This window comes from Oceanobacillus sojae (genome assembly GCF_900162665.1).
Lineage (GTDB): Bacteria > Bacillota > Bacilli > Bacillales > Amphibacillaceae > Oceanobacillus > Oceanobacillus sojae_A.
In genome coordinates this window covers 497,250-554,920 of record NZ_LT727810.1, presented here as the reverse complement: position 1 = coordinate 554,920, position 57,671 = coordinate 497,250, and the positions used below count along the sequence as shown (strand labels likewise).

The 57,671-nt window shown below is 38.6% G+C and carries 60 protein-coding genes, 1 tRNA gene and 1 other annotated feature (1 of these 62 only partly in view); of the genes, 6 read left to right on the top strand and 55 right to left on the bottom strand.

The window, feature by feature from the left end; translation table 11 throughout:
• The 6 genes from BN1068_RS06290 to clpP all read right to left on the bottom strand — a co-directional run.
• Positions 1 to 364: the 5' end (the start) of an HAD-IIA family hydrolase gene (locus tag BN1068_RS06290; protein WP_077601974.1), read on the bottom strand. Its footprint begins 431 nt before the window's first position; the window shows 364 of its 795 coding nt (coding positions 1–364); its start codon is at positions 362 to 364; its stop codon lies off the left edge, out of view.
• 299 nt (positions 365 to 663) lie between these two features.
• Positions 664 to 2,373: an ABC transporter permease gene (locus BN1068_RS06285; protein WP_077601973.1), complete on the bottom strand. Its 1,710-nt coding sequence runs from the start codon at positions 2,371 to 2,373 to the stop codon at positions 664 to 666.
• Positions 2,370 to 3,491, bottom strand: coding sequence for an ABC transporter ATP-binding protein (locus BN1068_RS06280; protein WP_077601972.1), 1,122 nt, complete (start codon positions 3,489 to 3,491; stop codon positions 2,370 to 2,372). Before BN1068_RS06280 ends, BN1068_RS06285 begins: the two co-directional genes overlap by 4 nt.
• Before the next feature lie 12 nt (positions 3,492 to 3,503).
• Complete coding sequence (locus BN1068_RS06275) at positions 3,504 to 4,547, bottom strand: ABC transporter substrate-binding protein (protein WP_077601971.1); 1,044 nt, start codon at positions 4,545 to 4,547, stop codon at positions 3,504 to 3,506.
• Between the two features lie 303 nt (positions 4,548 to 4,850).
• Positions 4,851 to 5,417, bottom strand: a complete 567-nt coding sequence (locus BN1068_RS06270; RefSeq protein WP_077601970.1) for a glycerol-3-phosphate responsive antiterminator — start codon at positions 5,415 to 5,417, stop codon at positions 4,851 to 4,853.
• Between the two features lie 592 nt (positions 5,418 to 6,009).
• On the bottom strand, positions 6,010 to 6,594 hold the full coding sequence (gene clpP, locus BN1068_RS06265; protein ID WP_077601969.1) for an ATP-dependent Clp endopeptidase proteolytic subunit ClpP: 585 nt from the start codon (positions 6,592 to 6,594) through the stop codon (positions 6,010 to 6,012).
• 237 nt (positions 6,595 to 6,831) lie between these two features.
• On the opposite strand from clpP, the gene BN1068_RS06260 reads away from it, so the two are divergent.
• A tRNA-Arg gene (locus BN1068_RS06260) sits at positions 6,832 to 6,907 on the top strand.
• A gap of 130 nt (positions 6,908 to 7,037) precedes the next feature.
• On the opposite strand, the gene BN1068_RS06255 is transcribed toward BN1068_RS06260, so the two are convergent.
• The 13 genes from BN1068_RS06255 to hprK all read right to left on the bottom strand — a co-directional run bounded on the left by BN1068_RS06255 (position 7,038) and on the right by hprK (position 19,704).
• Positions 7,038 to 7,295, bottom strand: coding sequence for an HPr family phosphocarrier protein (locus tag BN1068_RS06255; RefSeq protein WP_077601968.1), 258 nt, complete (start codon positions 7,293 to 7,295; stop codon positions 7,038 to 7,040).
• A 127-nt stretch (positions 7,296 to 7,422) separates the two neighbouring features.
• Positions 7,423 to 8,373: a DNA-binding protein WhiA gene (whiA, locus tag BN1068_RS06250; RefSeq protein WP_077601967.1), complete on the bottom strand. Its 951-nt coding sequence runs from the start codon at positions 8,371 to 8,373 to the stop codon at positions 7,423 to 7,425.
• A gap of 61 nt (positions 8,374 to 8,434) precedes the next feature.
• A complete protein-coding gene (locus BN1068_RS06245; RefSeq protein ID WP_077601966.1) occupies positions 8,435 to 9,385 on the bottom strand; it encodes a gluconeogenesis factor YvcK family protein in 951 nt (316 codons plus the stop codon).
• On the bottom strand, positions 9,382 to 10,269 hold the full coding sequence (rapZ, locus tag BN1068_RS06240; protein ID WP_077601965.1) for an RNase adapter RapZ: 888 nt from the start codon (positions 10,267 to 10,269) through the stop codon (positions 9,382 to 9,384). The genes BN1068_RS06245 and rapZ overlap by 4 nt, the downstream gene beginning before the upstream one ends.
• A 470-nt stretch (positions 10,270 to 10,739) precedes the next feature.
• Positions 10,740 to 11,672 (bottom strand): thioredoxin-disulfide reductase, encoded by a 933-nt coding sequence (trxB, locus tag BN1068_RS06235; protein ID WP_077601964.1) that lies wholly within the window; start codon positions 11,670 to 11,672, stop codon positions 10,740 to 10,742.
• 129 nt (positions 11,673 to 11,801) lie between these two features.
• A complete protein-coding gene (locus BN1068_RS06230) occupies positions 11,802 to 12,815 on the bottom strand; it encodes a tetratricopeptide repeat protein (RefSeq protein ID WP_077601963.1) in 1,014 nt (337 codons plus the stop codon).
• 146 nt (positions 12,816 to 12,961) lie between these two features.
• Entirely contained in the window at positions 12,962 to 14,623 is a 1,662-nt protein-coding gene (locus tag BN1068_RS06225) for a glycerol-3-phosphate dehydrogenase/oxidase (protein WP_077601962.1), read from the bottom strand.
• 573 nt (positions 14,624 to 15,196) lie between these two features.
• Positions 15,197 to 15,745: a glycerol-3-phosphate responsive antiterminator gene (locus tag BN1068_RS06220; protein ID WP_077601961.1), complete on the bottom strand. Its 549-nt coding sequence runs from the start codon at positions 15,743 to 15,745 to the stop codon at positions 15,197 to 15,199.
• A 15-nt stretch (positions 15,746 to 15,760) separates the two neighbouring features.
• Positions 15,761 to 16,282, bottom strand: coding sequence for an acyltransferase (locus BN1068_RS06215; RefSeq protein WP_077601960.1), 522 nt, complete (start codon positions 16,280 to 16,282; stop codon positions 15,761 to 15,763).
• Positions 16,283 to 16,284: 2 nt separating this feature from the next.
• The gene (ppaX, locus tag BN1068_RS06210) at positions 16,285 to 16,920 is read right to left on the bottom strand and encodes a pyrophosphatase PpaX (protein WP_077601959.1); all 636 of its coding nucleotides are present in this window, start codon (positions 16,918 to 16,920) and stop codon (positions 16,285 to 16,287) included.
• Complete coding sequence (locus BN1068_RS06205) at positions 16,895 to 17,842, bottom strand: nucleoside recognition domain-containing protein (protein WP_077601958.1); 948 nt, start codon at positions 17,840 to 17,842, stop codon at positions 16,895 to 16,897. Before BN1068_RS06205 ends, ppaX begins: the two co-directional genes overlap by 26 nt.
• Positions 17,843 to 17,875: 33 nt before the next feature.
• Positions 17,876 to 18,751 carry a prolipoprotein diacylglyceryl transferase gene (lgt, locus tag BN1068_RS06200; protein ID WP_077601957.1) on the bottom strand — a complete coding sequence of 292 codons (876 nt, stop codon included), beginning with the start codon at positions 18,749 to 18,751 and terminating at the stop codon, positions 17,876 to 17,878.
• A gap of 14 nt (positions 18,752 to 18,765) precedes the next feature.
• Positions 18,766 to 19,704 carry an HPr(Ser) kinase/phosphatase gene (gene hprK / locus BN1068_RS06195; protein ID WP_077601956.1) on the bottom strand — a complete coding sequence of 313 codons (939 nt, stop codon included), beginning with the start codon at positions 19,702 to 19,704 and terminating at the stop codon, positions 18,766 to 18,768.
• A gap of 131 nt (positions 19,705 to 19,835) precedes the next feature.
• Positions 19,836 to 20,087 (top strand) — a binding site (T-box leader).
• A 68-nt stretch (positions 20,088 to 20,155) separates the two neighbouring features.
• Between hprK and argS the strand changes: the two genes are divergently transcribed.
• Positions 20,156 to 21,844 (top strand): arginine--tRNA ligase, encoded by a 1,689-nt coding sequence (argS, locus tag BN1068_RS06190; RefSeq protein WP_077601955.1) that lies wholly within the window; start codon positions 20,156 to 20,158, stop codon positions 21,842 to 21,844.
• Positions 21,845 to 22,032: 188 nt separating this feature from the next.
• Here argS and BN1068_RS06185 read toward each other — a convergent pair whose 3' ends face one another.
• Together BN1068_RS06185 and BN1068_RS23585 are read right to left on the bottom strand one after the other, a co-directional pair.
• The gene (locus tag BN1068_RS06185; protein ID WP_077601954.1) at positions 22,033 to 22,221 is read right to left on the bottom strand and encodes a hypothetical protein; all 189 of its coding nucleotides are present in this window, start codon (positions 22,219 to 22,221) and stop codon (positions 22,033 to 22,035) included.
• A gap of 16 nt (positions 22,222 to 22,237) precedes the next feature.
• Positions 22,238 to 22,414, bottom strand: a complete 177-nt coding sequence (locus BN1068_RS23585; protein WP_175637094.1) for a hypothetical protein — start codon at positions 22,412 to 22,414, stop codon at positions 22,238 to 22,240.
• A 215-nt stretch (positions 22,415 to 22,629) separates the two neighbouring features.
• Between BN1068_RS23585 and BN1068_RS23320 the strand changes: the two genes are divergently transcribed.
• The 4 genes from BN1068_RS23320 to BN1068_RS24165 all read left to right on the top strand — a co-directional run bounded on the left by BN1068_RS23320 (position 22,630) and on the right by BN1068_RS24165 (position 23,533).
• A complete protein-coding gene (locus BN1068_RS23320; RefSeq protein WP_139344752.1) occupies positions 22,630 to 22,806 on the top strand; it encodes a protein BatD in 177 nt (58 codons plus the stop codon).
• 75 nt (positions 22,807 to 22,881) lie between these two features.
• Entirely contained in the window at positions 22,882 to 23,115 is a 234-nt protein-coding gene (locus BN1068_RS06175) for a hypothetical protein (RefSeq protein WP_077601952.1), read from the top strand.
• A gap of 52 nt (positions 23,116 to 23,167) precedes the next feature.
• Positions 23,168 to 23,326, top strand: a complete 159-nt coding sequence (locus tag BN1068_RS23580; protein WP_175637093.1) for a hypothetical protein — start codon at positions 23,168 to 23,170, stop codon at positions 23,324 to 23,326.
• Between the two features lie 84 nt (positions 23,327 to 23,410).
• Positions 23,411 to 23,533, top strand: coding sequence for a hypothetical protein (locus BN1068_RS24165; protein WP_260051734.1), 123 nt, complete (start codon positions 23,411 to 23,413; stop codon positions 23,531 to 23,533).
• A gap of 83 nt (positions 23,534 to 23,616) precedes the next feature.
• On the opposite strand, the gene BN1068_RS06170 is transcribed toward BN1068_RS24165, so the two are convergent.
• The 34 genes from BN1068_RS06170 to BN1068_RS06005 all read right to left on the bottom strand — a co-directional run bounded on the left by BN1068_RS06170 (position 23,617) and on the right by BN1068_RS06005 (position 57,528).
• On the bottom strand, positions 23,617 to 24,102 hold the full coding sequence (locus BN1068_RS06170) for a MepB family protein (RefSeq protein WP_077601951.1): 486 nt from the start codon (positions 24,100 to 24,102) through the stop codon (positions 23,617 to 23,619).
• A 29-nt stretch (positions 24,103 to 24,131) separates the two neighbouring features.
• Positions 24,132 to 24,647: a GyrI-like domain-containing protein gene (locus BN1068_RS06165; RefSeq protein ID WP_077601950.1), complete on the bottom strand. Its 516-nt coding sequence runs from the start codon at positions 24,645 to 24,647 to the stop codon at positions 24,132 to 24,134.
• A gap of 81 nt (positions 24,648 to 24,728) precedes the next feature.
• On the bottom strand, positions 24,729 to 25,664 hold the full coding sequence (locus BN1068_RS06160) for a helix-turn-helix transcriptional regulator (protein ID WP_077601949.1): 936 nt from the start codon (positions 25,662 to 25,664) through the stop codon (positions 24,729 to 24,731).
• Positions 25,665 to 25,747: 83 nt separating this feature from the next.
• Positions 25,748 to 26,101: a phage holin family protein gene (locus BN1068_RS06155; protein WP_077601948.1), complete on the bottom strand. Its 354-nt coding sequence runs from the start codon at positions 26,099 to 26,101 to the stop codon at positions 25,748 to 25,750.
• A complete protein-coding gene (locus BN1068_RS06150; RefSeq protein ID WP_077601947.1) occupies positions 26,101 to 26,292 on the bottom strand; it encodes a PspC domain-containing protein in 192 nt (63 codons plus the stop codon). The genes BN1068_RS06155 and BN1068_RS06150 overlap by 1 nt, the downstream gene beginning before the upstream one ends.
• A gap of 136 nt (positions 26,293 to 26,428) precedes the next feature.
• Positions 26,429 to 27,112, bottom strand: a complete 684-nt coding sequence (gene bshB2 / locus BN1068_RS06145; protein WP_077601946.1) for a bacillithiol biosynthesis deacetylase BshB2 — start codon at positions 27,110 to 27,112, stop codon at positions 26,429 to 26,431.
• Positions 27,113 to 27,161: 49 nt separating this feature from the next.
• Complete coding sequence (locus BN1068_RS06140; RefSeq protein WP_077601945.1) at positions 27,162 to 27,515, bottom strand: YojF family protein; 354 nt, start codon at positions 27,513 to 27,515, stop codon at positions 27,162 to 27,164.
• Between the two features lie 269 nt (positions 27,516 to 27,784).
• Positions 27,785 to 30,658, bottom strand: a complete 2,874-nt coding sequence (uvrA, locus tag BN1068_RS06135) for an excinuclease ABC subunit UvrA (protein WP_077601944.1) — start codon at positions 30,656 to 30,658, stop codon at positions 27,785 to 27,787.
• A gap of 7 nt (positions 30,659 to 30,665) precedes the next feature.
• Complete coding sequence (uvrB, locus tag BN1068_RS06130; protein ID WP_077601943.1) at positions 30,666 to 32,648, bottom strand: excinuclease ABC subunit UvrB; 1,983 nt, start codon at positions 32,646 to 32,648, stop codon at positions 30,666 to 30,668.
• Between the two features lie 348 nt (positions 32,649 to 32,996).
• The gene (locus BN1068_RS06125) at positions 32,997 to 34,196 is read right to left on the bottom strand and encodes a PDZ domain-containing protein (protein WP_254846714.1); all 1,200 of its coding nucleotides are present in this window, start codon (positions 34,194 to 34,196) and stop codon (positions 32,997 to 32,999) included.
• A gap of 155 nt (positions 34,197 to 34,351) precedes the next feature.
• A complete protein-coding gene (locus BN1068_RS06120) occupies positions 34,352 to 35,818 on the bottom strand; it encodes a S41 family peptidase (RefSeq protein ID WP_077601941.1) in 1,467 nt (488 codons plus the stop codon).
• Between the two features lie 554 nt (positions 35,819 to 36,372).
• A complete protein-coding gene (locus BN1068_RS06115) occupies positions 36,373 to 37,941 on the bottom strand; it encodes a murein hydrolase activator EnvC family protein (RefSeq protein WP_139344751.1) in 1,569 nt (522 codons plus the stop codon).
• Positions 37,942 to 38,192: 251 nt separating this feature from the next.
• Positions 38,193 to 39,086, bottom strand: coding sequence for a permease-like cell division protein FtsX (gene ftsX, locus BN1068_RS06110; protein ID WP_077601940.1), 894 nt, complete (start codon positions 39,084 to 39,086; stop codon positions 38,193 to 38,195).
• Positions 39,076 to 39,762, bottom strand: coding sequence for a cell division ATP-binding protein FtsE (gene ftsE, locus BN1068_RS06105; RefSeq protein WP_077601939.1), 687 nt, complete (start codon positions 39,760 to 39,762; stop codon positions 39,076 to 39,078). Before ftsE ends, ftsX begins: the two co-directional genes overlap by 11 nt.
• A 709-nt stretch (positions 39,763 to 40,471) precedes the next feature.
• The gene (locus BN1068_RS06100) at positions 40,472 to 40,783 is read right to left on the bottom strand and encodes a c-type cytochrome (RefSeq protein WP_077601938.1); all 312 of its coding nucleotides are present in this window, start codon (positions 40,781 to 40,783) and stop codon (positions 40,472 to 40,474) included.
• 98 nt (positions 40,784 to 40,881) lie between these two features.
• Positions 40,882 to 41,980, bottom strand: a protein-coding gene (prfB, locus tag BN1068_RS06095) for a peptide chain release factor 2 (protein ID WP_139344749.1) whose coding sequence is annotated in 2 segments (ribosomal slippage) — positions 40,882 to 41,916 and positions 41,918 to 41,980 — 1,098 coding nt in all. Because the reading frame shifts where the segments join, the coding sequence is not laid out codon by codon here.
• Between the two features lie 134 nt (positions 41,981 to 42,114).
• Positions 42,115 to 44,634, bottom strand: a complete 2,520-nt coding sequence (secA, locus tag BN1068_RS06090; protein ID WP_077601937.1) for a preprotein translocase subunit SecA — start codon at positions 44,632 to 44,634, stop codon at positions 42,115 to 42,117.
• Between the two features lie 357 nt (positions 44,635 to 44,991).
• Positions 44,992 to 45,144, bottom strand: coding sequence for a hypothetical protein (locus BN1068_RS23575; RefSeq protein WP_175637092.1), 153 nt, complete (start codon positions 45,142 to 45,144; stop codon positions 44,992 to 44,994).
• Positions 45,145 to 45,505: 361 nt separating this feature from the next.
• On the bottom strand, positions 45,506 to 46,063 hold the full coding sequence (gene hpf / locus BN1068_RS06080; RefSeq protein ID WP_077601935.1) for a ribosome hibernation-promoting factor, HPF/YfiA family: 558 nt from the start codon (positions 46,061 to 46,063) through the stop codon (positions 45,506 to 45,508).
• Positions 46,064 to 46,344: 281 nt separating this feature from the next.
• The gene (locus tag BN1068_RS06075) at positions 46,345 to 46,698 is read right to left on the bottom strand and encodes a flagellar protein FliT (protein WP_077601934.1); all 354 of its coding nucleotides are present in this window, start codon (positions 46,696 to 46,698) and stop codon (positions 46,345 to 46,347) included.
• Entirely contained in the window at positions 46,698 to 47,099 is a 402-nt protein-coding gene (fliS, locus tag BN1068_RS06070) for a flagellar export chaperone FliS (protein ID WP_077601933.1), read from the bottom strand. Before fliS ends, BN1068_RS06075 begins: the two co-directional genes overlap by 1 nt.
• A 23-nt stretch (positions 47,100 to 47,122) precedes the next feature.
• Positions 47,123 to 48,643 carry a flagellar filament capping protein FliD gene (fliD, locus tag BN1068_RS06065; protein ID WP_077601932.1) on the bottom strand — a complete coding sequence of 507 codons (1,521 nt, stop codon included), beginning with the start codon at positions 48,641 to 48,643 and terminating at the stop codon, positions 47,123 to 47,125.
• A 12-nt stretch (positions 48,644 to 48,655) separates the two neighbouring features.
• Complete coding sequence (gene flaG / locus BN1068_RS06060) at positions 48,656 to 49,015, bottom strand: flagellar protein FlaG (RefSeq protein ID WP_077601931.1); 360 nt, start codon at positions 49,013 to 49,015, stop codon at positions 48,656 to 48,658.
• Between the two features lie 152 nt (positions 49,016 to 49,167).
• Positions 49,168 to 49,392: a carbon storage regulator CsrA gene (gene csrA, locus BN1068_RS06055; RefSeq protein ID WP_040978816.1), complete on the bottom strand. Its 225-nt coding sequence runs from the start codon at positions 49,390 to 49,392 to the stop codon at positions 49,168 to 49,170.
• Complete coding sequence (gene fliW / locus BN1068_RS06050) at positions 49,393 to 49,839, bottom strand: flagellar assembly protein FliW (protein WP_077601930.1); 447 nt, start codon at positions 49,837 to 49,839, stop codon at positions 49,393 to 49,395.
• 12 nt (positions 49,840 to 49,851) lie between these two features.
• Positions 49,852 to 50,415 carry a DUF6470 family protein gene (locus BN1068_RS06045; protein ID WP_077601929.1) on the bottom strand — a complete coding sequence of 188 codons (564 nt, stop codon included), beginning with the start codon at positions 50,413 to 50,415 and terminating at the stop codon, positions 49,852 to 49,854.
• A gap of 163 nt (positions 50,416 to 50,578) precedes the next feature.
• Positions 50,579 to 51,472: a flagellar hook-associated protein FlgL gene (gene flgL, locus BN1068_RS06040; protein ID WP_077601928.1), complete on the bottom strand. Its 894-nt coding sequence runs from the start codon at positions 51,470 to 51,472 to the stop codon at positions 50,579 to 50,581.
• Positions 51,473 to 51,481: 9 nt separating this feature from the next.
• Positions 51,482 to 52,975 carry a flagellar hook-associated protein FlgK gene (gene flgK, locus BN1068_RS06035; RefSeq protein ID WP_077601927.1) on the bottom strand — a complete coding sequence of 498 codons (1,494 nt, stop codon included), beginning with the start codon at positions 52,973 to 52,975 and terminating at the stop codon, positions 51,482 to 51,484.
• 16 nt (positions 52,976 to 52,991) lie between these two features.
• Entirely contained in the window at positions 52,992 to 53,474 is a 483-nt protein-coding gene (locus tag BN1068_RS06030) for a flagellar protein FlgN (RefSeq protein WP_077601926.1), read from the bottom strand.
• Between the two features lie 27 nt (positions 53,475 to 53,501).
• Positions 53,502 to 53,765: a flagellar biosynthesis anti-sigma factor FlgM gene (flgM, locus tag BN1068_RS06025; RefSeq protein WP_077601925.1), complete on the bottom strand. Its 264-nt coding sequence runs from the start codon at positions 53,763 to 53,765 to the stop codon at positions 53,502 to 53,504.
• Positions 53,766 to 53,842: 77 nt separating this feature from the next.
• Entirely contained in the window at positions 53,843 to 54,265 is a 423-nt protein-coding gene (locus BN1068_RS06020; protein WP_077601924.1) for a TIGR03826 family flagellar region protein, read from the bottom strand.
• A 228-nt stretch (positions 54,266 to 54,493) separates the two neighbouring features.
• On the bottom strand, positions 54,494 to 55,171 hold the full coding sequence (locus tag BN1068_RS06015; RefSeq protein WP_077601923.1) for a ComF family protein: 678 nt from the start codon (positions 55,169 to 55,171) through the stop codon (positions 54,494 to 54,496).
• Positions 55,168 to 56,577 (bottom strand): ATP-dependent helicase ComFA, encoded by a 1,410-nt coding sequence (locus BN1068_RS06010; protein ID WP_077602204.1) that lies wholly within the window; start codon positions 56,575 to 56,577, stop codon positions 55,168 to 55,170. The genes BN1068_RS06015 and BN1068_RS06010 overlap by 4 nt, the downstream gene beginning before the upstream one ends.
• Positions 56,578 to 56,685: 108 nt before the next feature.
• The gene (locus BN1068_RS06005) at positions 56,686 to 57,528 is read right to left on the bottom strand and encodes a DegV family protein (RefSeq protein WP_077601922.1); all 843 of its coding nucleotides are present in this window, start codon (positions 57,526 to 57,528) and stop codon (positions 56,686 to 56,688) included.
• Positions 57,529 to 57,671: the final 143 nt, after the last annotated feature.

Here is a 57,671-nt window from a genome sequence, read left to right as displayed (position 1 = left end):
CCCAGCCTAACACCACATATTTTACTTCTTCCGGATTATCAGATACCTCAATGCCCTGTTTTTTTATTTCATTAATTAATGGCTCCTCTCCGATAACCATGACCTTTTCCGTTTGATATAATTGAGATTTTAAATATCGGGCTGTCAGTATATTGGAATTAATAACATTTTCATTTGTTACCTCAACCCCCAGTTTATTTAATTTATTTACATAGGTCTCTGTTGTTTCAATCGATTTATTTGTCAGAAAAACAACCTCGTCTCCTCTGTCCCGCAAAGCCTTGATGGTCTCCCTTGCCCCTTCAATAATTTTCTCCTCTAAATAAATCGTACCATCTAAATCAAAAATATATCCCCGTTTCACCCTGATGTCCTCCTTGTTGTTTTATAATTGCTTTATGCATTTATTAACCTCGGCAATTCTGTAAGAAAAGCCAAGAAAAAAATTCTTTTGTAATCGGTATATGACTATTACTCTCCTTTGACTTATAAATGTTTAAAAGATTAATAACTGAATATTCCGTTAAATAAAATCCGTCTGATGCCCTTTTTTTATAAAAATTTACCCATGACAAGTATCTATAAAGATTTTTAGAACCTATTTTGTTTTTATGTCCGGGATTTTTTTCTAAGAAAAAAACTCCCGGACATCATATTTAAAACTTAACTTTTCTTCTCACTTCTATTCGTAAGTTTTTCTGCAATCATCTGGAATATAACTACGATGACAACGAGAACAATTGACATCGCTGCTGCAGAATAATATTCTGCCCGCATAACATTTTGAAAGATTGCCAGACTCATTGGCGCCCAGCTTGCCGGTGCCATCAGAATCGATATACTTGTTTCTTTAATGACAGTTACAAAAACTAATATCGATCCTGCCGCGATACCAGGAAGCATCAATGGTCCAACAACGGTCAATAAAGCGGTGAAGGTAGAGGCGCCGAGGTTTATGGCAGCTTCCTCAATATCAGCTTTAATGGATTTCATCGTACTCATCGTAGACCGGACCATATACGGCAATCTTCGCATTGCATACGCGACAATTAAAATAAAAGCTGTTCCTGTAAGCTGTAAAGGTGCTGTATTAAATGTCTGAATCAACGCAATACCAACAGCAATTCCCGGAACAATCAGCGGTACTGTCGTTACAAAATCAAGTGCTGTAGATTTATGCCTGACAACAAAGTAAGCTACTGCCGCTGATACGACAACACTTATTACCAGAGCCCCCAGCGCCAGCACAATACTGTTTTGAATGTTTCCGAGGGAGGACGTGAAAATGGTCTGGTAATGAGATAACGTATAACCGCTTGGCAGAAGGTCCTTTCCCCAAGTAGTTGCAATCGACTGTAAAAATACAGTAAGTACCGACAATAATGGAACGATAATAACGAAAGCTGAAAATATAAACAAAGGAACAGTCAGCATTTTATTATCACTCAGTTTGACTTGTTTTGGTTTTCCAGATACGGAACCGTAATTCATATTTTTAGTGAAATAATTTTGCAGCCAGTAAGCAAGCCCTGCAATAGCAATCATAACAACGGTCAAGATAGCGGCACCGCCCCAGTTAAAAAATCCGGAAATTTCTCTGTACGCTTCTACAACAATCAGGTTTAAATCACTTGGTGCCAGAATAATCGGTGTTCCAAAATCAGAAAAGCTGACCGCAAAGATAACCAGTGCTGTGGATAGCATTCCGGGCACGACCAGCAGCATCGTCACCGTTGAAAAAGTAAGCCAGCTCTTTGCTCCCATATTTCTGGACGCTTCCTCAAGCGAGATATCACTTACTTTAAATGCGGCTACCATTGGCCATAATGCATAAGGGAAAAAGAAAAATATTTGTACAATTGCTATCCCTGTCATCGAATATGGATCAATAAAAAGCCCTTCTCCGCCCAAGTACTGATAGATTTGTGTGACCCATCCGGATCTTCCGAACATAATGATAAAGGAATATCCAGAAATAAAAGTTGGTACTACCAACGGAATGGTGCATAGTGCGCTGATTGTTTTCTTAAATGGCATCTTCGTTCTTGCAATCCCATAAGCAATCGGAATACAAATTACCATAACAACGAGTGATACCGTTATTGCCAAATACAAACTATTTTTCAGGGAGGTAAAATAAGTTGTATTATGAAAAATAGCAGTAAAGTTATCTAAGGTAGCATTTTTGAATTGATTGATAGTTGTCTGCAGCGTATCCATGCTTATTAATGAACCAAATATATTGATAGGCTCATTTGTAAAACTCACCAGGAAGATAGATAGTAAAGGAATAATTAAGAACAACAGAAAGAAAGCATAGACAAGTATTTTTAATATCCCAAGACCGTTAAAATTATCTTTTAATTTCTTCATAACAGCAAAACCCTTTCAGGATCTACAATAACTTTGATTTCTGATCCCTTTGCAAAAATCTTATCTCCTGATTCAAATACCGTGTCCACCAGCAAATTATGTTCCCCGACTTTAATATCATACCTTACAGTCGATCCCAAATAAGTTGCCACTTCTACTGTACCTTCAAAATAATTGTCTATCGTACTTTCGTTTTTATCCTTTACAATTAAATTCTCTGGTCTGATCACAAGCTGCACATCATCAAGATCTGTATTCATCGTAGATTGAATTTCGTAATCTCCCACCTGCACATAAACCAGATTATTTTCTTTTTTAGTCACCTTGCCAGGAAGTATATTAGAGGTACCGACAAAATCTGCAATAAACGGTGTCTTCGGATTACTATATAAATCTGTCGGTGTACCAATCTGCAGAATTTCTCCGCCGTTCATTACAGCGACGCGATCTGCCATACTCATTGCTTCTTCCTGATCATGTGTCACGAAAATCGTTGTAATCTTCAGTTCCTGTTGAATTCTTCTAATTGTATTTCTCATCGTATGCCTTAACTTCTGGTCCAGATTGGATAGAGGCTCGTCCATCAATAAAACCTGCGGCTCCATTACAAGCGCTCTGGCTAACGCAACCCGCTGCTGCTGTCCGCCAGAAAGCTCACCTGTCAGCTTTTTGGCATGATCCTGCAGCTCTACATATTCTAAAATACTATTTACTTTTTCCTCAATATCTTTGGGATATTTAACAATTTTACTATTCAGCATCCGGATATATACTCCGATTTTTTTAAACATATTGCTATCTCTTAAACGCTTGATATTCAAGCTGTACGCAATATTATCAAAAACATTCATATGCGGAAATAACGCATAGCTCTGGAATACCATTCCACAGTTTCTTTGGTGGGGGGAAATCTTATTTACTACCTTATCGCCAATTTTTATTTCTCCGCTTGTAGGTGTTTCAAATCCGGCAATACAACGCATGGTTGTTGTCTTTCCGCATCCGGAGGGGCCAAGAAGAGCAAAAAATTCGCCCTCTTGGATATCTAATTCAATATTCTTAAGCACATCTGTTCCAGAAAAATTCTTTGTAAGCTGATTTACAACAACAGAACCCATAAAACCATTCCTTTACTCTATATTCGTATTCCAATCATTTCTGATTCGATCATAGTTCTCGTTCACCCAATCAATGTCCAGATCAATGGCATGCTCCTGCACAGTTTCTAAAGAAATCGGTGTTTGTGATTCAACATCCGGATTAATCGGGATATGATTCCACGAAGCTAAAATTTCCTGCGCTTCATCGCTCAGCATAAAGTCCATAAATTGCTTACCGCCATCCGGGTTAGGTCCATCTTTAACCAATGTAATCGGGTTTACTAATACTGGCGTTTCTTCAGGAACTATAAAATCAACATCTTCTCCATTTTCCTTCAGTTCATATGCCATAAAATCGAAGCCGATTGCTATTTCAGCTTCTCCCATAGCAACCCCTTTTGTCGGACTGGAGCCTGAATCAGGAATAGAATTTGCGTAATCCGTCAGCTTTTGGAAATACTCCCAGCCTTCTTCCTCGCCGTGCTGCATCATGTAGCTTAGTACCATCAATGTAGATGTACCAGAAGCGGCCGGGTTTGGAAATTGAATTTTACCTTCCCATTTAGGATCTAATAAATCTTCCCATGTTTTTGGCGCTTCCTCTTCAGAAACCAATTCTGTATTATAAGCAAAACCAAGTACAAAAATCTCTGTACCTACATAATAGCCATCCTGATGCTTCATTTTGATGCCGTTTTCCGTAACTTCCCAATCCTCCGCTGCCTCTGGAATATATTGTGTAATAATATCCTTATCTACAGCTGTTTCAAAAGGAAGAATCCCTCCGCCGCCATACCAGACATCGGCCTGTGGGTTACCTTGCTCGGCAATCATTTGATTCACAAGTACATTCGTTCCTGCATAATTTACATTTACCGGTGTTCCATGAACTTCCTCAAATTTTGCAGCTAATTCATTCGTTAAATCAGGTGTTTCCGGCGAATAAAGTGTAATTGCCCCTCCGCCGCCTGAGTCACCCTCTCCTCCAGCATCATCACCAGCACAAGCCGCAAGTAAACTAATCAAAACAATAAATAATACCCCTATTACTAACTGCCCTTTTTTACCTTTCATACCTTTCTCCTCCTTTTTATTTAAAATAACCCAAAAAAATAGGAGAAGATAAGAAATTGGACACACCTCTCCTGGGAAAGGTAATTATCCAACTCTATCTTCTCCTATTTCTATATAGAGTTATTTAATTATTGTCACAAGTATAGCAAACGCTTTCAATATTGTAAAGAAAAAATCACAATTTTGTGAACAAATATTTACAAAATCAGTCTAAGACTACGGAAATCAGCAGTTTTATTCTCTTTTTCACCAAAAAAGACTCTATGGTATTATCCATCCACAGAGTCCTTTGATTTATTTATATCAAATATCAATATTCCATAGTTTAGGATCACTTGAAGAAATAGCTAAAGCACCTGCCTCTAATCCTTCCAGAATCTCCTTTTCTTTGCTGATCAGTCCCCCAGCTATAATAGGGAGTTTTGTTGTCCTTGTTAATTCGTCTATGACACTTGGCATAAGTCCAGGTAATATTTCAATAGCATCAGGCTGATATTGATCCGCCATCTCAATTCCTTTTTTCATAGCATTTTTATCAATTAAAAATATTCTTTGAACTGTCATTAATCCTTCTTCTTTTGCATATTTAATCAGGCTGTTTCTTGTTGTAATAATCCCTTTCGGCTGCCATACTTCTGCAATATACTTTAATGCATTTTTTGAATTAGAAAGCCCCTCAATAAAATCTATATGTAAAAAAGTCTGCTTTCCAGCCTTTTTAAGTACATCCAGATAATCAGATGTTGTCAGTAAATCTCCCGTTAATAAAAATACAACATTTGAATTCGAAGCCGCAGCCAAATCTAAATGTTCTGGTGACTTCACAGAAGCGATAACCTGTGACTCTACAATATTAACTATTTTTTCCATTTATATCCTCCTTGAAATATTTTCCAATAATAGATTATAAATTAATCTACCTAAAAAGATCGTTTTTAAAGTCTTTATGTCTTGACAGCTTTTAGGTCGTGAAAGTTTATACAAAAGATAACATTTCATGGAGAAACAGCTTTAAAGTGATATTTCCGTCTTGAGGAACGATTTTTTCTGCAGATAGAGAATACCGTTATATCCTGCTAAATATTCGCTTGTAGGGGATTATAAAAGGAAACTTCTCATCCCGTCAAAGATGCCTAAGACTTATGAAATATGGGATAGCATGTACAGGGTAATGCAACTTAGAATTTTTACATTATTTTCGAAACTCTTTCTTGAGTTTATTTTACCATAAACTATACAGTGTAGGAATGGCAAAACGGTTAATTTCACAGTATTTACAAGATATTTCAGATTTATGATAAATAGTTTTTTTATTTTATAAAGAAAAATTTATTGCTGTTAAAATGTTTTATAAATGAATCCTTTCTAACAGGAAAAATTTAAAATATCTCAACTTAGAAAATAGCAAAAAAACAGACCAGGTGCTAACCTTAGTCTGTTTTTACGTTTCACACTTTATTTATTATTGTTTACGTTCAAAGATGTCATCAATTAAGCCATATTCTTTAGACTGTTCTGCAGTCATAAAGTTATCACGCTCTGTATCATGTTCAATGACTTCTAATGGCTGTCCGGTATTTTCAGACATGATGCGGTTCATGCGTTTTTTAATTTCAATAATTCTTCTTGCATGAATTTCAATATCTGTTGCCTGCCCTTGCGTACCGCCTAATGGCTGGTGAATCATAATCTCACTGTTCGGCAATGCAAAACGTTTACCCTTTTCACCGGCGTTAAGCAGGAATGCCCCCATAGAAGCGGCCATGCCGATGCAGATAGTGGATACATCTGATTTAATAAAATTCATTGTATCGAAAATTGCCATACCGGCTGTAATAGAACCGCCAGGAGAATTAATATATAAAGAGATATCTTTTCCTGGATCTTCTGCTTCTAAGAATAATAGCTGTGCCACAATAGAATTGGCAACATTGTCGTCAATACCGCTGCCAAGTAAAATAATCCGGTCCTTCAATAAACGGGAATAAATATCATATGCGCGTTCACCACGGTTTGTTTGTTCAATAACTGTAGGTACTAAATTCATTATAAATCCTCCTTGAGTTGCCAGTTAATATGGCTGATGATTTAATTTCTATATTTATTATGATAGCTCATTGGTCAATAAAGGTCAAACAAAAAGATTCTCCAAATTTCTACTTTAACCAGTTTTCCCGATTTTATGTTTGTTAAACCTAAGAAATTTTATCAAATAAAGAAAAAGGACTTGTCTCAAAAGGAATTCGTATGTATAATAAAGATTGTGTTTTTAATAAAACAATATGCGCCCATAGCTCAGCTGGATAGAGCACTGGTTTCCGGTACCAGGTTTGCCGGGGGTTCGAATCCCTCTGGGCGCGCTCGAAAAAATTGTAATGCAATGATGACTCCCTCTTAAGTCTGGGTAAAGATTACCCTTCCTTAAGAGGGAGTTTTTCATAGGAAGAAATCTGATATTTACTGTTTATTTAAAGCTTTCCATTAACTTAATCATACTTTTTCACGAACAAGGCTTGTTAAGTATTCCATTGCCTCTTCTTCGTCTTCCCCTTCGATAATAAGCTTAATTTCTTCTCCTTTTGTCAAAGCTAAGCTCATCAATCCCATAATGCTTTTCGCATTCACTTTTTTATCATCATTCTCTAAAAATATGTGTGAATCAAATCGATTGGCCTCTTGTACAAAATAGGCAGCTGGTCTTGCCTGCAGTCCTGAATTTAATTCAATCTTCACCGTTTTCTCAATCAACAAATCCACTCTCCTGTCTTAAGTAAACGCCTCCATTTTTTTGCAATGCAGAGAAAGCTCTGCATTTATTTTTTGGCGATGTTCCATGATATTTACTGCATTATATCATATTCTCCGGATACTAGCATTAATTACCAAGCTGTAATTCTCCGCGTTTAATTTTTTCAGCAAATTCATCAATCTTTTTCAGACGGTGATTGACGCCAGATTTAGAGATCGTTCCGCTGGAAACAAGCTCACCTAATTCCTTTAATGAAACCTCTTCATACTGGACACGCAGCTTAGCTATTTCTTGTAATTTTTCTGGTAATTGTTCCAGTCCGACCGTCTGTTCAATCAATTTAATATTTTCAATTTGACGGAATGCTGCACCAATAGTTTTATTTAAGTTCGCTGTTTCACAATTTACTAACCTGTTTACAGAATTCCGCATATCACGGACAATACGAACATCTTCAAATTTTAATAATGCCTGATGTGCACCGATAATACTTAGAAAAGCAGTAATTTTCTCAGCTTCTTTCATATATACGATATATCCGTTTTTACGTTCCAGTGTTCTGGCGTGCAAATCGTATCCATTCAGTAATGTTTTTAACGCTTCTGCATGCTCCTCATAATAATTAAAAATTTCTAAATGATAAGAAGATGTTTCCGGATTATTCATGGAACCGCCGGCCAGAAATGCTCCACGTAAATATGATTTGCGGCAGCACTCTTTATCTAAGTACTTCTCTGAAATAGTCCGGAGAATCTGATATTGATTTTCGATTAAATCCAAATCCTCTAATAAAGACTGGACACCATTTTTCAAACGGACAATATAAACGTTATTTTTTTTCAGCTTCATTTTTTTACGGACAAGCAGTTCTACCGGCAATGTATAATTTTGCTTAATTAATGTGTAAATACGCCTTGCAATTGCTGCATTCTCTGTCTGCACATCCAGTGCATAACTTTGCTTTGATATAGAAATAACGCCATTCATTCGAACTAATGCAGCTAACTCAGCTAACTGACAGCAGGAGTCCGATTGAATCGCGGTTAGTTCTTTCTTAATATCTGATGCGAAGGACATAGTATCACACTCCTTCCCTTTTGACACGCAACATAGAGTGAAACTTCATTCCATGATAAAATTATAAAAATTTATAAAGCATTTCAGCAATTTTACCATTATTATGACGAAGTGTTCCATCTTTATGCTTTACAACAATATTTCCTGCAACAACTTGAACATTCATGGCTTTTAAACGGTCAATATCCGCTTCTACCGGGAATGCTCTCTCTTCTTTATAAATCTCCTGTGTTTGGGCATCTATTGGCTGATTATGCACAATAACATAATCAACACAAGCCTCCCCAACATGATCATGAATAGCCTGAACATGATCTGCCGCAGAATATCCCGTTGTTTCTCCATACTGTGTCATGATATTACAAACGTAGACTTTCTTTGCTTTCGCGTTGTGTAATGCTTCCTTCACCTCTGGAACGATTAAATTCGGCATGATGGAGGTATACAGGCTACCTGGAGATATAACAATCAAATCTGCTTTTTCAATGGATTCAACAGCATTGGGCAATGGATGCAGCGGCTGCGGTTCTAAGAAAATGCGTTTAATCCGTTTTCCGGACAGAGGAATATTTGATTCGCCATGAATAACTTCTCCGTCCTCCATAATCGCGTGCAAAGACATATTATCATTTGAAACCGGATATATCTTTCCTTTCACATTAAGAACCCGGGAAATTTCTTTTATCCCCTGATTAAAATTACCGGTCATCGATGTCATGGCAGCTAATAATAAATTTCCTAATGAATGGCCAGTCAATCCGTTCCCCTGCTGAAACCGGTGTTGAAAGAGCTCTAAAAGCATAGGCTCTGCATCAGATAAAGCAGCAATAACGTTTCGAATATCCCCCGGTGCAGGTATCTCCATTTCTGAACGGATTCTCCCTGTACTGCCACCATCATCTGCTACAGTCACAACTGCTGTTAGCTCCACCGGTAAATCCTTTAATCCACGCAGTAAAACCGGCATCCCTGTTCCTCCGCCAATAGCTGTTATTTTAGGAACATCGCTCATGATGATTTAGCCTTTCTTTTCTCTATATCCCGATGGCTGACATGTGTAATATAATCATCACTGAACTGTTTTGAGAAATACTCCGCTAAAGCTACCGAGCGATGCTGCCCGCCAGTACATCCGATTGCAATAACTAATTGTGATTTTCCTTCTTTTTTATATTGCGGAAACATAAAACGGAATAAATCATTTAATTTATCTGTAAACAGCTGTGTATCTGTCCATTTAAATACATAAGAAGAAACTTCCTGGTTTAATCCTGTTAAAGGCTGAAGTGCAGACACATAATGCGGATTCGGCAAAAAGCGTACATCAAAAACTAAATCTGCATCAATTGGAATCCCATATTTAAATCCAAAAGATACGAAATGAACAGAAAACACTTCCTGCTTTTCTTCCTTATATAATTGAAGGATCTTTTCACGTAAATCTCTTGGCTTAAGATTTGAAGTATCAATAATTCTTTGAGAACGTCCGCGCAATTCATCAATAATAACTCTCTCCTGATGAATTCCGTTTAAAGGAAGCCCGCCTACAGCTAATGGATGAGAGCGCCTTGTTTCTTTATATCTTGTAACCAGTGTTTCATCAGCTGCATCTAAAAATAGAATATGGCTTTGAATCCATGGTGTATGGCTAATTGCATCTAATGCCTTGTATAAGGAATCAAAAAATTCTCTTCCCCGTAAATCCATGACAAGGGCTACTTTCTGAATGGTGTTAGAAGCATCCTTCATTAACTCTAAAAATTTTGGAAGAAGTGCAGGAGGTAGATTATCTACACAATAATAACCTAAATCCTCAAAGCTTTGTACCGCAACTGTTTTCCCGGCTCCTGACATTCCAGTAATAATAACGAGCTTTGTTTCTTTTTCTTGATTCACTGAACTCTCCCCTTTCAAACCTCTTCCGATGCCGCTTATGTTTCGGACGGGGCGGGTAAGCAACTCCCCGGCTCCCGGATACCTAAGCTCTAACCGGCCAACCTTATTACTATACTTATTGTATCTTACTTCATTATATTAGAAAACCTGACATTCGCCAAGAATTCGGTTAAATGCTGCTTTTTGAACATGCTCTACAAACAAAAAATGCCCTCTTTATTTTAACCCAAAAAAAATGGACAGGTGAGTCACCTGTCCCAAAACTAATCTATCTATTAAAAGGGGGTCAATTAGTTAACCCTATCTTAACCTTTCATTGTTTCATACGTGTTACAACAAGGTTAAGAAGCAGTTACTGGAGATTAATTTTTTTATACAAAATATACCTTAAGATTGATAACCCCTATAGATTCGACAATTACCAATAACTTTCGAATTAGTCATCACCTAAAATTCGACAATTACCTTAATTAATCTTCTAATGTCTCTACATATTTAATTGCTGTTTCAGCTGCGATACTTCCGTCACCAGTAGCGGTAACAATTTGTCTGAGATCCTTTGCACGGATATCTCCAGCTGCAAAAATTCCAGGTATCTTTGTTTCCATGTTTTCAGAGGTAGGGATGTATCCTTCTGCATCTGTAATTCCTAAATCTGTAAACGGATCGTTTAATGGAAGCATACCGATATAAACAAACACACCGTTTGTATCAAAATCATATACTTCGTTCGTTTTTCTATTTTTTAAAGTGATACTGCTGACTTTTCCGTCTGTACCATTAATTTTCTCAGGCACTGTATCCCAAATAAATTCAATTTTATCATTATCAAATGCACGGTCCTGAAGAATGCGCTGTGCACGCAGTTCATCACGGCGATGAACAATGGTTACTTTGCTTGCGAATCTTGTTAAATATACGCCTTCTTCCACAGCAGAGTCTCCGCCGCCGATAACAATCAGTTCCTTTTCTTTAAAGAAAGCACCATCACAAACCGCACAATAAGATACACCGCGTCCACCAAGCTCTTCTTCACCAGGGATGCCAAGTTTTTTATACTGTGCTCCTGTCGCAATAATTAAAGCTTTGGTATGGTACTCTTTCTTTCCTGCATAAATGGTTTTATAATTGCCATGATCTTCAATGGATTTAATATCGCCATATGCATATTCCGCACCAAATTTTTTAGCGTGTTCGAACATTTTATTCGACAAATCAGGCCCTAAAATATGATCAAATCCAGGATAGTTTTCTACATCTTCTGTGTTTGCCATTTGACCGCCGGGAATACCCCGTTCCAGCATCAATGTATCTAAATTTGCCCGTGAAGCATAGACTGCAGCAGTCATCCCTGCTGGTCCAGCTCCGGCAATAATCACATCATATATTTTTTCTTCGGACATTCAATACCGCCCCTTTACCATTATAATATTCTTATTCCAACGTATAGTGTAATGAAATTACGATATAACGTCTATCTTTTTGCTCATGTTTATAACTCCTATAGTACAACAAGGTATCCGGCTCTTTTTTTAATTCTTAAAAGCCCAGGGACCTTCTTCCTTGGATAACTTCGGATGCCGCTTCAAACCCTCTTCCCACAAGCGCAATGCTTTACTGGGATTTCCCGAATGATAAGCTGTAACACTATACCACTTATAATAAGATGCTCTTCTTTTAGCTTGCTCCCCGGAAACATTTTGATACCGTTCATATGCTAAAGAATAATTTTCTGTTTTTGCAAAGACTTCCGCAATTCGCAGCTTTTGCTCCTCATGAATCGGATAAATATTATCTATGATTTGAATATGCTCCAAATAATTTGAGTCTCCTGTTTCATAATAAAACAGCGCTAAATTTAAATGACTTTGCAAATTATTCGGGTAATCCTCCAGCAGATCTTCTTCAATATGCATAGCCTCTTCTTTTTTCCCTGTATAGAACAGTGCTTGTGCGTAATCATGCACAGCTAACTTCTGTTCTGGAAAGATTTCCATTATCTCCTCAATAAAAGGAATCGCTTTTTCCCAGTCATCATTTTCTATATGGTAAAAGGCTGTCTCCTGTAAAATGATCAGTTCGTCCTCATCCTCCAGAGAAAAGATGTCTTCCTCATCTTCATCGCCAATTTCTATATAATCAAGAAGCTGAGCAGCATCATCACTAAAATCTCCCTCTGGCTTTTTATCTAAATACATTTGTGCATATTTTTTAGCATCCTGCAGCAATCCAAGATGCGCATAGTTATTTGCAGCTAAATAGTAGCAATCAACATATTCCCCAGTCTGCAGAACCTCTGTCAGCAGCTGGTTCGCTTTATGATAAGCACCTGTTTCAGTATAAATAATGGATAACTGGCATTTATATAGGGGAAAATAAGGTTTGTCTTCTATTGCTTTTTGAATCCATTTAATTGCAATATCAAATTTCCTTTTTTTAAATGCCTCTACACCCTTTGTATAGTAAAAGTCGCCTTCAGGAATGAATGGGGTTACGTTATTTGTTTTCGTTTTTGCTTTTGTTTTATTTCTTTTTCCTTTTAACATCGGTTTCCCCCGTTCTTAAAGACAAGTCGAGAAAAGTATACCATAGAATATAGCAGATTCCCATATTTAATCATGAATAGGAGTGGACAAAACCGAAAAAATAAGACACATGGCAGAGCATGCATCTTATTTTTATTTCTACTCTCTTATTTATCTGGATGTGTTGTTTCGTACAATAATTGTTCCAATTCTTTTCTATATGCTGCTGCTTCGTCTTTTGTCCAGCCAAGTTCTTTTTCCATGAATGGAAGTACAGTATCCATATGCGTTTCTACCCATGGACGGTTAAAGAATAACGCACCTGAACGGCGGATAAAGAAGTCAACTGCTTTATAAGCCATTTCTTCGTTGATTGCATATAGTACTTGCGCAAATACTGCCGGTTCAATATTTTCATTTTTAGCAGCTTCTTTATTTTCCGTATAAAGTGTGAATACTTTTTCTACATTTGCACCGTAGCGCTGCGTCAGTTCTGCTGCTTCTTTCTCTGTTAAACCAAGGCTCACACCTTCTTTAACCTTTTCTGCTTTAAAATTCTTGAAGCCTTTTGATCCGCCTACTTCCCCGCCGGAAATCGGCAAATGCTTCGTCTGGCTATCTGTATATAAAATACCTTCTTCTTCTTTTAATTGCTTCGTTACCATGTTAACAACATGCTCTCCCATTTTGCGGTAGCCTGTTAATTTTCCTCCTGCCATAGAAAGTAAACCGGAATCAGATTGGAAAATTTCATCCTTACGGGAGATTTCGCTTGGGCTGCTTGCACCTTCTTCAGCAATTAAAGGACGTATTCCAGCCCAGCTGGATTCTACTTTGTCTGCATTAATTCCAACAGAAGGGAACATATAATTAATCGCATCTAAGATATAATCGCGATCTTTCTCTGTCATTGTCGGATGTGCAATATTTCCTTTATAATCAGTATCTGTTGTTCCTACGTACGTTTTACCATCACGCGGAATAGCAAAAACCATCCGCCCATCCGGTGTATCAAAGTACACTGCCTGTTTAAGCGGGAATACAGATTCATCGAAGACAAGGTGAACACCTTTTGTTAAATGAAGTGTTTTCCCTTTTTTGGATCCATCTAATTCACGGACATCATCTACCCAAGGACCGCCGGCATTAATAATTTTTTTCGCATAGATTTTATGCTTTTCTTTGCTGATTTGATTTTCTGCTACTACGCCGACTACTTTACCTTCTTCATAAATGAATTCCACGGCTTTTGTATAGTTTACTGCCTTGACACCATTTTCAACAGCTTTTTTAAGCACTTCAATCGTTAAACGTGCATCATCTGTTTTATACTCTACATAATACCCGCCGCCGCGCAGCTCTTCTTTTTTAACAAGCGGCTCACGCTCTAATACTTCAGCCGGCTTCAGCATTTCACGGCGTTCTGACTTTTTAACGCCTGCCAAAAAGTCATATACACGCAAACCGATATTAGATGTAAACGGTCCTAAATTACTTCCTTTATGAAATGGTAAAAGCATCCATTCCGGTGTGGTAACATGCGGACCATTTTCATAAACGACAGCGCGTTCTTTTCCTACTTCCGCAACCATTTTCACTTCAAATTGCTGCAAGTAGCGCAGACCGCCATGCACGAGTTTTGTTGAACGGCTTGAAGTACCTGCTGCAAAATCCTGCATTTCAATAAGCCCGGTCCGCAAGCCTCTTGTAGCGGCATCTAACGAAATTCCTGAACCGGTAATACCTCCGCCGATAACTAATAAATCAAGCTGTTCTTTTTCTAGTGATTCTAATACTTCTTTACGTTTTTTCCCTGAAAATTCGCTCATAAACTCCACTCCTATAATCATCTATAGTTTCTTATTCCCTATTTAAAGACGGTTATTCATCCAAAAGCATAAGAAACAGCCGTTCATTCTTTTGCAGCTTTTCTTTCATATTGCTAATCACTTTCTGAATACTCCGGATAAATTAAAAAAGACCACAAGAATACTGATATAATAATATCAGCCTTCCCGCGGTCTCTCCATAGCTTCTCCGTCCGTATTTATTAACTTAAATTCATACTAACATATATTATACACACTGTATAGCCTTTTGCTTTTATCGTATGTGTCAAGTTTTCTCGAAAGGGTTTTCTCACCAGTATTTCCGGTCACATCATTTTGTACACCTAACTCGGCTAATGCACTATCGCTTGTTCATCACGATTAGTTTAAGTTTAGAATAGAAAAAATTAAAACGTTCTTTATAGTTTATTAATTATCGTTTTAAAAAGTAAAGAACGGCGTTCATTTAAATGACTTAGAATGAATACTCCTACTAATCACTTCTCACAAAATTAAGCTTTCCTATTATTAAAAGGAACAGCACCTCTGCCGGTGCTGTTCCTTTTTTTTTAATTATGAAAGATTCCAAAGCTTGCGGCTTGATGTAGATACTGCTACCGCTCCAGCATCCAAGGCCTGGGTGACTTGATCTTCCTCTTTAATTAATCCGCCGGCAATAACAGGTATATCCGTTTCCCCGGTAATCTCTTCAATTACTTCCGGCACCAGCCCCGGCAGGATCTCCACATAATCCGGTTCAAACCGGTGAATAAGCTTTATACTCTGTTCCAATGCAGCACTGTCTAATACAAAAACCCGCTGAACCGCCAGTAGCTTATGTTTTTTAGCAGCTGTAATCACATTGCCGCGAGTTGTTAAAATCCCGTCCGGCTTCATTTCCCGATGTAAAAACTCGACCCCGTACTCATCTGCTTTCAGCCCCTGAATTAAATCAAAATGGATAAATACCTTTTTATTTGCCCGGTGACTGTAATCAATCATACTCTTAAGCTGAACTAATCTTGATTCTAAAATAATAATGTATTCATGATTACTTTCCAACACCTTCTCAAAATCCTTCATGCGCCTTATAGCAGGCAGTACACCAGAAGGTAATTGCATCAGAGCTTCCTCCCATCAATCGTTATCCCGCAACTTTCGCGATTCCATTTCTTCTTTTGTATAAATAATCCGCATCGGATTCCCCCCGGCAAAAGCCCCGGCGGGAACATCTTTATGGACAAGTGTTGCAGCAGAAACAATTGCCCCGTCACCGATATGTACTCCCGGTAATATCGTCGAGTTGGCTCCTATCATCACCTCGTTACCGATATGCACCTCACCCAAACGATATTCTGTTATTAAATATTCATGCGCTAAAATCGTTGTATTATAACCAATAATACTGTTATTTCCAACTTTAATTTTTTCCGGGAACATGGAATCAGGCATTGCCATTAAAGCAAATGATGTACGCTCGCCTACCTTCATACGCAAAAGATGCCGGTACATCCAATTTTTCATTCTTAAAAAAGGAGTGTAACGCGCAATCTGAATCACAATAAAATTCTTTACTATTTTAAAAAAAGATACGGTACTGTACATCTGCCATAAAGAATTTGCTTTATGATGGACTTTATACCTTTCTGTTCTCCGCATGACTATTCACCTGCCACTGTTAATAAATCCTTCATTGTATCCAAATAATAGGTTGGATGATAGCTTTTTAAAAAGGCTTCTGTCTTCTCGGACCAGCTTACCGCCGCCGTCTGCGTTCCGGCACGCTGCCCTGAAACAATATCATGAAAATTATCCCCTACCATTAAGGTTGTCTCAGGGGTCGCATGCACCAGCTTCATTGCTTTTTCCACCGGTTCAGGATCAGGTTTTTTAAGTGTCACATCATCATAGGTAATAATAACAGAGAAGAAATCTGTCAGACTGGTTAAATCCAATCCCATCATAACTGTTTTTTTAATCTTCGTGCTTACAATTCCCAACGTAATCCCCTTATCATACAGCTGGCTGATTGTTTCATAAACATATGGAAAAGCTTCTACATACCGGTCATGTTCTCTCATATTATACTCCCGGTATGCAGCTGTCATTCGTTCAGACAGCTCCGGGTTTATTTCATGAAAGGTTTCATTTAACGGCGGGCCATTAAGATGTTTTATTTCTTCCTGGGTAAACTGCATATTAAATTTTTCAAATGTATGTTCAAATGAAGCACGTATAAGCTCATTTGTATTTAATAGTGTTCCGTCTAAATCAAACAGAATGGTACGAATGCTCATGTTGCATTTTCCTTTCTTCCTTCTTCCAAAAATAAGCAATAACCATTGTCAAAATAATTGCTACAGACAGCCGGATAATTAATAATGGCAGCACTGGTATGCCGAGCGGGATAAATACAAGTGTATCCTCAACTACAGCATGGCAGCACACAAGAAAAATTAATGCTAAATACATATCCTTCTTCGGCACATGATCTTCTTTTACTGCCTGCATCATGAGTCCGGCGCCATAGGCAAGCCCGATAGTAAGTCCGGCAACCATTGTCATGGAAGCACGTTTATCTATACCCAGCAGATTCATAAATGGAGCTAATTTATTTGACATGGCATTCATCCAGCCAAGCTCCCGCATAATTTGCATGATAATCATTAACGGGATAACGATACAGGCTAATTGAACAATAGCTATGGCAGCAGCCTGTGCACCATGAAGTGCAATTTCCCACCAGTTATTTAAGACCACTTCATTGCTGGAAATAAAACCATATTGAGCAAGCTCTGCGCCTCCGGACCAGAATAAATGGATCAAAAGCCCGGATATCACAGCAAGTCCAACCCGAATACCGACAATCGTCCACCATCTCACTCCCACACTTGTTGCTACAGCAGATTCAATAAATAGATTATGAGAGAAAGACAGCATGACTGCCATAATGAATACTTCCTTGATGGTAAAATCAAAAGAAATAATCGCTGCAATACCTGCGTATAAATTTAAGGTATTTCCTAATACAAGTGGAACAGCAGCTTCTCCTGACAAACCGAATATCCCCATCAGAGGGGAAATAATATCCATAAACCAGGGGAAAACAGGAGTAAATTGCAATATTGTTATAATTAATGTGATTGGAAAAATGACTTTCCCGAGCTTTAATGTAGTTTTTAATCCCTGAATTAATCCCCTGTAAAGCATACCTTTCATTTTCTTACCTCATTTCAACTTAACACGTGTGCTTCATTTCCTTTTCTTCTTTTTCTTTTTACTTTTACTTTTATTTGACTGTCTTATTTTCACAGGTGCATCAAGATAACGCGTTTGTGTTGCCATGAGTCTGTATAGCATAAGGATAAGTCCGGCTAAGACAGCTAAGATAGATACAACCTGTGCCGTCCTGAGATCACCAATGATATATAAACTGTCTGTACGAAGCCCTTCGATAAAAAAACGGCCGATTGAATACGTGATTACATACATTAAGAATACCATTCCGCGTTTTGGATTTGTTCTGCGGAAAAGTAACAGTCCGAAAAATATCAGGAAATTCCAGGCAGATTCATATAAAAATGTCGGATGATACATCACACCATCAATAACCATCTGATTCATAATAAAGTCCGGCAAATACTGATGAAAGCTTTCATATGCAGCCTCAGAAATTGGTCCGCCATGTGCTTCCTGATTCACGAAATTTCCCCATCGTCCAATTGCCTGCCCCAATATTAAACTGGGAGCAATGACATCAGCCAGACGCCAAAACGAAATTTTCTTTACTTTTGTGAAAACAATGGCTGTAAGAACGCCGCCAATTACTGCTCCATGAATAGCAATTCCGCCCTCCCAGGTGGCAATCATTTTCCATAAAGGACCATTGGCATATTGGTCAAATTCAAAGATTACATAATAAATTCTTGCGGAGATAATCGCAACCGGTACAGCAAAAATAATGAAATCCATAATGGTCTCTTTACCCAATCCGACTCTTTCCGCTTCTCTCGTAGCTAAATAAACTGCTAATACAGCTCCAGCAGCAATAATGATTCCATACCAATAAATTGTTAATGGTCCAATTTCTAAAAATACGCGTTCAATAGGAGCGCTTGTCCCAATCATCTATATCCTACCTCCTATTGTGATTCTAAGTCACCTTGTTCTATCATTTTTGTTAAGCGGTCTGAAAACTCTTCTGCAGTATTCACACCCATCCGTTTTAACCGGAAATTCATGGCAGCTACTTCAATAATAACAGCCAGGTTTCTTCCCGGCCGGACAGGTATTGTTGCTTTCGGCAAATGAACATCCATAATCTTCATCGTATCTTCATCTAATCCTAAACGGTCATACTGTTTTTTATTATCCCAATTTTCCAATTGAATAACCATCGAAATTCGTTTTTGGCTGCGGATCGAGCTTGCGCCAAATAGTGTCATGACATTGATAATACCCAGGCCTCTTATTTCCAGTAAATGTTCGATAAGGGCCGGCGCATTACCAATCAGACTCTCATAATCCTCCTGCCGGATTTCCACATTATCATCCGCTACAAGGCGATGCCCCCGTTTGACTAGTTCCAGTGCTGTCTCACTTTTACCAACACCGCTTTGCCCGATAATTAAGACACCGACACCGTAAATATCTATTAAAACACCATGCACTGCCGTAAATGGTGCAAATTTAGATTCTAAGTAATTGGTTAAACGGCTCAACACCCGCGTTGTTGTCCTCGGGGATTGTATGATAGGTACTCCGGAATGCTTCGATGCTTCAAAAAATTCTTCTGGTACATCCATGCCACGGGAAATGATAATCCCCGGAGTTACATCCGTACATAAATTTTCAGCACGCTGCTTTCTTTCTGCAGCATTCAGCCCCAGAAAGTAAGCCAATTCTGTCTTACCAATTAATTGTAGACGCTCCCGGGGGTAATAGTCAAAAAAGCCCGTCATTTCCAACCCGGGGCGTGAAATATCACTTGTTATAATTTCACGGTGAACTCCTTCTTCTCCTGCTACTAACTGTAAATTAAACCGATCTAATAAATCCTTTGTACAGACGGTCGATACCATTTTGAAGCTCCTCTCTTCAACGAAACTAACTGATATACATTTTAGCATAATCCATTCAAAAAACGTAGAGGAGAAGTCTCTTAATAAAACGCTTGTTATTTTGGGAAATCTCTGTATAATGTAGCAATAATACATTACCGTTGATGAAGAGAGTAGTTATATATCATGTACAGCAGCGAGTCAGGAGCCGATGGAAGCCTGACAGTACAGAATATAATGAAACGCACTTCAGAGGTGCTGTCTGAACAATCAGTAGGATATGCCGGGTTATTCCGTTAAAAATAATATAAGAAGGCTCTTATTTATTTCTAATTAAAGCTTCATGCTTTATAAGTATATCCAGGAGCAATTAGGGTGGTACCGCGAATAAACTCGTCTCTATGTTACATCATGGAGACGGGTTTTTTTATATTTTTATATTTCACATTTAATCGTATTGGAGGAGTGAACCATGAATTACCGCCAGCAATTTGCGGAAGAAATTTATACCCATTTACAAGGATTATCGAAAGTAGAGGAAATTAATGCACTGATTGAGGAGCCAAAATATAATACACATGGTGATTTGGCATTTCCTTGTTTTACCCTGGCAAAAAAACTAAAAAAAGCTCCGCAGCAAATCGCCAAAGAGCTATCCACAAAAATAGATGCGTCTTTTTTAGAAAAGACAGTGGCAGAAGGTCCTTATGTAAATGGATTTTTGAACAAACAAATCGTCAGTAAACAAGTAATTCAGCGTATTAATACGGAGAAGGAAAACTACGGTTCATCTGCCGCCGGCGCTGGAAAGAAAGTTACTTTAGATTTCTCATCACCGAATATCGCCAAGCCTTTTTCCATGGGGCACCTACGCTCCACGGTTATTGGCAATGCACTTGCTAACATCTCAGAAAAATATGGCTATAAAGCCATTCGGATCAATCATCTAGGCGACTGGGGGACACAATTCGGCAAGCTTATTACCGCTTATAAACAGTGGGGTTCAGAGGAAAAAGTACGGGAGAACCCCATTAAAGAGCTCTTTCATTTATATGTTATGTTTCACGAACAAGCAGAAAAGCACCCCCACTTAGAAGATGAAGCCCGCTTCTGGTTTAAGCAATTAGAATCTGGAAATGAAGAAGCACTTCAGCTGTGGAAATGGTTCAGAGAAGAATCATTGAAAGAATTTGCGAAAATTTATGAGCTGCTGGGTATTATATTTGACTCCTATGATGGCGAAGCATTTTATAATGATAAGATGGACGGGATTGTCCAAGAATTAAAAGACAAAGATCTCCTCTCTCTTTCAGATGGAGCTGAAGTGGTTAATTTAGCCGCTGAGAATATGCCGCCATGCTTAATTAAAAAGAAAGACGGTGCTACATTGTACGCAACCAGGGATTTAGCTGCAGCCGTTTACCGCAGCAGGACCTACCATTTTGAAAAATCCTTCTATATCGTCGGTCAGGAGCAGCGCCTTCATTTTGAGCAGCTATTCCTCGTGCTCCAGAAAATGAGCTACAACTGGGCAGCATCATTACAGCATGTTCCATTCGGTTTTATTTTAAAAGACGGCAAGAAAATGTCGACAAGAAAAGGAAAGGTTGTACTGCTGGAGGACGTTATCAAAGAAGCCATTGACCTGGCTTACCAAAATATTAAAACTAAAAACCCGGAACTTGAAAACAAAGAAGAAGTAGCAAAAATGGTCGGTGTCGGCGCGATTATTTTTCATGATCTAAAAAATGAGCGTCAAAATAATATTGAATTCAATCTGGATGAAATGCTGAAATTTGAAGGTTCCACCGGGCTTTATGTACAATATACGCATGCCCGGGCCTGTTCTATTCTCCGGAAAGCTCCTGCTAAAAATAATATTGCTGTCAGCGGGCTCACTGATTCATACAGCTGGACCGTCATCAAAACTCTGATGGATTTTCCAAATGTAATCGAAAAAAGCTTTCAGCAGGCTGAACCATCGGTTATCGCAAAATATGTTTTAAAATTAAGCCAGGATTTTAATAAATATTATGGTCAGATCAAAATATTAGCTGATGATACGGAACAAAGCAGCAGACTGGCCTTGGTAAAATCGGTTGCAATTGTGTTAAAGGAAGGGCTGAGGCTGCTGGGTGTTAAAGCTCCTGAGAAGCTTTAAGGAACCAGTCTGTTTTCCCAGCGAAATAAAGCTGTCATCAAATACATAACAGGTATTTTGTGACAGCTCCTTACTGTGTGAAAATCTAATAATTTAGAGCGATAAGCTGACGATACTACTTGAAAATCTTTTATAATTGAATTTAAGTCAGATTTTTTAGAGGAAGCCCTTGAAACTATAAACTTGAATTATATCTCCCGGCTGCCAAGAAGCAGGGACATCTTTGGGCTCACCCAGACGTGTCTGAAAATGATAGCCCGGATATTTTCTAGCTGTTTATCTCCATCGACCGGGTTTCCTTCATATCCATAATAGAGTGGTACCTCTGCATCACCAACAGTGTCAACATCTACATAATGATGTTCATCCTCATTCACATATGGGTTTTCAACATCATCTTTTCCAGGCAGTTTCTACTCTCAGGATAAAATCAGGATCTACCGTCCCATTATAAATAATTGTATTTTCCTGAATATCCGGCAGCTCTAAATTCTCATTAATACGTTCATTTAGTGCTTCACTATCATACAACTCCTCACTGTAAGGATTTGAATCTTCTGATGCTGCCACCGCTTTTCCAGCCAAAGGACCTGCCGGTAATGAAACCACTAACAGAAAAATAAGTTCCCCTAATAAAACCTTGGATACATCTGTTAATAAGTAATCGTTACTTTAAGTTTAAATGTATACATAGAGGGAAATTGTTAAACTAAAGTACCTGCGAAAATAGTAGGATGTAAGCTTGAATTACCAGAAAATGAAGTACTTTAACCAGGGGTCTATATATGTTCAGATCTTTGTTTATATTTGTTGTTATTGGAATTTTAAATATTATCGAAACCGTACACTTTATACAGAATGGAGAAACCTTTTTCGGTAATCCGTTAGGGGTTATTTGGGCATTGTGGGGAGTTGCTGTTATTTCTTTAATTGCCTTTTACTTTTTGAGAAAAAGGCAGTAAAAAAGGTTTTGGGAAATCTCTCAAGAATCATTTGACAAAGAAAGAGAGCTTGATAAAAAAGAAGGAGGAGATTAGATGTCATCTAATCTGAAATTCGGCAAAAAGAAGTCTCAATATTTTAGAGTATTAACGGGTGTCGTTGCTATGCCTATTATAGCTATTCTCACATTTTTAGGTGTTGTTCCATTAGATCCAGTAATAGGGTGGATGGCGCTTGTGGTTTTTGTTGTAAGTCTTTTTCTATTATTCACGAAATTTAAGAATGCAAAGTTTGGCATGAAAAAAGGGGATGAAGACAATATCGGGTAAAATTTAATGACGAAAAATAAGCCGCCAGGTGTTTTAATAAACGAAAGAATTCGTGATTCATTTGATTCTTTCGTTTTATTTTGCTTCGCTTTTCACGGATATACCAAAGGAAGAGCGTGAAAAATTAGATAAAGAATGGCCTTCTATTCTGGCTGAGGTAAAAAGGCTGATGCGGGAAAATGTTCCTCCACATGCGCCAGAAGCACAATAGATATTTTTAACTATTAATGATTTATTTATGAGAATCATCCCTGAGGATGTTATTGTAGAAAATATCCATAAATAGGAAGAGCAATTGCAATCTACTGAAGCGGATGATTTTGTAGCTCCAACTTTCTGGTCAAAAGAGGAAGAAGCTTATATGGAGGAAATAGCTCAAGCGTTGGAACAACAGTATAAAGAGAATGAGGAAAAATAATGGAATGAAAAAGTCCGAAGTTTCCCCTTACCAAACAGGGAGTTTTTCCGGACTTCTTCATTAGATTTTCTTATGTGTACTTTTTAAGAGAAATATAATTCTTTAAGTCTTCTCATATCTATTTCATTTGACACATCTATAAAATACAGTGTCTGCCATGCCTGTGTTTTTTTAGCAGAGTTATTTAACAACCTTTCCCATGAAGGGTATACTCTTATTGCCATTTTCCCTTTGTTATCAACCGTTCTTAATATTCCTTTCTCTAATAGCAGGGATTTCGGAAAAATAAATTGGCCTTTCAAGCTCTTATCTATAATCGAAATAATTATTTTATCCGGACTTTCATTATATGCATAAGCCTGATTTCGTTGATTTACATCTTTTTCCCAAAAAACAACAAAATAGCCGTCTTTCTTTGGTGTTTGTTTGGCTAAGCGACTCCTATATTTAATATCATTAATATTAAACGTAGTTCCTTCATATTCAATATTTTGCGGCTCTTTCAATATATTTGTGATTTCATAATCTGTATCAGAGAGTAATTCTTTAATGAAGTTGATCGATTTCAATATTTTCTCCTCATCTCTAGCATTTTCGCTTATTCCATCGCAATATATATTTCTGCCTGTCCATTTTCTGGATCAATATTCCCGGCATAGTACTCAAAATCGCCAGTAAATGTGCGTCTATTTTCAGGCAGCTGCTGCCATTCCCAAATAGCGGCCCAAGCTTGCGGAATCTTTTCCACGATTGGACCTTTTTCTGTTACAAATACAGCATATTTAGCTTCCGGTACTGTAAAGGTTTGAATTCCTTCTAAGTTTTGAACCACAGCATCGTTTGCTACCTGCACGCTCAACATAATTTCATAAGCCCCTTTTTCTTCTTGCTGGTAATGAAAATAACAGCCGTAATATCCATCTTCACGAATGTTCACACCCAGTTTTGCTCCAATATTATCCGTGAAAAAACGTTCAAATAATGATCCTATCTTTCCATTTTCTGATTGTTCTGCTTCATTATTCGTTATCGCACTGATTCCAGCTAATGTAAAAGCCGGCCGTTTCTCCATGCGCACCGGTTTTATGTTTACAGCTGAATTATCCTGTTTCATAACTTATCAAGCTCCTTTTCTTTATGATAATAGTTAGTATAAAACAGGAAACCTGACAGCTATCTGTCCAGTTTGTTCAACTTATTTATATATTTTTGTAATTTGTGCTGCACGCTCTGCGATAATTTCCCGTAAATGGACTGGCTCTAACACTTCGACCTGCGGACCGAAGCTGAGAATAAAGCTGTACAACCATTCATCCTCCGGGTAAGCTTTCTTTACCAGCCATGTTCCATCTTCTGCCGGAATAAGCTCCTCTGCATCAAACCAATCTTCCACAAAATGACGAGCTTCTTCCTGGAAACGTAAAACTACCTCATTATTATCAGAGATAGAGGATTGTTTTCCTTTTATATCCTTTTGCTCTGGTAAAGGTCGGCGGGTAAAACTCAACTCTGCGTCCACAGTCAAATTTCTTATTCTTCGTAATTTAAATAAACGGAACTGCTCTCTATCTAAGCAGTATGCTTGCACATACCATTGTCTGCCTTTGAGAATTAATGTATGCGGCTCTGCTGTTCGCTGTGTGATCTTAGCCTGCGCGTCTGAATATGTAAATACGATGAATAGACAGTGATCAATTGCCTTTTCAATACGCTTCAATTTTTCTTGGAGGCAGGCACTGTTGTCCCAAGGGGAATAATCAATGAGAACACGGCTTGTTTTACTTTGAAAAATCTCGGCATAATCAGGATGTACAACACTATTCATTTTTTCCATCAATTGCTGATGCTGCACTTTTCCATAGGAAGTAGATATGCTACGCAGTGCCGTGACAATTGTGGCTAATTCATCATTGGTGAGCAGATTACGATCTAATCGATAACCTTCCGCAAGTCCGATACCCCCGTGAGCTCCCTGATAAGTCACAATGGGAATACCAGCTGCACTAATTGCATCAATATCCCGGTAAATCGTCCGCACAGATACTTCAAATCGTTCCGCTAAATCTCTTGCCTGCAGCATGCGGTGATTTATCAATAATATAATAATGGATAATAGTCTCTCTAATTTCATTACATTTTCTCCTTTGACAACAGTCGCCTCGTCTATTAAATTTGCTCATCAGAAAAAGCCAGGCAAACACCTGACCTTTCCTTTTACCTTATATCCCGAACAACACTGTTTAAAATCATCGAAATCAATGAAATCACAATCGATGCGATAAACGCCGTACCAAACCCGTCAATGACAAAGGAAGGCCCGATAAGTGCCTGTGTGATCATCAATATAATCGCATTGACAACAATTAAAAACAGTCCAAATGTAATCACCGTAATCGGTAATGTCAAAATAACCAAAATCGGCTTCACAAACATATTCAGGATGGCTAAAATAACACTTGCTAACAGAGCTGTGCCAAATCCGTCCAGCTGAAAGGAATCAAAAATCTGGGCAACTGCTATCAGCGCAACAGCATTTAATACTAATGAAATAATTCCTCGAAGCAGCATTAATACACGTCTCCTCTAGGCATAATAAAAGCAGCAATTACATAAACAATTGCCAATGTGGAAAAACTCGGGATAAGCAGGATTAAGAAAATAATCCGGAGCAGTGTCGCATCCACATTTAAATACTCTCCTAAACCTCCAAGTACACCGGCAAGCATTTTATTTGTTTCCGAACGATATAATCTTTTCATGGAAATACCTCCTCAGGTAATTGTTTTGCCATCTATTTATTTATGGATATGTGTGCTTCTATTAGTATATACGAAAATAGAAATGAAAAAGTTTCATTTCTATTTTCCCGCTACTTATTCTTTTTAAACAAAACAATTAGTTGGAGCTGTTCTTTTCAAAATCCCAGAGATAAAAACGTTCCATAGCCTGGTTTTCGATCAATTCATTTTTCATTTCTTCCTCTAATTCATCCAATTGCTTATACCATCCGAACATACCGGCTACCTGAGAATCATGCGATAAAATGGTTTGCAGCTTTTTATCAAAAGTATCATGAACATTATTTATTACATCTGGACTCCCTAAATCTTCTTCATGACCATTGGAAAAAGCCTGCGCCCAAATTTTTGGCCTATCCTCCGGCTTCATATCCTCTACCGCCTGAATCGCAGCAGCTCCTAAGGCATTATGATCCGGATGCACTGCATAGCCGGGGTAATGCGTGATCACAAGGGATGGTTTTATTTCTTCTAAATAACCTCTTAAATGGTCTGCCACCTCTTGTTTATCTTCAAATTCAATTGTTTTATCACGGTATCCCAGCATTTTCAATTCCATATCCAGCGTTTCACATGCACGTTTTAACTCTTTTTTGCGAATTTCAGGCAATGACTCCCGGTTCGCAAATGTCGGGCTCCCCATATTTCTTCCCATTTGCCCCAACGTTCCACATAAATACGTTACCGGCACACCTTCTTCGCGAAACTGTGCGATCGATCCAGACGCGCCAAATGCTTCATCGTCCGGGTGCGGAAAAATAACTACAACATGTTTCTCCATTTTATTCACCTATCTTTCTAGAATCAAGCTATATCACTCGTTTTTATTTTTATTGTTTAAAAGGCGTTTCACTGACTTCTAAAGCTACCATTAATCGCCCTTCCCTATCATGACCAGCCAATAATAATTGGTTTTCCTGATAAATGGTCCAATCGGTTAATCCTTCTGCGTAAATCCAGCCAAGCTCCATTTTTAAACCAACACGATAGGAATTTCCATCTCCTATAATCTTTGCCTGTTTATATGTTACTTTTGCATTACGTATATATGCGCCAACGGTATATGCGTTGGCATCTAAATGATTGGCATATGCTCCATTTGTGGTTTCTAAATGGACATATACTTCCTTATTCAAATAACTGTCCAGTGCCTTCTGGACTTTCTCTAATTCTATCGGTTTCATGTTTCAACCTCCAATTCTATTCTTTTACTCTATCGAAATGATGACCAAGCGTCAATTAGATAGCTTACCCAAATAAAAACTTTATTTCAGGAAACAGAAATATTGTTCTGAAAATACATTTACATTGCATGCATCATATATATAAGTTTTATTATAACACAGTATTCTGATTGGATTTTAAATGTATGATCAAGTAGTCCATTATTCTGTAATAAAATAAGATCCATCTGAAGAGCAAAATCACACTCTAAAGATGGACCAGTTTGTCTTTATTTACTGCTTACCTTTTCTTTCATCATTTCATTCATTCGTGCTTTATCTCTTTCTAACACAGGTCCAAGGTACTTCCCTGTATAAGAAATATCTGCCTGCTCTGCGATTTTTTCCGGCGTTCCCTTAGCAATAATCTGGCCGCCGCGGTCTCCGCCTTCCGGACCTAAATCAATGATATGATCCGCACTTTTAATCACATCTAAATTGTGTTCGATAATTAAGACAGAATCCCCATTATCTACCAGCCTTTGCAGGACATCAAGCAAACGGCGTATATCAGCGGAATGCAGTCCTGTTGTCGGCTCATCCAAAATGTAAAACGTCTTTCCGTTGGAGCGTTTATGCAATTCACTTGCTAATTTAACGCGCTGGGCTTCTCCGCCGGATAAGGTTGTTGCTGGCTGACCCAGTTTAATATATCCTAATCCGACATCATAAATAGTCTGCAGCTTCCGTTTAATTTTTGGAATTGCGGCGAAGAACTCTAATGCTTCCTCAATACGCATATCCAATACCTCTGATATATTTTTGCCTTTGTACTTCACTTCCAGTGTTTCCCGGTTATAACGTGCTCCTTCACAAACTTCACAAGGGACATAGACATCTGGAAGGAAGTGCATTTCAATCTTGATAATTCCATCTCCACGGCAGGCTTCACAGCGTCCGCCTTTGACGTTAAAGCTGAAGCGGCCTTTTTTATAGCCTCTTACCTTGGCTTCATTTGTTTGTGCAAATACATCACGAATATCGTCAAATACACCTGTATACGTAGCTGGATTGGAACGTGGTGTTCTTCCGATTGGAGACTGGTCAATATCAATAACTTTTTCGATATGCTCGATTCCTTTTATGCTCCGATACTTCCCGGGCTTCACTTTTCCTTTATATAATTCTTTTGCTAAAGATTTGTAGATAATCTCATTAACCAGTGTACTTTTCCCGGAACCTGAAACACCCGTAACGACCGTCATCAACCCAATTGGAATTTCAGCCGATACATTTTTCAAATTATTCTCGGATGCGCCGGTAACTTTTATTTTACGTTTATCAGCTTTCTTCCGTTTTGACGGCACAGGGATAAATTCTTTTCCGGATAAATAACGGCCAGTTAATGAATTCTCATCAGCCATGACGTTTTCCGGAGTACCGCTGGCAACAATTTCACCACCATGCTCACCGGCGCCCGGCCCAATATCAATCAGCCAGTCTGCCGCAAGCATCGTATCTTCATCATGCTCGACAACAATCAGCGTATTGTCTAAATCACGCATCTGCTTAAGCGTTTCAATAAGACGGTCATTATCACGCTGGTGCAGTCCTATGGAAGGCTCATCAAGTACATAAAGAACACCTGTCAATGCAGAGCCGATCTGGGTAGCAAGGCGAATCCGCTGAGCCTCCCCGCCGGAAAGTGTTCCTGCTGCACGTGATAACGTTAGATAGTCTAAGCCGACATTATTTAAAAATGAAAGACGATTATCAATTTCTTTCAAAATTAAACGGGCAATCTGACGGTCTTTATCACTCAATTCAAGCTGCTTGAAAAAGTCCATAGATTCCAGGATGGAGAAATCTGTTACGTGACTGATATGCTTCCCGTCAATTAATACAGCAAGCGCCTCTTTATTCAGACGATGTCCCTTACATGTTGGACAATTTTTCTGTGCCATGTATTTCTCTAATGTCTCACGGATAAAATCAGAGGAAGTTTCTTTGTATCTGCGTTCAACATTCTTTAAAACACCTTCAAAAACAACATCCTTGGTACGCGCGCTTCCAAAATCATTCTCATAATGAAAATGAATTTTTTCTTTTCCACTTCCATATAAAATTTTATCCATTTGTTCCTCGGGAAGATTCTTTACAGGAACATCCATCGGGATATTATAATGATCACAGACACTCTTTAAAAGCTGCGGATAATATTGGGAACTGATAGGCTCCCAAGGCGCAATAGCATGTTCATTTAGTGTTTTATCCCAATCCGGAATAACTAATTCAACATCTACCTCAAGTTTTGTTCCTAATCCATCACAGCTTGGGCATGCACCAAAAGGACTGTTAAAAGAGAATAAACGCGGTTCTAATTTACCGATAGAAAAACCGCAGATTGGGCAGGCATGGTTTTCACTGAACATGAGCTCCTCATCGCCAATGACATCAACAATCGCATTACCTTCTCCTAATTTAAGCGCCGCTTCCAGGGAATCACTTAAACGTGTTTCTATTCCCTCTTTAATAACAACCCGGTCAATAACAACTTCAATAGAATGCTTTTTATTTTTCTCCAGGTTAATATCGTCCGTTACTTCCATCATGTCTCCATCAATCCGGACACGCACGTACCCTTGTTTTTTCAAGTCTTCCAGTACTTTAACGTGTTCTCCTTTTCTTCCTGAAATCACCGGGGCTAAAATCTGCATTTTCGTTCTTTCCGGATATTCCAATACTCTATCAACCATCTGCTGTACTGTCTGTGAGCTGATTTCAATACCATGCTTCGGACAGGTCGGTTTTCCTACGCGTGCAAAAAGTAAACGTAAATAATCATAAATCTCTGTAACCGTTCCAACCGTTGATCTTGGGTTTTTACTGGTTGTTTTCTGATCAATAGAGATTGCCGGCGATAAACCTTCAATCACATCCACATCCGGTTTATCCATCTGTCCTAAAAACTGTCTTGCATATGCAGACAGAGACTCTACATACCGGCGCTGCCCCTCTGCATATATAGTATCAAAGGCGAGGGATGATTTCCCGGAACCAGAAAGCCCTGTAAGAACAACTAATTTATTTTTTGGAATATTGACATCTATATTTTTTAAGTTATGCGCTCTGGCACCTTGGATTTTTATAGACTTGCTTGGCATAAAAAATTCATCCTTCCGCTTTTAGCTCCAAGAGAACATCTCTTAATTCTGCTGCTTTCTCGAAGTCTAGATTTTTGGCTGCCTGCTTCATTTCTTTTTCCATATTTTCGATAACCTTCTGTTTTTCTTTCTTCGTCATCTTCTTCACTTGTTTTGCTTCAGAATCATATGCTTCCGGTGCTTCCGCAGCAACGGTTGCCTGGATAACATCACGGACTTCCTTACGAATGGTTTGTGGAGTAATACCATGCTTTTCATTATATTCTTGCTGTACAGTACGGCGGCGCTCTGTTTCATCAATCGCTTTTTTCATGGAATCCGTCATTTTATCAGCATACATAATAACTTTACCATTTTCATTTCTTGCAGCACGCCCCATCGTCTGGATTAAGGACCGTTCTGAACGGAGGAAGCCTTCTTTATCGGCATCCAGAATGGAAACCAGGGATACTTCCGGAATATCCAGTCCTTCCCTAAGGAGATTAATCCCGACAAGAACATCATATTTTCCAACACGCAAATCACGAATAACTTCGATCCGTTCCAAAGTTTTAATTTCTGAATGGAGATAAGCTACCTTCATTCCGATTTCTTTCAGGTAATCTGTTAAGTCCTCCGACATCTTCTTCGTTAATGTTGTGATTAATACACGTTCATTTTTCTTTGTCCGCTTGTTAATTTCACTAATCAAATCATCAATCTGCCCATCAATAGGACGGACTTCCACCTCTGGATCCAATAAACCTGTCGGACGGATAATTTGTTCTGTCATTTCTGGTGAATGCTCTAATTCATATGGGCCGGGTGTTGCGGAAACATAGACCAGCTGATCGGTCTTTTCTTCAAATTCTTCAAAGCGCAACGGACGGTTATCCATTGCGGAAGGCAATCTGAATCCATGATCAACGAGAACCTGCTTTCGAGCCTGGTCACCGTTATACATACCGCGAATCTGGGGCAATGTCACATGAGACTCATCAATAATTACTAAAAAGTCCTCTGGAAAGAAATCCAGTAATGTATACGGTGTTGCGCCTGCCTCACGTAATGTTAAAGGACGTGAATAGTTTTCAATACCGGAACAAAATCCCATTTCCCGCATCATTTCTAAATCATAATTTGTCCGCTGTTCCAGACGCTGGGCTTCCAGCAGTTTTCCTGCATCATTTAATTCCTTCAGCCGTTCTTCTAATTCTTTTTCAATATTTTTAATCGCAATTTTCATTTTTTCTTCACGGGTAACAAAGTGGGATGCCGGGAAGATGGCTACATGCTCACGATCGCCGATAATTTCTCCGGTTAACGCATCCACTTCACGGATCCGGTCAATCTCGTCTCCAAAAAACTCTACCCGGATACAATGCTCCTCATGAGAAGCAGGAATTATTTCCACCGAATCTCCACGCACACGGAATGTACCGCGTTGAAAATTAATATCATTTCTTGCATATTGAATATCTACTAATTCCCGCAGGAGCCGGTCTCTTTCCTTTTCCATGCCAAGGCGTAAAGAAAGCACCTGGCTCTTATATTCTTCCGGATTACCTAAGCCATAAATACACGATACACTTGCTACAATCAATACATCATTTCTTTCAAATAGTGCTGATGTAGCAGAGTGACGCAATTTATCAATTTCATCATTTATACTTGCATCCTTTTCAATAAAAGTATCTGTAGAAGGTACATAAGCTTCCGGCTGATAATAATCATAGTAGCTTACAAAATATTCTACAGCATTGTTTGGAAAGAATTCTTTAAATTCGCTGTAAAGCTGTCCTGCCAATGTCTTATTATGCGCAATAACAAGTGTCGGCCGATTAATTTCTTTTACAACATTGGACATGGTAAATGTCTTTCCCGTCCCGGTAGCACCAAGTAAGGTCTGATGGTGCTGGCCGGCAAGTATTTTTTCTACAATTTCTTTAATTGCCGCCGGCTGATCTCCCGCCGGCTCATAAGCAGAAACTAATTCAAAATGCTCCTTCATCCTATTTCCTCCGTTCCTTACAATAGCTATTATCTATTATATCCTTTTCTTAAAAAACGAACAAGTATTCGATTTGTTTTTTAAGAAATTATATTTTACCTTTGTAACAAAGCAGTATTATTTCCAGGTATCTTAAATTAATCACTCCGCCATATTCCATTTGTTTATATTGTAATGACATCTGATTTATCGTCTATAAAATTATTTAATCAGGAGCTATAAAAATCAGCTTCATCCCCTCTATTTTCATTATAGCCTTTCTGTCAATCTTTCAATCCTGATTTGCGTTTTATAATGAAATAAGAATGCTTGAAACGGTGATTACAACCGGATTCAAGCATTCTTATTTTATGACGCATTATTATTTTTTTTATCTCTTCTCGCTTTATAAGGCTCTTCAGCAAATTGAAAGCCTAAAGAATGATGCTCCCCCTCGTATAGAGAGCATTGTACGAAACGGATCTCATTATCATGATTAAAGACTTCCATTTTAATATAAGCCCCGCTTCGTTGTAAAGCTTCATAAAAAGCCTGGCTTGTCTGTACATTTTTTCCATGCACTCTGTAGATAGACTCCCCAGGTTCTATCTCCAGCCTGTCTGCCGGACTTCCCGGGAGAATCCCCACAACCCGCAGGCCTTTTGGATGCGGCTGATAATATGGGCGTCGTAAGCGGTCGCCTTCTCTATACCGGTAGTTCAAATATTCTTTTCCTATAATCGCTAGAATAATTGCAGTCAGAGAAAGATATGGAATAAATACTCCTCCAACAGCAATAAGGAAAATGCCGATTGCCAAAAATGTATTCGCCTTTGCCAGCTTGTAAATAGCATCTTGGTGAAAATGGCCTTTTGCTTTATAGTTAAAGCCAATTAAAAAAGGAATGAGTACCAGCCCTAAAGAAGATTCCCCTATTGATAAATAAGGCCACCAAGGTGCAAAAGAAGTGATTAACCCTTCAGGCACAAGCATAAGCAGCGGTACAACCGTTAATCGTTTGATTTGCTGCTCTCCTACCCAGACACCCCGGTCACTCAGCCCGATTCTTGGAAATAAATCTTGTTTTTCAACACGTTTAATTAATAGAGACTCTACAAAAAGTAATAATCCTGCCAGCACTGCTAAAGCAGGGAGACTGCGTTCATAGAGCAGTGAGTAATCGAACCAATTTTGCATATCGAGAACGTAAGGTGCAAAAAATAAAACTAAAAATGTCAGACCCAGCGTGTAGCTTGGAGACAACAGCGTAAAACGGGTACTTATACTTAAAACGATAAAACTGAGTGCTAATACGAAAATTGTTTCATAGGAGAACACCATGCCTATTCCAATAATTACAGCAGAAACAAGTATGCCGCTAATTAATGAAACAAGCCATGTCCGATGCCATTCAATAAATTTCGGATATAATTTTATTCCGAAATCATACCGCTCCCGTTTAATCCGGAAATAACTTGCCATGGTTAATATAAATAAGAACCAGTATAATGCCGGATTCAGAAAAAACTTACCTATCCCTTTTGCCAGTTCAATAAGCCATTCTTCCACCAATATTCTTCACCTTCTTTGCGAATACATTTTATACGTCAAAATGAGGCAGGGACAAAAGCACTCTAACTCGTAAAATCAAATATAGATTATGCGAGTATCCGCTTCGGAATGATACTTCTCTTTTCCATGCTTGTCCTCAGCCTCATTTCTTTTTATTGATAAAGTTCTTCTAATGACCGTTCCAGCTGCTTGTCATCCTCGCCGGAGCGGATTTTTTCTATAATTTGTGTTTCAATCAAGCCGCCGGTTTCTTCATTTACTTCTCCGGTTACATCCAGATCATTATCTTTCTGGAATTCTTCTACAGCACTTTCTGTTTCTTCACTAAAGTAACCGTCTGTCCTGTCAGTTTCATATCCCAGCCCGGATAACATTACCTGCATATTAGCCACAGCTTCACTTGTATGATCATAAGTGAGCGGCTCATCATCGGTTACTTGAATTGGGATGGAATAGTAATAATCATCCTGTTTTTGTTCGATGGTCGGTTCAACGCCATCACCATCAATCCAGACACCATTTGGAGATAACCATTTGTAGGTTGTCATTTTAATAGAACTGTCATCCCCTAATGGAATAGCCTGCTGTACAGTACCTTTTCCATAGCTGGTGTCCCCGACAATATCATATCCGAGCTCTTTCATTGCTACAGCAACAATTTCTGAAGCAGAAGCACTTCCTTCATCAATTAAAACGCTGATTGGATAACCCTTCTCCTCGTCTAAATCTGATGCAAACTCTTCTTTGTTGCCATTAGAATCCTCGATTTGCAGATATGGCATATCCTTAGGAACAAACTGCTGCAGGATATCTTCTGCAACATCCAACAAACCTCCAGGGTTACCACGGACATCAATGACAAGACCATCAATACCCTGATCCTCTAAATCAGCCAGCTGCTCTGTAAACTCTTCATTTGTATGTTCAGAGAAGTTGGTAATTTGAATAACACCTGTATCTTTGCCATCTTCACTGTTTATTTCACTATATACCGTTTCAACAGGAATTGTATCACGTTGAATGGTTACTTCAAATGGATCTGAAACACCCGAACGCTGTATTTCTAAAACAACATCCGTTCCTTTTTCCCCGCGAATTTTAGCAACAGCCTCGTTCACATTTAACCCTTCAACGCTTTCACCATCCACACTTAAGACTTGGTCATTCGGACGCAACCCGGCTTTTTCTGCCGGAGAATCTTTCATTGGTGAGATAATCGTAATATAACCATCTACCTCGCTGACTTCTGCTCCGATTCCTTCAAAGGACGATTCAATCTGTTCGTTAAATTGCTGCATCATTTCACTGTCTAAGTAGGAAGTGTGCGGATCTTCCAGTTTAGAAAGCATACCTTCTATAGCGCCCTCTACCAGCTCTTTATCATCAACATCCTCAATATAGTTTGATTTAATCAAATCAAAGGTTTGTGAAATTTTGTGTAAATCTGCCGGCAGATCATCATCTGCATCCCCGCTGCCGGATGTGTCTGTATCAGCTATCTCTAAAGAAGAGCTGTCACCTTGATTCTGGGCTAACTTTACTCCGCCGTAACCGCCTAAAAGGCCAATAAGCAAGGCGCCTATTAATATCAGTATAATCTTAGATTGATTAAGCTTCATCTCTTTCTACACCTCTTTATCTCTTTACTGCTCCAAAAGCTTCTATCCACCCTTGAAGTTAAATAATTAATATATAAAAATATAGCAGGTAATTTAAAGAACCAAATGGCTTTATTTATTCTATTATACCTGTTATCTTAAAAGAAAAAATTCATGACAGGATAAAACTTCCTCCCGTGGAAGTTTTATTTCCCTTCCATGAAAATGGATTCCGATTACTCAACAAAACCATTTTAATCCGAAACGGGAGCTTTACAGACGGTTATCTGTGATAAAAATGGTATTTTTTATTTTCTAATAAGAAAAGCATATCATGTTATCAGGCGAATGACTATGATTTTAAACAAACATCATCAAGAAACACTTTATTTGAAATTCCTGCTCTTTTTATCCGGAATGTAATCTGCTGACCCAGGCCGGCAGAGGAAAGCTGATGGTCCTTTATCTGATAATAAGAAATCCGAACTGATTCAAATTCCCAGCAAGAAATTTTGAATACTAGTTCGGATTTTTCATTTGATAAATTTCTTTATCTTAATTAATTACGCAATGAATTAATTTATATAACCTGATGGATCAACAGGGTTCTTGTATCCTCCCGGATGAATTTCAAAATGGAGATGGACACCGGTAGAGCCTCCAGTATTACCCATAACAGCAATCTGGTCTCCCTGACTTACTGTTTGTCCGTTAGATACAGTAAAGCTTGATAGATGAGCGTACAAGGTAGTGTAGTCCTGACCATTCACATTATGAGTTACCATAACCGTGTTTCCATAGCCGCTCATTGTACCAGTATAGGCAACAACACCATCTGCTGCAGCACGGATAACTTTATCTGCTTCTCCTCTTTGTCCAAAATCCATCCCATTATGCGGACGGACATCTCCATGTATTGGATGTACCCGATTAGGATCAAATGGAGAGGTCTGTGGTCCGGAAGTAGGACGGATAAACCCTGAACTGTTACTTGGTACAGATTCACTTGCTGTCTCTGCCTCAGCTGAATAACCGCTGGCTACCTGTACGTCATTTCCGCTTTCTTCTTCACTGGAGGATCCGCTGCTTTCAGACTCACTTGCATTACTCTCTGTCTGCTCTCCGCTGTCTTCCTTCTGTTCCCCTTCTTTTTGGCGTTCTTCTTCAGCTTTACGCTCTTCTTCCGCCTTACGCTGTTCCTCAGCTTCTGCTTCTGCCCGCGCACGTTCCGCTTCTTCAGCTTCCTTTTGCTCTATTTCTGTTTTCTTACTCTGCGCAGAATCTAAAGCCGCCCGTTTTGCTTCTGTTTGAGCATCAATCAGCTGCTGTTCTTCTTCAGCTGTTAATTTTTCTTCTTCGATATCATTATATTCAATTTCTAAGTCAGCTAATAAAGTTTCTTTATCGGAAATTTGTTCATCTAATTGTTCTTCTAATGCAAGCAGCTCCTCATGCTGTCCTTCAAGTGCCGCCTTATTTTCTTCAACAGCAACTTTATTATCTTCAACTGTTACTTTGCTTGCTTCTACTTCTTCTTTGTTTTCTTCTAACTGAGCTTTATCATTAGCCTGTTCTTCTAAAATAGATCTGTCCTGGTCCATTATTGTATTAACTGCAGTACTTCTGGATATAAATTCACTAAAATTCTGTGCTCCAAATATCACTTCTAAGTATTGGATTTCTCCGCCATTCTGCTGAATGGTGCGAAGACGGTCTTTAATAAGCTCATCTCTGGTTTCAATTCGCTCTTCTAAGTCTTCTATTTCATCCCCTAATTCTTCTATGCGGTTGGACAGCTCTTCAATTTCGTTCGTAAGGCTCTCAATTTCCTGGTTCGTTTCTTCAATCTCACTCTCTTTTGCAGTAATGTCGGATTGTGTCTGATTTAATTCTTCATCTATTGATGAAATTTCACCCTCAACCGTATCCTGCTCTTGCTGATTAGATTCCAGCTTTTCCTCGGAATCCTTTTGTTTTTTCTTCGCCTCTTCTTTTTCAGTTTCAAGGTTAGACTTTTCTTTTTCTAATTCATTAATTTCATCTTCCACATCTTTTACAGACTCTGCTGAAACAGAATGTAATGGTGTTGTCACTGCGAGCAAAGTAACTAGACTTGCTGATGCTAATGCTCTCAAGCTTCTCATATGCTGTTCCCCTCTCCATTTTGTTTCTGCCTTTAGAAAAACGACTGCTCAAATAGCTTTACTGCCATTTTGCCCAGCTGATAATACTTTTTATATATAAAATGAAGTTTCATTCAATGGAAGTTTTTTGCCTGCTTCCACCGAATGAAACTACAATTATTTACCTAACTCTTGTTTACCAGCTTCCAATTGACCTGAATCAGAAAATTTATCGACAATTTGCGGTTACAAGCCCTCTTAACTTATCAATCTTATACTTTTAAGAATTTACGGACGCTCATTACACTTCCCCAAACACCTATTACTGCACCAATCAGGAGTACCATCCCTGATAATTGCCAAGCAAATGGATCAAACGGCAGTAGTTCTACAAATCGGAAGTTAACTACGTTCGCAAAATTATTATATATATAGTAGTAGCCTCCAAGTATAACCGCTACCGGAGCCAGAGAACCGAGAATTCCCAACAAGGCCCCTTCCACAAAGAATGGCCAGCGGATAAATGAATTGGTTGCTCCTACTAACTTTTGAATCCCAATTTCTGTACTTCTGGCTATAATAGTTATCTTGATTGTATTAGAAATTAAGAATATAGCTGTAAATACCAGAGCTATAATTAATGCAAGTCCAATTGCTCTCGCATAACTATTAAATTGGAAAAGCTGCTCAACAACTTCTTTTCCATATAGCACATTCTCAACATTGTCTAATTCTTCAATTTGATTAGCGATAACTTCTGTTTCTTCTGGAACGCTCGCTTCTACAATGTATACATGGTTTAACGGGTTATCCTGTTCAAACATAGACCATGCTTGTCCCTCGTCTCCCATGCTTTCAATTAATTTACTCAACTCATTATCATTGGAAGAGAATTGTACCTCAGCAACACCATCTATCTGTTCAATCTCCTCGCCCAGCTGGACAATTTGATCTTCATCTGCTGTCACATCAATTAAGGTACTGATTTGAACATCCTGCTCGATATTTCTGGCCATTTGATCGAGGTTCAAGACTAAAGCTAAAAAGACTGCAACCAGAATTAATGTTGTTGTTACTGCTGCGATGGAAGCAAATGTCATCCAGCCATTCCGGAATATGTTCTTGGTACCTTCACGTATATGTCTTAACAATGTTCTAAATTTCATAGCCGTAGTCACCCCGCTGTTGATCTCGTACAATAACTCCATCTTCAATTGCAATGACTCGACGTTTAATTGTATTAACAATATGTTTACTGTGAGTTGCCATGATTATGGTTGTACCTTTTGAGTTAATATCCTCCAGCACCTTCATAATCTCCCATGAAGTATCTGGATCCAGGTTTCCTGTCGGTTCATCCGCTATAACAACCTTAGGATTATTTACAATCGCCCGTGCAATTGCTACACGCTGCTGCTCTCCGCCTGATAATTCGCTCGGAATCATTTTTTCTTTCGCTTCCAGCCCTACCAGCTTCAAAACTTCCTGCACTCTGCGTTTTATGGTTCTTGGCGGTGTTTCTATTACTTCTAAAGCAAACGCCACATTTTCATAGACTGTCAGTTTTTGCAGAAGTTTAAAATCCTGAAAGACTACGCCTATATCCCGGCGTAAATAAGGAATATGCCTTTCCTTTAACTTGCTTAAATCACGATCACTCACAATTATTTTTCCTTTTGTCGGCTTTGCTTCACGGTAAATCAATCGAATAAATGACGATTTACCGGCTCCGCTCGGACCAACAATATAAACAAATTCACCACGATCGATATGTACACTAATATCGTTCAGTGCTGTTACACCGTTGCTATATGTTTTGGATACATTCTCCATTGTTATCATTTCATGACCACCCAATTTAATTTATTATTTCAGTCCATGACATAACCTGCTCTGACTTATGCCTTTTTTCTTAACACACAAAAAAAGACATATTTCGCTGCATCTATTCTAAATTTCGGTATATTTTTCACTGCTGCTGCTAATCTCTGTCTTTTCCATATTAATTGAATTCATTTAAATAGATTTAAACGACCAAAAATAATTATAACATCTCTTCGTATTTTATGATGAAAAAATCGTATTACATTTTTATTTCAATTCGACAATCTTTGTAATAAACAGATCAGTAAAATTCTTATTCGCTCGTCTTTTAGCGAACCGGCAGTTTTCCTTATACATTCCTATTGTGCAGAGAAAATCTGAGAAGCCCGGTCTGTCAAGGAGTAAAGTGTATCTTTATCAAAGTATGTCCCTGCAATTATTCACCTTGTTAAAAAAAGACAAAATATAGATTGATTGTTTGATAGATAAAAGAAAGTTTTTCGTAGATGATTATTGCAATCACTTAAAAATCAGGAGAAAAAACGAAGTATATGTCATCAAATAGTCACCAGGTTTAACAGGATGACAACAAGAGGGAAGATACATTGAAAAGTTACCCGGCTAATAATTAAAACAGCTTATATTTTTATAACATTTTGCTGTCAGGAAAAAGATTCAGATAAAAATGATGACAGACACTTGCAGCAAGGCAAATGCCTGTCAAATATTATTGTTCGGATAACCACGAAGTTAACTCTTCCAGGTCTTCTCCTTCTACATGCTGCTGCGGCTGCATACCGCCAATACCTTCTTGAACGATGTCTGCAATTTGTTCCTGGGAATATTTCGAACCGACATCAACCAGTGATGGACCAGCATTCCCTGAAAGATCAGCTCCATGACAAGAAGCGCAATTATTGCGGTATACTTGTTCTCCAGCCTCTAAATCTTCATCAGCATTACGGATATCATCCGCGTTACCACAGGCTCCAAGAACAAAAAGCATGCTTAAAAACAATGCAGTGATTCCTTTTTTCACTTCCTTATCCCTCCCCGCTGGTTGTTACTATTAGTATATCTTCTTTATGTCTCACTCTGAAGGGATCATTTTGTACAAAAAAGGACAATTTGGCTTTATTACATTTGCGAACGAAGATAGCCGTCAATAAACATATCTATTTCGCCATCCATAACAGCCTGTGTATTCCCTGTCTCTACATCTGTCCTGTGATCTTTAACCATCGAATAAGGATGGAAAACATAGGAACGGATTTGACTTCCCCAGCCAATCTCCATCTGCTCCCCGCGGATTTCAGCTAATTCCTGCTTCTGCTTCTCAATTTCCAATTGATAAAGCTTTGATTTTAACATCTTCAAAGCCTGTTCCCGGTTTTTTATCTGGGAACGTTCATTTTGACAGGTAACAATGATATTTGTTGCAAGGTGGGTAATTCGTACAGCCGAATCTGTTGTATTGACATGCTGTCCGCCAGCACCGCTTGCACGATACGTATCCACTTTTATATCCTCTGATTTTATTTCGATATCTACATCATCACTCATCTCTGGAGTAACATCACAGGATACAAAGGATGTATGGCGCCTGCCTGACGAATCAAATGGAGAAATGCGGACAAGCCGGTGAACCCCTTTTTCTGCTTTTAAATATCCGTAGGCATTATGCCCTTTAATTAATAGCGTAACGCTTTTCACACCTGCTTCTTCTCCCGGAAGATAGTCAATCGTTTCTACAGAAAAGGAATGGCCCTCAGCCCAGCGCTGATACATACGCAGCAGCATACTTGCCCAGTCCTGCGATTCTGTACCGCCGGCTCCCGGATGCAGTTCTAAAATCGCATTATTCGCATCATACGGTTCACTTAATAAGAGCTGTAATTCAAATTTATTTACCTGTTCTTTAAATTCCTGAAGCTCTGACTGCAGATCTTCAAATAACTCCTGGTCATTTTCCTCTTTAACCAGTTCATAGGAAACCTCCAGATTCTCTAAGGTTTCTTGAATCTCTTCAAAGGAATCAACATAGCTTTTTAAGCCGTTAGATTCTTGAATAACAGTCTGTGCCTGGTTCTGGTCGTCCCAAAATGAAGGGTCGGACATCAGTGCTTCTAATTCGGCAATTCGTGCTTTCTTCTGTTCGAGGTCAAAGAGACCCCCTGAACTCTTCAACTCGTGAAGTTATTTTTTCCAGCTCTTGTTTAATTTCATTTAATTCCATAAACGGACTCCTCCTAGTAAAACCTAAAATGACAACTTCTAATCAAAACAACTGGATAAGGGACTGCAATCCAGATTCCTTCATCCAGTTGTTCATTCTTCTAACATCATTTACTGCATTGTCTATACAGCAGATTATTGCTTGCCGTGACAATTTTTATATTTTTTCCCGCTGCCGCAAGGACAAGGATCATTTCGGCCAACTGTATTATTTTTTACAATAGGCTTTCTTGATTTCTTCTTCTGACCTTCTCCACCGCCGGAAACAGCTTGTGTATTTTTTACTACTTCCTGACGCTGCAGATTTTCTTGAATTTGTGCCTTCATGACATATTTGGATACTTCTTCTTCAATACTTGCAATCATTTCTTCAAACATGGTGAAGCCTTCCATTTGGTATTCACGCAATGGATCGTTCTGTCCATATGCACGTAAATGAATACCCTGGCGCAGCTGATCCATCTGGTCGATATGATCCATCCATTTCGTATCAACTGTGCGCAGTAAAATAACTTTTTCAAATTCAGCAAACTGCTCAGGTGTAAGCTCTTCCTCTTTTGCATCGTAGCGGCGGTTGACTTTTTCCATAATAATGCCTGTTATTTCTGCAGCTTCTTTATCTTTCAGTTCAGCTGCTGTAATATCGCCCTGTTCTAACAAGTTGCCTTCCACATATTCGACAATTGCATCCAGATTCCAATTATCCTCATCATTATCCTGCGTATGTGTACCGACGATTCTCTCTACCGTAGATTGAATCATATTTATAATGATTTCACGAAGATTAGCATCAGAATCAATTACTTCAAAGCGCTGCTTATAAATAATCTCACGCTGCTCGCGGAGCACATCATCATAGGACAGGACAGTTTTACGTGCATCATAGTTATTTCCTTCAACCCGCTTTTGGGCAGATTCTACAGCACGAGATACCATTCTGCTTTCAATTGGCTGGTCATCATCCATTCCAAGTCTTTCCATCATTGCTTTCAGATTGTCTGACCCGAAGCGGCGCATCAGCTCATCTTCCATAGATAAGAAGAATTGTGAGATACCCGGATCTCCCTGACGGCCTGAACGACCGCGCAGCTGGTTATCAATCCGGCGTGATTCATGCCGTTCCGTACCAATTACCGCAAGACCGCCAAGCTCTTTGACACCGTCACCCAGTTTAATATCTGTTCCGCGCCCGGCCATATTGGTTGCAATGGTTACAGCACCTTTTTGACCGGCATTTTCAATAATTTCAGCCTCACGAAAGTGGTTTTTCGCATTTAATACTTCATGCTTTACTCCCGCCCGCTTCAGCATTTGCGAGATTAATTCCGAAGTTTCTACTGCTACTGTACCAACCAGTACCGGCTGACCTTTTTCATGCCGTTCTTTTATATTATTTACAACAGCTTTAAATTTACCTTCCATGGTTTTATAAATCTGATCTGCCCGATCGTCTCTTTCAACCGGCTCATTCGTCGGTATAGCAATAACATCCATATTATAGATGCTTCGGAATTCCTCTTCCTCCGTTTTCGCTGTACCAGTCATCCCGGCCAGTTTTTTATACATCCGGAAATAGTTTTGGAAGGTAATGGAAGCTAGTGTCATGCTTTCATTTTGAATCTGTAAATTTTCCTTTGCTTCAATAGCCTGATGCAGACCATCACTGTAACGGCGACCTTTCATTTTACGGCCGGTAAACTGGTCAATAATGATGACTTCGCCTTCTTCTACCATATAATCCGTGTCTTTATGCATAGCTACATGCGCTTTTAAAGCCTGATTAATATGATGGGTCAAGGAAACATGGGATAAGTCAAATAAGTTTTCAATTGTAAAGAACTTTTCTGCTTTATCAATCCCCTGCTCTGTCAGCTGTACTGCCTTTGTCTTCACGTCATACGTATAATCTTCTTCTATTTGCAGTGTACGCACAAACCGGTCTGCCTGCTGATAAAGAGATGCAGATTTTTTTGCTGACCCGGAAATAATCAATGGTGTACGGGCTTCATCAATTAAAATCGAATCGACCTCATCAATAATCGCATAGTTTAATGAGCGCTGCACCATTTGTTCTTTGTACAGCACCATATTATCTCTTAAATAATCAAAACCAAATTCATTATTTGTTCCGTAGGTTATATCAGCCTGATATGCTGCACGCTTATCTTCCTTAGGAAGACCATTATGGTTTAAGCCGACAGTTAATCCTAAAAAGCCAAACAATTCTCCATTCACCTTTGCATCACGATCAGCCAAATAGTCGTTGACCGTAATAATATGCACGCCTTCTCCGGAAAGGGCATTAAGATACGCTGGCATTGTTGAAGCCAACGTTTTCCCTTCCCCTGTTTTCATTTCAGCGATATTTCCGTTATGCAGGGCTACTGCACCAATCAATTGGGTACGGAAAGGACGCATCCCTAACACTCGTTTGGAAGCTTCCCGGACAACAGCATATGCTTCTGCCAGAAGATTGTCCAATTCTTCTCCATCTGCAATCCGTTCTTTAAACTCATTTGTTTTCATTTGCAAATCATTGTCTGAAAGCTTCTCCATCTCAGGCTCTAATGCTTCAATTTGATCCACCTGTTTTTCGATACGCTTCACTTGTTTTTGATTTCCGTCACCAAAAATCTTTGTTAAAATTCCTGCCATAATGAACGCTCCTCAGTTAATTGAAACTTTTTATTTCTTATTTAAACACTATTCGGTTTATCATCTGTCGTGTAAGTAACATATATAATATACCATTGTGTAAAGTTAATGATATCAATAGCTAATTAAGTTACCATTTCTTATAGGCAATGGTCAATATTAATATCATAACACTTCCTAAACCGTTATGACAACTTACATACCCCGCCTTATTCCCCATAATGAAATTCTATCATGAAGGCAGGCTTCCAGATGATTTTTCAGAGTTTAAGTATAAAAAAAGAACTGAAACGATTATTTCAGTCCTGAATGAGGCGATCTAGCGTGGGAGTTTTGCGTAGAGTAGTACGTAAATTACTACTTTTGTATTTTTTCTTTTTGTTCAGAGGATAGTTGTACAACATTTTTGTTGAGGTTAGCTACAATACGTAATAGCTGTTGAATAGTATGTTCCTGCTGCTTAACACGCTGTTCCAGTTCATTTAATAATCGCTGGTTAAGATACTGCATTAAACTGCCTCCTTTTCTTTCTAATTTGTTTATACCATATCCTTTCTTATCCTGCGAATCAGCAAAATCACGTTTTCAGGCATACAAAATGAAAATTTGCCCAGGGGAATTTGGTTTTTTGAAGGCAAAAAGCGACTTTTTTTCTCAAAAATAGCTTCAAAATGAAAATTTGATGTTTTTTTCGACAAATTTGCGTGAATGGATGCAGCTTCTAATTTATTGAGCCGCTGTTCTACGATTAAATTAACAAAATAAACATATGTAAAGATGACTTTTCTTTTTTTAAGCCAATATAAAAAGCAGTGCACCTTTCATAAATAAAAGGTGTACTGCTTTTTATTAATGTATATTATTTTTTTATTTAAACATTTGGTTCAATCAGACCATATTTTCCATCGCGGCGTTTATAAACAACATTTGTGTCACCCGATTGGTCGTTTGTGAATACGAAGAAAGCATGTCCAAGCATATCCATTTGTAAAATTGCTTCTTCAGAATCCATTGGTTTTAAGTTGAAACGTTTTGTACGTACGATTTCAATATCGCTTTCATTATTTTCTTCTGTCGCTAATCTAGCTTCTTTTTCCAACTCTGCAAAAGCATGTTTTGGTGAACCATTTTGTTTAAATTTACGATTAATTTTAGTTTTATATTTGCGAATTTGTCTCTCTAATTTATCTACCGCTAAGTCTACAGCAGCATATAAATCAATATGCTGTACTTCCGCACGCAGTAATAGATTTGTCATCGGAATGGTAACTTCAATTCGCTGTTCATCATTATAGACACTTAAATTTACATGCACGTCGCTAATCGGAGCGGAATCAAAGTATCTTTCCAGTTTGCTGATCTTTTTCTCAACATACTCTCGAATAGCGCTTGTAACCTCAATATTTTCGCCTCTGATATTAAATTTCATGTAAGTGTCCTCCTTCTATACTTTTATAAATATATTATAGCACTATTTCACAAACTTCTCTTCTCTAAACCTCTATTTTTTAGTAAACGCTTTCTATCAAATTACTTCCAGCCCTTTATATACAAGTATTAAAAAGCCTAAAGATTTTTTGACAAAATTCTAATCAGATGAATAATAACTTTTGTTTTTTTGGAAAGTATTGATTTCTAATGTACAAAAAAAGAGATAACCAGTTTAATGATAGATACTAATTATCTCTTCTTTTAGAACAGCTAAACTTTCTATTTTTTTTGATCTAAGAACATCCCGTCCATGCTTTGGACATTTTTATATGGATTTGAATAGCTTGTTGTCGATTTCTTTTGCTGTTGTACCTGTTTCATCTCGTTCTTTAATGCAAAAAATAAAAATTTCATTTTCTGCTCGATCCCTTTATTCATTTCCACAACTGTCCGACCGAGTTTTTCTTCATCCTCTGTATATGGAGGCGCAATTGCTTCCAGCAGCTGTCCTCTCTCTTCCATTTTTTTCTGAAATATACCAATTACCTCTTCCCGATTATGGTAATCAATTTCTTGTAATAATAACTGCTGCATGCTTTCTGTTATTTGGTAGATAGGCAGTATCCGGTTCATCAGATGGAAGCACCTTGTTTAAATTTCTGCTGACGGTCCTTGAGAATAACCTGCTTCCAGACATCACGAAATTCTTCTGCGTAGCCGAGTGCCTCTTTTAATTTTTCTATATCATTCTTTATATTCGCTTCCGTTAAAAGATTATGCATGTAATCATATAGCGGAAGAATTTGATGGGAAATATCCATTTTCATATCCAGCGTCACCATCAGTTCATTCACGATTTTCTGTGCCTTTTGGATATTCGTATTCTTCGCAGCAAAATCTTTATTATCCACATCTTTCATTGCCTGTTTTATAAATTTAATACAGCCGTTATAGAGCATCAATGTCAGCTCTCCGCCAGATGCTGTATTTACAGCGTTATTTTGATAGGTTTGATACGCTTTATTACTACTCATACCGGGTCATCCCCTCTTTATTATTATCCTTGCGCCGGATAGAAGTTTGACATCAGCATATCGGACTGCTGATTCATCATAGAGATCGCACGTTCCATCTCTGAGAATTGCTTCCAATAACGTGATTCTACTTTTTCCAAACGGCGTTCAAAATTCTCAATACGGCTGTTAATGTCCTCCATACGCTTCCCTAATGCATAGCCATCCAGGGATACACTTGTTGCTTTGCCGGCACGTTGATTAATTTGGCTGATGGTGCCTTCAACAGCATCCTCCAGGCGGTTGATTAATCCTCTTCCTTCTCCTTCTACGTTGTTGGAGAAGAGCTTTTGTACACTATCAGGATCATCAGCAAGAGCATCACGCAGTTTTGCTTCATCTTTAATAACTAACTTCCCGCCATCCATATAGTCAGCTGTCGTTTCAATGCCAAGTTCTATTAAAGAACTAAATGCTCCGTCATTTTTAACGGTACTGTACCAGCTTGAACGCATACCGGTCAGGCCGCTGGATAGAGCCGCTTCGCCTTTGAGCATCCCGCTTTTTGCTTTTTCTTCCCAAAGCTCAATTTCACGCTCTGTCATATCAGACTTCTGTTCATCCGTTAATGGCGGAAAATCACGGTAAACCTGCTCACGCTGCGACTCATTTATTTTATCGACAATTTCATTATAAGCTTCAACAAATTCTTTAATTTTATCGACGGTATGATCAATGTCATTGGTTACGTTTAAAGTTGCTTCGCCGTCTGTTTTATTTAGAAATTGGAAGGTGACGCCATTTAGCTGGTAGTGGTTGTCCTGGGTTTCTACTTCATAGGCGCCATTATAGGTGAATTTTGCGTTTTGAGCGCCTTTTTCTCCATCTTGCATCAAACCTAACTGTGCAAAGAAGCTTCCTTCACTACTGTCAAATTCAATTTCTTTTCCATCTTCTTTTGTATTATATTGTCCAGTCCGTGTAGCCTCTAATATAACTTTTTTAGAATTTTCGTCATAAGTCATCCGTACAGGACTATCTACATCATCATTAATTCTCTTGATAACGTCTGAAAGCTTATCTCCATCACGGATTTCATATTCATGATTTCTATAGAATCTACCATCCTCATCTGCTTCCCCATATGAACTATCTTTCCCATACGTTCTAAATGTAATAGGACCAGTAATTCCTGCTTCTTTTAGTGTCTGGTCAGCATCAAACTGTATCCCACCTTCACCAACATTAATCGCAGAACTAGCTAATTGTGTTACATTAATCCTGTAAGTCCCACTATTCGCACCAGCATTTCCTGTCGCACGAACAGCACTTTCCTGTGTCGAGGAAATAATTTTTGTATTAAACGTATTACTCAATTTCATATTAAAAATCAAATTCTGGTCAAAATCAGCCAGCATTTTATTAACATCCCGGAAAGCATCGCGTTTCCATTCCAGTTTTGTCCGGTCCTGATGTAATTTATCAAGCGGTATTCTTTCTGCATTCATCAAATCTTTAATCATCGTTTCTGTATCGATTCCGCTTGCTAATCCGCCAATTCGCATTTTTGCTCACCTCTATACCTTTTTATTGATTAACAGCCCCATAAAATCAGCCATTTCCGCATACATATCCAGCATCTTCTTTGGAGGAATTTCCCGTATGACTTCATCTTTATCTGCATCTACGACAGTAACATAATACTTTTCCAGTTTTTCGTGCATGACAAACTTTACATTTCTTCTGACAGGCTCCAAGAAATCGTTCATTTTATCAACTACCTGCTCTATTTGCTCTTTACTCACTACTTTATTCTCTTCTTTCAAAGCTGTTTCGTTCTCTTTTGAATCAGATTGTAAAGCAGCGGGTGATGTAACAGATTTAATGGAATGAGGGATAAATGAAGTATCCTGAACTCCAACTTTATTTACAACCATTTTATGTTACACTCCTTACTGTTTATCTTTTATATCGGCTTCTTTTTTAAATTGTAAAGGGTTAAATGTAATCTTTTCAGGCATTATTGCTAAGTTTATCAGTGACTTGGAAGGAAGAATAAATACTGTTCAATCAAAAAGTGAAATATAAACTACAATTTCTCACCTTTTAAGAAATCAAAGAGGTTCTGATCTATTTGTGCTGCCTGGTTATTTTGATTTTTAATATCTACATAGATTTCCTGACGATATATATCTACTGATTTTGGAGCACGAATACCCAGCTTCACCTGATCTCCTTCAATAGCAATTACTTCTACCTCAATATCGTCTCCTATTTGAATAGCTTCATTTCTTTTTCTGGAAAGTACAAGCATTTAGTTCTCCTCCTTTTCATGAAGAGGCTGACTGATTGGTGCCCTGGAAGAATAATCTTCCTTTTGAAGAACAACCTGTTTTGCGATATTTTCCTTCATATGAATCACAATGGGGGCTTTCAAATTAATCGTGCTTTTTTCAAAAGGCTTATTTACTGTAACAATTGTATAAACTGCAATATCATTGCGATCTTTTATATTTAAGAATTCCAAAGTCGAAGCTTCCAGTTCAAAGGAATAGTCCTGATATAAATAATAAGGATCCGTAATGATAAAAGCTAAATTGGCATCATCTGCCGATTGCAAAATATGAAATATGGGATTATCCGGCAACTCCAGCAGCACAAACTGCCTGGATTCCGAAAACCCGGGTATTCCTGATGGAAATTTTATTATTTTTGACTCATCAACTTCAATTTCACCTAAATAAGTAGATGTCATCTTCATGGTGTACACTCCTTATATTTTCGTATTGACTACTTCTATTGTCAGTTCCGGACGCTGGGCAAGAGAGGTTTCTATTCTTCCAGCTTTATATTGCATGATTGGTTTATTTACTCTTCCCTCAATAATTGGTTGATTTGTTCGAACCTGGATATCTAATTCAGCCGGTTCATAGGAGGTTTTCACTGCAAAGGTAGAAGGAATAAATGTAAGTCCTAACCTTTTTTGCTGCGTAAAACCATTTTCCAGCGCTTGTGTTTTGATTGGATCTGAATTATTTTCAATTCGCATTAATGCATTCCCCTGTCGTGCTCTTCTGGCAGCTCCTTGCTGTGCCGCCTGTTGACCAGCCTGCGCATTTTTTGCAATACTCTTTTTGGGTCTTAATAAATTCATGTCCTCCCAAGCCTGGCTTTGATCAATATTTAATCTTCCCGGCCTCGTATGCATGGAGATTTCTGCTGCTGGCTGTCTAATGGTTAAATCACCTGGCGGCTGTGAAATATGTAATTGAGCCGGTTCTGTATGTATTTGAATTTTTGCCGGCTGTGAATGGATTCTAATTTGTGGGATTTCCATCTCTGTCCCCTCTCCATCTCATTTTCTAAAAACACCCTGCTCCAGACAGAATAATGGGCAGGGTGTTTTATAATCAGTAAGAAAATATAGCTTGCACGTGTACGAATATTTAAACCAAAGATATTACCAGTCATAATCAGATAAGACGGTTATACTTTTGCAATTAACGTAAAAAGTCAACTAAGGAAGGCTGAATAATCCGGGAACCTGCTGAAAGTGCTGCCCGATGCAAACTCTCCTGTGTAATCAGATTCGTAATTGCCTCCGCAAAGTCAACATCTTCCTTATCAGATAAAGTTTTTGTCGTTACGATTTTTTGATCAGCTAAGCGGTTTTCCACCAGCTCCACTCTATTCATGCGCGCACCAATTTCTGCACGTGAATCCAGAATACCTCCAATGGAAGCATCTAATTCACCAATACTGTCTTCAATATCGCCTTCAACATCTTCTTTTTTCTCCAGTCTTTTAATAAAGTTATCTACGGTTTCAAACAAATCTCCGTTTTCACCAAAGACACTGGACCCATCTGTATTTGCTTTTACGGTAATACCGCTTGATACTTCAATAAGCACATCTTCCTTATTAAAGTCAGTAGTAATTTCCCCATTTTCATCTACTGCTACTGGTGGTGTATCTGAATTAGTACCGTTAAAAATATATCTTCCATTCACATTCGTATTAGCAATATCCACCAGATGCTCTTTTAGCTGTTTTGCTTCTTCCACAATGCTCTGATATTCGTCATCGCTGTTTGTTCCATTACTTGCCTTTACGGCCAGCTCCTTTAACCGCTGCATCGCCTGGTTTGTCTGGTCCATCGCAGCGTCTGTATTATCCAGCCAGCTGTTCACTTCTGAAGTATTTCGTTCAAATTGATTAATTCTTGCTAATTCAGAACGGTAAGAAACACCCTTCATCGCGATCATCGGATCATCGGAAGGCTTTGATATCTTTTTTCCGGAGTATAACTGCTCCATATATTTATTCATTTGCGTATTACTGTGCGTTAAGTTACGTAACATGTTATTGGAAAGCATACTTTGAGTTACTCTCATTTTTCTAACCTACCTTCCTACTAATCCCATTCGGTTAATAACGGTATCTATTAATTCATCCATTGCGGTCATACCGCGGGCAGCAGCATTATAAGCATGCTGGAATTTAATCATATTTGTCATTTCTTCATCTAAGGAAACAGCGCTGATAGATTGACGCTGATTATTCACCTGATGCTGTAATGTAGCGGTGCTGTCTAGCATCGTCATGGCATGACTTGTATCAACACCGACATCACCAATAATTGATTCCAGATAGCCGTTGACAGAGACATCACCCAGTCCGTCATTTGGACTTGTAAAAACATTAGCAAGATTTAATGCCACGTCTCCTTTTCCTTTATTCCCACCAGAAGAGACTATAATATCTTGATAATCTTTAATAGCGACTGTTATTTTCCCGGCAGCTCCCGCTGAATCTTCGCCCAAATCTTCAAAGAACGGCACTGCTGTGTCACCATCCTTATGAAGCTCATTAAAGCTTTTAGCAATGGCGAATGCTAATTTATCCAGCTTTTCCAGCATTTCTGGATAATCTCCTTTCACTTCAACATTCTCACCTTCCCTAACCACATATCCGGAAGCATGTACATAGCTTTGAAGTGTTCCTTTAGAAGATGTAATATCTACATTGCGTACTTTAATATTTTCAAATAATTTCATTCCATTAAATTCATCAGGATCTGTATACTCCGGGCTTTCTATTTTCTGGGTTTCTCCTGTCACCCCATTAACTATATTCACTGGTTCTCTATCTGCAATGATTATATTAACAGTAGCCACACCATCCCCTTGCTTACCACTCGGTATATGGCTGCCATCGTATTCCACTTCAATATTCACAATTTCCGATAACTCGTCCAGAATATTGTCGCGCTTATCATATAAATCATTCGCATTATAACCATGGATTTCCAGTTTTTTAATCTGACTATTGAGAGAATCAAGCTGCTCAATCATCGCATTTGCTTTATCAATTGTATTCTCTGTCTCCGTTTGTAAATCTTTACGAATCGTATTCATGGAAGAAGACAGATGATTGAAAGTATCCGCCAATGATTCGCCTCTTTTTAATACAACTGCACGTGCTCCATTATTTGTTGGATTGGCACCCGCTTCCTGCAGAGCACTCCAAAAATCACTCATTGCCGCTTCAATACCAGAATCACTCGGCTCGTTTAACAGGTTTTCCATTCTTGAAAGTGCTGCTGTTCGTTCGGACCAGTAGCCTACAGATGCATTCTCTGACCGGAACTGCGTATCTAGAAATTGGTTGCGGATACGCTGTACAGAACCGACTTCGACTCCTGTCCCCATTTGCCCGGGAAGATGCGGGCTGTTCATTCCCGGTGTCGGATAACCATTCATAGCCTGCATGTTGACGCGTTGTCTGGTATATCCGGGTGTATTGGCATTGGAAATATTATGCCCGGTTGTATATAAAGCACTTTGCTGTGTACTCAGTGCCTGACGTGACATTTCTAATCCTCGAAACGTGCTCATAAAATCTTCTCCTTTTTCATGCTTTCGAATCAAATAGAGAACGGCCGGACATCTTATCCGAAGATGCTGTTCCGTAATTCATCGATTGGATAGACGGGTTGACTAATTCCATCGAAAGCTGTACAAACTTCATTGATTCTTCCAGTAATGCTTTATTTAAATGCTCCTGCCTTTTTAATTCTCTTATTGTATCTGTTAATGCAACCGCTGCTTCCTCGGCCTTTTTCTGCTCTTCCCCGTCCAATCTATCCAGAATCTCTGTAATGGTCAGTGATTCTGCCGGATGGTGCTGTTCTTCATTCCAGGCTTCTGTGACTTCCTGCCTTTTCTGCTCCTGCTTCTCCAGCTGACGGATAAGTTTTTGCTCTTCTAAAAGCAATGCCTGAAATTCATCAAGCTTATTATTCGTCAATACCTCTGTTTTCCGTTTAGATAATTCCAGCAAATCCTTATGTGTTGCTATTAAATCATTCATCGCATGAATCAGCTGAATGCTCACAAACTTTCCTCCTTTGACCAGTAAAGCTTACTTGCCGGTCCAAAAATCATGCATTTTTTGAGCGAGTTTCTCATAATTTATTTTGTACTGATTGCTGTCAATTTTCTGCTTTATTTCATTGACATACTCTGCACGCTTTTCATCCGGCTGCTCCTGCTTCTGCAATTTTTTTGCTTCCGGTGATATTTCAATACTGTCTTTTTTATATGATTCTGACTCAATTGTCTGTCTATCCTTAAGTGCTTGCTTATATGGATTAAAATTTGTTGGATTTGGTCCATTGATTTTCATTTTCTGCACCCCTTACCAGTAATGAGTAATTTGTCTGAAAACTGCATTACTTTTTTCTTTTGTCCAATCAGCATATATTATTCATTCTTCCATTCACCTTTTGTATAATACGTTGTTTCTCTTTCAGCATCTAATGCTTTTTCCTCCGCGGACTTCACTGCTTCATGCCTCATCAGGTCTTCCTTTAATTCATTTTGACAGGAGTCACATAACGTGCCTTCTTTAATTGGCCGTTGACATCTTTCACAAGGATAAGATAAATTCGGAAAATTGGAAGGCTGGAGTCTTTTTTCCCGGATAAACTTCTGAATGAGAGTTTCACCAACACCTGTTGCTTCTACAATCTGCCCTATTGTAGCAGTTCTGTTTTCCCGTTTTCTTAAAAAGTTATACACGCGCCTAAAGTCGTCTTCTTCTTTTTTATAACAGTCATTACATATATCTCTAAATTGCTTCACAAACACACGATTACATCGTTCGCAGTTTGCCAATTCTCCCATTCTTGTTTCTCCTCTCTGCTGTACTTTCCTGCCGGGAAGGAACTTTTCCATTTATTCATTTTTATATTTTGAATGATTTATTTTCACGAAATGCTTTTGCTTATTTATATCATCGTCAGCATTGCAGCAATTGTTAATAGGCAATGGGAAATTAATCGTTAATTATTTATCTTTATTATAACAAAATGCTTATCTATTTGGGGGATACTTCTGCTTTTTATAACCTTTTTAACTTCTCGCTATCGTTAATGAATACACTGCCGGACAGCCATGAAGCCTTAATAGCTGTGCTGCCTGCCGGACAGTGGTACCTGTTGTGTAAATATCATCAACGATTAAGGCAGCTTGTTTTAATGGTTCTGTTATTGAGAAGGGGTTATCTCTTTTCAAACGGGCTTTCCGATTTTTCTTTGCCTGCTTTTCGCCGCTCTTCCTGCGTAACACCTGCTTTACAGGGGCATCCAGCATCTCTGCCAGAGCCAGTGACTGGTTAAATCCTCTCTCCTGCATTCGGCTTTCACTTAGCGGAATTGGAACTATCGTCAGGGAAGCATTATTATTTGCAAACTGGTTTTCAAAAGCGCTTTTCAGTTCATTTCGAAAAATTTCTCTTAATAAATAATCTCCCCGGAATTTCCATTGCGTAATTATTTCACGTATCGTGTCATTATAATGAAAAATAGAATAATTCCTTTCAATATTATCGCCCAGCTCTCTCCACTGCTGGCAATCTAAACAAATCGACGAGCTCCAGGCCCGGCTGCATACCTTACATCTTTTTCCTGAAATCATCTCCAGCTTACCAGCGCAGGATGCACATAATGCTTGGCTTTTTTCTACTGTCAGCCAGGTAGACCATGTTAATGAATTTTCTATTCGTTCATAACAATACACACAATAATTCAAAGCTTTCTCCCCCTCTCATTCATATCTAAAATCATTTGTCTTGCCTTTTCCATTGGATCTGTTTTCCCATCGTGGAAAAAGATAACTTCCCCAGACGGATCATCCGCACTTCTGCCGGCCCTCCCTGCAATCTGAACCAGGGCAGCTTCATTAAACACCTCATGACCTGCATCCAGTACAACGACATCCACAGAAGGAAAGGTAACTCCTCTTTCCAATATAGTTGTCGTGATTAAAGCATGTAATTCCCGATTTCGAAATTGTATTATTTTCGCTTCTCTATCTTTATCAGCGGCATAAACAGCTTGTAATTCTTCAGTAGTTGAAATAGCGCCTGTTTGAAGTAGTAATAAGGTAATTGCCTCTTTTAATTCCTCGATCATAGATATTTTCGGTACAAAAATCAGTAATTGACGCTGGTGATTCTGTCTGTTCATAAGCCATTTTCGAAAAGCAGCAGGAAGTTTTTTATTTGCAAGCTGGCTGGAGAGGTGAAAGGATAACTTCAATTTAGGAACTGGGAGAAGATGCCCGTGATAACGTAAAGGTACAAAAACATGCGGGAGTTTTCCCAGTTTCATCTGCAGTCTGAAATTTTTACGAGGGGTAGCGGTGAGGTATAAAGTCGTAGATTGTTTCTTAGCTGCCTGTTTTGCAGCATACATTAAGCTTTTATCTAGATAAAATGGGAAAGCATCGACTTCATCAATAATCAATACATCAAATGCTTGATAGTAACGCATTAATTGATGCGTAGTTGCTAAAATCAGCTGGGACTTTCCAGCCTGATGCTCACTTCCTCCATAGAGCGCTTCGATGGTCACATCTTGAAAAGCCTGTTCCAGCCGGGGAAATAATTCACGGATAACATCCACACGTGGAGAGGCTAATGCAATTCGTTTCCCCTGCTTCAAAGCAGCGGTAATCGCCGGGAACAGCATCTCAGATTTTCCAGCTCCACATACTGCCCAGCACAAGCAGGCTGGCAGTTTTTCATTAACAGCCTGTTCCAGCTGTGCTGCTGCATTGCTTTGCGCAGGGGTTAATTTTCCTTCCCAGGTTAAAGGATTGGGATGGTTTGGCCAATGTACCTCTGCCCCATTCCATATATAGAGCGGCTTACATTCACTTATTCTTCCCATTTGGATACAGCGGCGGCAATACAGATGCTTTCGCTGACAGATGCCGCAGGGATATTCTGAGAAATAATGTGCGGATGTATTACCGCACCGGATACATTTTGCGGAGCCTTTTTGATTTTCTATTGCAGGGATTGAAATTAACTGTTTTGTAGAGAGGAGAACTTGAAAACATTTCTCAGGAAGAAGGATTTCTTCTTCTAATAATCGTTTACCGGATAAAGATTCGGCGAGGAGCCTGGGGGAACACGAAGTCAGTTTATCCATATGCAATTTGATACCTCCATGAATGCAGATTATTTTATAAAAATTGTTCAGGTATAGGGAGGGGAACTTCATTCAGTGCGCTTTTGCACTGCTGAATGAAGCTATATTTTATCTTTCATACCAGGCAACACCAATAGCTCCTTGCCCCAGATGCGTACCAATAACTGGCCCGAAATAACTGATGGATGTTTCTATTTCTGGATGCTTTTCTTTAAAATCTGCTTCTAATTTTTCTGCATAAGGGCGGTCATTCCCATGAATAAATACAACTCGCAGATTTTTGCCTGCAGCAACTTCTTCTTCCAATAATCCAAGAATGCGGGAAATTGCTTTTTTCTTCGTGCGGATTTTTTCAAATGGGACAATCAGCTTGTTTTCAAAATGAAGGATAGGTTTGATCTGTAAGAGACTGCCTAATATCGCTTGAGCATTTGACAATCTTCCGCCTCTCTGGAGATTTGTTAAATCATCAACCATAAAATAGGCACGGACCGTTTTTTTCATTTCATCCATTCTTGCTAAAATAGCATCTACAGATTTCCCATCCTGAGCCATAGCTGCTGCCTCCAACGCATAGAACCCTTGTATCATACAGCTGATTTCAGAGTCATAGGCATAGACATCGATTCCTTCTACCATTTCTCCTGCACTTACCATTGTCTGGTACGTACCGCTGATACCGCTTGATAAATGGATAGAAATGACCGCATCATAGTCTTCTGCTAATTCCTCGAGTTTTTTTGTAACCTCACCGACAGACGGCTGCGAAGTACTTGGCAATTCTTTGGAATTAGCAAGCTTTTGATAAAATTCTTCCGTTGTAATATCTAATTCTTCACGATAAGACCCATCCTGGAAAGTTACGCTCAGCGGTACCATATGAATTCTATATTTTTCACGATCTTCTGGCGCAATATATGCTGTACTATCGGACATGACAGCAATCTTCATAGACATTTACTCCTTCTCTTTTCTGTCATTACAGTAAAATAACAGCACAAAAATGATAGGCTTTTTCCACTTTTCATGCTGTGCTGTTTCTTTTTACCTGTATGTGAATTCTATTTACTTGACATTATTCTACACGATAATCC

Excerpts from the sequence above, each read along its gene's own strand:
- BN1068_RS06285 (WP_077601973.1), bottom strand. The coding sequence starts at position 2,373 with ATGAAGAAATTAAAAGATAATTTTAACGGTCTTGGGATATTAAAAATA.
- BN1068_RS06280 (WP_077601972.1), bottom strand. The coding sequence starts at position 3,491 with ATGGGTTCTGTTGTTGTAAATCAGCTTACAAAGAATTTTTCTGGAACA.
- BN1068_RS06275 (WP_077601971.1), bottom strand. The coding sequence starts at position 4,547 with ATGAAAGGTAAAAAAGGGCAGTTAGTAATAGGGGTATTATTTATTGTT.
- BN1068_RS06270 (WP_077601970.1), bottom strand. The coding sequence starts at position 5,417 with ATGGAAAAAATAGTTAATATTGTAGAGTCACAGGTTATCGCTTCTGTG.
- clpP (WP_077601969.1), bottom strand. The coding sequence starts at position 6,594 with ATGAATTTAGTACCTACAGTTATTGAACAAACAAACCGTGGTGAACGC.
- whiA (WP_077601967.1), bottom strand. The coding sequence starts at position 8,373 with ATGTCCTTCGCATCAGATATTAAGAAAGAACTAACCGCGATTCAATCG.
- BN1068_RS06245 (WP_077601966.1), bottom strand. The coding sequence starts at position 9,385 with ATGAGCGATGTTCCTAAAATAACAGCTATTGGCGGAGGAACAGGGATG.
- trxB (WP_077601964.1), bottom strand. The coding sequence starts at position 11,672 with ATGTCCGAAGAAAAAATATATGATGTGATTATTGCCGGAGCTGGACCA.
- BN1068_RS06230 (WP_077601963.1), bottom strand. The coding sequence starts at position 12,815 with ATGTTAAAAGGAAAAAGAAATAAAACAAAAGCAAAAACGAAAACAAAT.
- BN1068_RS06225 (WP_077601962.1), bottom strand. The coding sequence starts at position 14,623 with ATGAGCGAATTTTCAGGGAAAAAACGTAAAGAAGTATTAGAATCACTA.
- BN1068_RS06220 (WP_077601961.1), bottom strand. The coding sequence starts at position 15,745 with ATGCAATTACCTTCTGGTGTACTGCCTGCTATAAGGCGCATGAAGGAT.
- BN1068_RS06215 (WP_077601960.1), bottom strand. The coding sequence starts at position 16,282 with ATGCGGAGAACAGAAAGGTATAAAGTCCATCATAAAGCAAATTCTTTA.
- ppaX (WP_077601959.1), bottom strand. The coding sequence starts at position 16,920 with ATGAGCATTCGTACCATTCTGTTTGATTTAGACGGAACACTATTAAAT.
- BN1068_RS06205 (WP_077601958.1), bottom strand. The coding sequence starts at position 17,842 with ATGAAAGGTATGCTTTACAGGGGATTAATTCAGGGATTAAAAACTACA.
- lgt (WP_077601957.1), bottom strand. The coding sequence starts at position 18,751 with ATGATTGGGACAAGCGCTCCTATTGAACGCGTATTTTTAGAAATTGGA.
- hprK (WP_077601956.1), bottom strand. The coding sequence starts at position 19,704 with ATGGTATCGACCGTCTGTACAAAGGATTTATTAGATCGGTTTAATTTA.
- argS (WP_077601955.1), top strand. The coding sequence starts at position 20,156 with ATGAATTACCGCCAGCAATTTGCGGAAGAAATTTATACCCATTTACAA.
- BN1068_RS23320 (WP_139344752.1), top strand. The coding sequence starts at position 22,630 with ATGTTCAGATCTTTGTTTATATTTGTTGTTATTGGAATTTTAAATATT.
- BN1068_RS06175 (WP_077601952.1), top strand. The coding sequence starts at position 22,882 with ATGTCATCTAATCTGAAATTCGGCAAAAAGAAGTCTCAATATTTTAGA.
- BN1068_RS06165 (WP_077601950.1), bottom strand. The coding sequence starts at position 24,647 with ATGAAACAGGATAATTCAGCTGTAAACATAAAACCGGTGCGCATGGAG.
- BN1068_RS06160 (WP_077601949.1), bottom strand. The coding sequence starts at position 25,664 with ATGAAATTAGAGAGACTATTATCCATTATTATATTATTGATAAATCAC.
- BN1068_RS06155 (WP_077601948.1), bottom strand. The coding sequence starts at position 26,101 with ATGCTGCTTCGAGGAATTATTTCATTAGTATTAAATGCTGTTGCGCTG.
- BN1068_RS06150 (WP_077601947.1), bottom strand. The coding sequence starts at position 26,292 with ATGAAAAGATTATATCGTTCGGAAACAAATAAAATGCTTGCCGGTGTA.
- bshB2 (WP_077601946.1), bottom strand. The coding sequence starts at position 27,112 with ATGGAGAAACATGTTGTAGTTATTTTTCCGCACCCGGACGATGAAGCA.
- BN1068_RS06140 (WP_077601945.1), bottom strand. The coding sequence starts at position 27,515 with ATGAAACCGATAGAATTAGAGAAAGTCCAGAAGGCACTGGACAGTTAT.
- uvrA (WP_077601944.1), bottom strand. The coding sequence starts at position 30,658 with ATGCCAAGCAAGTCTATAAAAATCCAAGGTGCCAGAGCGCATAACTTA.
- uvrB (WP_077601943.1), bottom strand. The coding sequence starts at position 32,648 with ATGAAGGAGCATTTTGAATTAGTTTCTGCTTATGAGCCGGCGGGAGAT.
- BN1068_RS06120 (WP_077601941.1), bottom strand. The coding sequence starts at position 35,818 with ATGAAGCTTAATCAATCTAAGATTATACTGATATTAATAGGCGCCTTG.
- BN1068_RS06115 (WP_139344751.1), bottom strand. The coding sequence starts at position 37,941 with ATGAGAAGCTTGAGAGCATTAGCATCAGCAAGTCTAGTTACTTTGCTC.
- ftsX (WP_077601940.1), bottom strand. The coding sequence starts at position 39,086 with ATGAAATTTAGAACATTGTTAAGACATATACGTGAAGGTACCAAGAAC.
- ftsE (WP_077601939.1), bottom strand. The coding sequence starts at position 39,762 with ATGATAACAATGGAGAATGTATCCAAAACATATAGCAACGGTGTAACA.
- secA (WP_077601937.1), bottom strand. The coding sequence starts at position 44,634 with ATGGCAGGAATTTTAACAAAGATTTTTGGTGACGGAAATCAAAAACAA.
- BN1068_RS23575 (WP_175637092.1), bottom strand. The coding sequence starts at position 45,144 with ATGCAGTATCTTAACCAGCGATTATTAAATGAACTGGAACAGCGTGTT.
- hpf (WP_077601935.1), bottom strand. The coding sequence starts at position 46,063 with ATGAAATTTAATATCAGAGGCGAAAATATTGAGGTTACAAGCGCTATT.
- BN1068_RS06075 (WP_077601934.1), bottom strand. The coding sequence starts at position 46,698 with ATGAACCGGATACTGCCTATCTACCAAATAACAGAAAGCATGCAGCAG.
- fliS (WP_077601933.1), bottom strand. The coding sequence starts at position 47,099 with ATGAGTAGTAATAAAGCGTATCAAACCTATCAAAATAACGCTGTAAAT.
- fliD (WP_077601932.1), bottom strand. The coding sequence starts at position 48,643 with ATGCGAATTGGCGGATTAGCAAGCGGAATCGATACAGAAACGATGATT.
- flaG (WP_077601931.1), bottom strand. The coding sequence starts at position 49,015 with ATGGTTGTAAATAAAGTTGGAGTTCAGGATACTTCATTTATCCCTCAT.
- csrA (WP_040978816.1), bottom strand. The coding sequence starts at position 49,392 with ATGCTTGTACTTTCCAGAAAAAGAAATGAAGCTATTCAAATAGGAGAC.
- fliW (WP_077601930.1), bottom strand. The coding sequence starts at position 49,839 with ATGAAGATGACATCTACTTATTTAGGTGAAATTGAAGTTGATGAGTCA.
- BN1068_RS06045 (WP_077601929.1), bottom strand. The coding sequence starts at position 50,415 with ATGGAAATCCCACAAATTAGAATCCATTCACAGCCGGCAAAAATTCAA.
- flgL (WP_077601928.1), bottom strand. The coding sequence starts at position 51,472 with ATGAGAGTAACTCAAAGTATGCTTTCCAATAACATGTTACGTAACTTA.
- flgK (WP_077601927.1), bottom strand. The coding sequence starts at position 52,975 with ATGAGCACGTTTCGAGGATTAGAAATGTCACGTCAGGCACTGAGTACA.
- flgM (WP_077601925.1), bottom strand. The coding sequence starts at position 53,765 with ATGAAAATCAATGGACCAAATCCAACAAATTTTAATCCATATAAGCAA.
- BN1068_RS06020 (WP_077601924.1), bottom strand. The coding sequence starts at position 54,265 with ATGGGAGAATTGGCAAACTGCGAACGATGTAATCGTGTGTTTGTGAAG.
- BN1068_RS06010 (WP_077602204.1), bottom strand. The coding sequence starts at position 56,577 with ATGGATAAACTGACTTCGTGTTCCCCCAGGCTCCTCGCCGAATCTTTA.
- BN1068_RS06005 (WP_077601922.1), bottom strand. The coding sequence starts at position 57,528 with ATGAAGATTGCTGTCATGTCCGATAGTACAGCATATATTGCGCCAGAA.